This is a genomic window from Shewanella mangrovisoli (assembly GCF_019457635.1).
Classification (GTDB): Bacteria; Pseudomonadota; Gammaproteobacteria; order Enterobacterales; family Shewanellaceae; genus Shewanella; species Shewanella mangrovisoli.
This window is the reverse complement of sequence record NZ_CP080412.1, coordinates 1498496-1556166: the sequence shown is the minus strand read 5'-3', so window position 1 is coordinate 1556166 and position 57671 is coordinate 1498496. Positions and strand designations below refer to the sequence as shown.

General features: G+C 42.9%; 57 protein-coding genes and 1 tRNA gene (2 of these 58 running past the window's edge). 22 read left to right on the top strand and 36 right to left on the bottom strand.

Annotated features, from left to right (window positions below; translation table 11 throughout):
- The 27 genes from fliG to K0H60_RS06815 all read right to left on the bottom strand — a co-directional run.
- Window positions 1-558: the 5' portion of a flagellar motor switch protein FliG gene (gene fliG / locus K0H60_RS06945; protein WP_088211992.1), read on the bottom strand. It extends 489 nt beyond the left edge of the window; only the first 558 of its 1047 coding nucleotides appear in the window; it begins with the start codon at window positions 556-558; the stop codon falls past the left edge of the window.
- Complete coding sequence (fliF, locus tag K0H60_RS06940; protein WP_220057681.1) at window positions 551-2236, bottom strand: flagellar basal-body MS-ring/collar protein FliF; 1686 nt, start codon at window positions 2234-2236, stop codon at window positions 551-553. The genes fliG and fliF overlap by 8 nt, the downstream gene beginning before the upstream one ends.
- A gap of 45 nt (window positions 2237-2281) precedes the next feature.
- On the bottom strand, window positions 2282-2620 hold the full coding sequence (gene fliE, locus K0H60_RS06935) for a flagellar hook-basal body complex protein FliE (RefSeq protein ID WP_011625692.1): 339 nt from the start codon (window positions 2618-2620) through the stop codon (window positions 2282-2284).
- A 177-nt stretch (window positions 2621-2797) separates the two neighbouring features.
- Window positions 2798-4138, bottom strand: coding sequence for a sigma-54-dependent transcriptional regulator (locus tag K0H60_RS06930; RefSeq protein ID WP_220057680.1), 1341 nt, complete (start codon window positions 4136-4138; stop codon window positions 2798-2800).
- Window positions 4131-5213 (bottom strand): sensor histidine kinase, encoded by a 1083-nt coding sequence (locus K0H60_RS06925; RefSeq protein ID WP_220057679.1) that lies wholly within the window; start codon window positions 5211-5213, stop codon window positions 4131-4133. Before K0H60_RS06925 ends, K0H60_RS06930 begins: the two co-directional genes overlap by 8 nt.
- A 108-nt stretch (window positions 5214-5321) precedes the next feature.
- Window positions 5322-6755 carry a sigma-54 dependent transcriptional regulator gene (locus K0H60_RS06920; RefSeq protein WP_220057678.1) on the bottom strand — a complete coding sequence of 478 codons (1434 nt, stop codon included), beginning with the start codon at window positions 6753-6755 and terminating at the stop codon, window positions 5322-5324.
- A 288-nt stretch (window positions 6756-7043) separates the two neighbouring features.
- Window positions 7044-7454, bottom strand: coding sequence for a flagellar export chaperone FliS (gene fliS, locus K0H60_RS06915; RefSeq protein ID WP_220057677.1), 411 nt, complete (start codon window positions 7452-7454; stop codon window positions 7044-7046).
- Between the two features lie 6 nt (window positions 7455-7460).
- The gene (locus K0H60_RS06910; protein WP_188871571.1) at window positions 7461-7781 is read right to left on the bottom strand and encodes a flagella biosynthesis chaperone for FliD, FliT; all 321 of its coding nucleotides are present in this window, start codon (window positions 7779-7781) and stop codon (window positions 7461-7463) included.
- Window positions 7782-7808: 27 nt separating this feature from the next.
- Entirely contained in the window at window positions 7809-9173 is a 1365-nt protein-coding gene (gene fliD / locus K0H60_RS06905) for a flagellar filament capping protein FliD (RefSeq protein ID WP_220057676.1), read from the bottom strand.
- Window positions 9174-9212: 39 nt separating this feature from the next.
- Entirely contained in the window at window positions 9213-9602 is a 390-nt protein-coding gene (locus K0H60_RS06900; RefSeq protein ID WP_220057675.1) for a flagellar protein FlaG, read from the bottom strand.
- 121 nt (window positions 9603-9723) lie between these two features.
- Window positions 9724-10539 carry a flagellin N-terminal helical domain-containing protein gene (locus tag K0H60_RS06895; protein ID WP_220057674.1) on the bottom strand — a complete coding sequence of 272 codons (816 nt, stop codon included), beginning with the start codon at window positions 10537-10539 and terminating at the stop codon, window positions 9724-9726.
- A 202-nt stretch (window positions 10540-10741) separates the two neighbouring features.
- On the bottom strand, window positions 10742-11557 hold the full coding sequence (locus K0H60_RS06890) for a flagellin N-terminal helical domain-containing protein (RefSeq protein ID WP_220057673.1): 816 nt from the start codon (window positions 11555-11557) through the stop codon (window positions 10742-10744).
- A gap of 202 nt (window positions 11558-11759) precedes the next feature.
- Window positions 11760-12575, bottom strand: coding sequence for a flagellin N-terminal helical domain-containing protein (locus K0H60_RS06885; RefSeq protein ID WP_220057673.1), 816 nt, complete (start codon window positions 12573-12575; stop codon window positions 11760-11762).
- A gap of 448 nt (window positions 12576-13023) precedes the next feature.
- The gene (locus K0H60_RS06880) at window positions 13024-13842 is read right to left on the bottom strand and encodes a flagellin N-terminal helical domain-containing protein (RefSeq protein WP_188870094.1); all 819 of its coding nucleotides are present in this window, start codon (window positions 13840-13842) and stop codon (window positions 13024-13026) included.
- A 94-nt stretch (window positions 13843-13936) separates the two neighbouring features.
- Complete coding sequence (gene flgL, locus K0H60_RS06875; RefSeq protein WP_220057672.1) at window positions 13937-15148, bottom strand: flagellar hook-associated protein FlgL; 1212 nt, start codon at window positions 15146-15148, stop codon at window positions 13937-13939.
- An 11-nt stretch (window positions 15149-15159) separates the two neighbouring features.
- Window positions 15160-17085, bottom strand: a complete 1926-nt coding sequence (gene flgK, locus K0H60_RS06870; protein ID WP_220057671.1) for a flagellar hook-associated protein FlgK — start codon at window positions 17083-17085, stop codon at window positions 15160-15162.
- Window positions 17086-17125: 40 nt separating this feature from the next.
- Window positions 17126-18280, bottom strand: a complete 1155-nt coding sequence (gene flgJ, locus K0H60_RS06865) for a flagellar assembly peptidoglycan hydrolase FlgJ (protein WP_220057670.1) — start codon at window positions 18278-18280, stop codon at window positions 17126-17128.
- A gap of 17 nt (window positions 18281-18297) precedes the next feature.
- On the bottom strand, window positions 18298-19389 hold the full coding sequence (locus K0H60_RS06860; RefSeq protein WP_088212006.1) for a flagellar basal body P-ring protein FlgI: 1092 nt from the start codon (window positions 19387-19389) through the stop codon (window positions 18298-18300).
- A gap of 11 nt (window positions 19390-19400) precedes the next feature.
- Entirely contained in the window at window positions 19401-20075 is a 675-nt protein-coding gene (gene flgH / locus K0H60_RS06855; RefSeq protein ID WP_088212007.1) for a flagellar basal body L-ring protein FlgH, read from the bottom strand.
- A 12-nt stretch (window positions 20076-20087) separates the two neighbouring features.
- Window positions 20088-20876, bottom strand: a complete 789-nt coding sequence (gene flgG / locus K0H60_RS06850) for a flagellar basal-body rod protein FlgG (protein WP_011625678.1) — start codon at window positions 20874-20876, stop codon at window positions 20088-20090.
- 10 nt (window positions 20877-20886) lie between these two features.
- The gene (gene flgF, locus K0H60_RS06845) at window positions 20887-21630 is read right to left on the bottom strand and encodes a flagellar basal-body rod protein FlgF (protein ID WP_088212008.1); all 744 of its coding nucleotides are present in this window, start codon (window positions 21628-21630) and stop codon (window positions 20887-20889) included.
- A 172-nt stretch (window positions 21631-21802) separates the two neighbouring features.
- A complete protein-coding gene (gene flgE / locus K0H60_RS06840) occupies window positions 21803-23164 on the bottom strand; it encodes a flagellar hook protein FlgE (protein WP_220057669.1) in 1362 nt (453 codons plus the stop codon).
- Between the two features lie 62 nt (window positions 23165-23226).
- Window positions 23227-24006: a flagellar hook assembly protein FlgD gene (flgD, locus tag K0H60_RS06835; RefSeq protein ID WP_220057668.1), complete on the bottom strand. Its 780-nt coding sequence runs from the start codon at window positions 24004-24006 to the stop codon at window positions 23227-23229.
- Window positions 24007-24030: 24 nt separating this feature from the next.
- Entirely contained in the window at window positions 24031-24447 is a 417-nt protein-coding gene (flgC, locus tag K0H60_RS06830) for a flagellar basal body rod protein FlgC (RefSeq protein ID WP_011622048.1), read from the bottom strand.
- 2 nt (window positions 24448-24449) lie between these two features.
- The gene (gene flgB, locus K0H60_RS06825; RefSeq protein ID WP_088212011.1) at window positions 24450-24854 is read right to left on the bottom strand and encodes a flagellar basal body rod protein FlgB; all 405 of its coding nucleotides are present in this window, start codon (window positions 24852-24854) and stop codon (window positions 24450-24452) included.
- Between the two features lie 144 nt (window positions 24855-24998).
- Window positions 24999-25838 (bottom strand): CheR family methyltransferase, encoded by an 840-nt coding sequence (locus K0H60_RS06820; RefSeq protein ID WP_176399945.1) that lies wholly within the window; start codon window positions 25836-25838, stop codon window positions 24999-25001.
- A 101-nt stretch (window positions 25839-25939) separates the two neighbouring features.
- Complete coding sequence (locus K0H60_RS06815; protein WP_088212012.1) at window positions 25940-26860, bottom strand: chemotaxis protein CheV; 921 nt, start codon at window positions 26858-26860, stop codon at window positions 25940-25942.
- Window positions 26861-27064: 204 nt separating this feature from the next.
- Between K0H60_RS06815 and flgA the strand changes: the two genes are divergently transcribed.
- The 3 genes from flgA to K0H60_RS06800 all read left to right on the top strand — a co-directional run bounded on the left by flgA (window position 27065) and on the right by K0H60_RS06800 (window position 28603).
- Entirely contained in the window at window positions 27065-27772 is a 708-nt protein-coding gene (gene flgA, locus K0H60_RS06810) for a flagellar basal body P-ring formation chaperone FlgA (RefSeq protein WP_220057667.1), read from the top strand.
- A 76-nt stretch (window positions 27773-27848) separates the two neighbouring features.
- The gene (gene flgM / locus K0H60_RS06805) at window positions 27849-28175 is read left to right on the top strand and encodes a flagellar biosynthesis anti-sigma factor FlgM (protein WP_220057666.1); all 327 of its coding nucleotides are present in this window, start codon (window positions 27849-27851) and stop codon (window positions 28173-28175) included.
- 2 nt (window positions 28176-28177) lie between these two features.
- Window positions 28178-28603 (top strand): flagella synthesis protein FlgN, encoded by a 426-nt coding sequence (locus K0H60_RS06800; RefSeq protein ID WP_088212015.1) that lies wholly within the window; start codon window positions 28178-28180, stop codon window positions 28601-28603.
- Window positions 28604-28724: 121 nt separating this feature from the next.
- On the opposite strand, the gene K0H60_RS06795 is transcribed toward K0H60_RS06800, so the two are convergent.
- Both K0H60_RS06795 and K0H60_RS06790 read right to left on the bottom strand, forming a co-directional pair.
- Window positions 28725-29174, bottom strand: a complete 450-nt coding sequence (locus K0H60_RS06795) for an LPP20 family lipoprotein (RefSeq protein WP_220057665.1) — start codon at window positions 29172-29174, stop codon at window positions 28725-28727.
- Complete coding sequence (locus K0H60_RS06790) at window positions 29171-29803, bottom strand: FlgO family outer membrane protein (protein WP_220057664.1); 633 nt, start codon at window positions 29801-29803, stop codon at window positions 29171-29173. The genes K0H60_RS06795 and K0H60_RS06790 overlap by 4 nt, the downstream gene beginning before the upstream one ends.
- A gap of 239 nt (window positions 29804-30042) precedes the next feature.
- Between K0H60_RS06790 and K0H60_RS06785 the strand changes: the two genes are divergently transcribed.
- The 8 genes from K0H60_RS06785 to K0H60_RS06750 all read left to right on the top strand — a co-directional run bounded on the left by K0H60_RS06785 (window position 30043) and on the right by K0H60_RS06750 (window position 38602).
- Window positions 30043-31209: a flagellar assembly protein FlgT gene (locus K0H60_RS06785; RefSeq protein WP_088212017.1), complete on the top strand. Its 1167-nt coding sequence runs from the start codon at window positions 30043-30045 to the stop codon at window positions 31207-31209.
- A gap of 55 nt (window positions 31210-31264) precedes the next feature.
- Window positions 31265-31340: transfer RNA gene (locus K0H60_RS06780), tRNA-Arg, on the top strand.
- 210 nt (window positions 31341-31550) lie between these two features.
- Window positions 31551-32420: a hypothetical protein gene (locus K0H60_RS06775; RefSeq protein WP_220057663.1), complete on the top strand. Its 870-nt coding sequence runs from the start codon at window positions 31551-31553 to the stop codon at window positions 32418-32420.
- A 193-nt stretch (window positions 32421-32613) separates the two neighbouring features.
- Window positions 32614-33735 (top strand): hypothetical protein, encoded by a 1122-nt coding sequence (locus K0H60_RS06770; RefSeq protein WP_220057662.1) that lies wholly within the window; start codon window positions 32614-32616, stop codon window positions 33733-33735.
- 118 nt (window positions 33736-33853) lie between these two features.
- Window positions 33854-34042 carry a helix-turn-helix domain-containing protein gene (locus K0H60_RS06765; RefSeq protein ID WP_220057661.1) on the top strand — a complete coding sequence of 63 codons (189 nt, stop codon included), beginning with the start codon at window positions 33854-33856 and terminating at the stop codon, window positions 34040-34042.
- A 231-nt stretch (window positions 34043-34273) separates the two neighbouring features.
- Entirely contained in the window at window positions 34274-34576 is a 303-nt protein-coding gene (locus K0H60_RS06760; protein ID WP_220057660.1) for a hypothetical protein, read from the top strand.
- The gene (locus K0H60_RS06755; RefSeq protein ID WP_220057659.1) at window positions 34569-36536 is read left to right on the top strand and encodes a replication endonuclease; all 1968 of its coding nucleotides are present in this window, start codon (window positions 34569-34571) and stop codon (window positions 36534-36536) included. The genes K0H60_RS06760 and K0H60_RS06755 overlap by 8 nt, the downstream gene beginning before the upstream one ends.
- A 122-nt stretch (window positions 36537-36658) precedes the next feature.
- Window positions 36659-38602 carry a thymidylate synthase gene (locus K0H60_RS06750; protein WP_220057658.1) on the top strand — a complete coding sequence of 648 codons (1944 nt, stop codon included), beginning with the start codon at window positions 36659-36661 and terminating at the stop codon, window positions 38600-38602.
- Here K0H60_RS06750 and K0H60_RS06745 read toward each other — a convergent pair.
- Both K0H60_RS06745 and K0H60_RS06740 read right to left on the bottom strand, forming a co-directional pair.
- Complete coding sequence (locus tag K0H60_RS06745; RefSeq protein ID WP_208662068.1) at window positions 38599-39681, bottom strand: ImmA/IrrE family metallo-endopeptidase; 1083 nt, start codon at window positions 39679-39681, stop codon at window positions 38599-38601. The genes K0H60_RS06750 and K0H60_RS06745 overlap by 4 nt on opposite strands.
- A 641-nt stretch (window positions 39682-40322) precedes the next feature.
- Entirely contained in the window at window positions 40323-41651 is a 1329-nt protein-coding gene (locus K0H60_RS06740; protein WP_220057657.1) for a tyrosine-type recombinase/integrase, read from the bottom strand.
- Window positions 41652-41883: 232 nt separating this feature from the next.
- On the opposite strand from K0H60_RS06740, the gene K0H60_RS06735 reads away from it, so the two are divergent.
- The 9 genes from K0H60_RS06735 to K0H60_RS06695 are packed head-to-tail and all read left to right on the top strand — an operon-like array spanning window position 41884 to window position 50490.
- Window positions 41884-43191: a motility associated factor glycosyltransferase family protein gene (locus tag K0H60_RS06735; protein WP_220057656.1), complete on the top strand. Its 1308-nt coding sequence runs from the start codon at window positions 41884-41886 to the stop codon at window positions 43189-43191.
- Window positions 43188-43481: a hypothetical protein gene (locus K0H60_RS06730; RefSeq protein ID WP_220057655.1), complete on the top strand. Its 294-nt coding sequence runs from the start codon at window positions 43188-43190 to the stop codon at window positions 43479-43481. The genes K0H60_RS06735 and K0H60_RS06730 overlap by 4 nt, the downstream gene beginning before the upstream one ends.
- 28 nt (window positions 43482-43509) lie before the next feature.
- A complete protein-coding gene (locus tag K0H60_RS06725) occupies window positions 43510-44490 on the top strand; it encodes an NAD-dependent 4,6-dehydratase LegB (RefSeq protein ID WP_220057654.1) in 981 nt (326 codons plus the stop codon).
- A 17-nt stretch (window positions 44491-44507) separates the two neighbouring features.
- Window positions 44508-45185, top strand: coding sequence for a class I SAM-dependent methyltransferase (locus K0H60_RS06720; protein WP_220057653.1), 678 nt, complete (start codon window positions 44508-44510; stop codon window positions 45183-45185).
- Between the two features lie 4 nt (window positions 45186-45189).
- Complete coding sequence (locus K0H60_RS06715) at window positions 45190-46350, top strand: LegC family aminotransferase (protein WP_220058128.1); 1161 nt, start codon at window positions 45190-45192, stop codon at window positions 46348-46350.
- 1 nt (window position 46351) lies between these two features.
- Complete coding sequence (locus K0H60_RS06710; RefSeq protein ID WP_220057652.1) at window positions 46352-47350, top strand: GNAT family N-acetyltransferase; 999 nt, start codon at window positions 46352-46354, stop codon at window positions 47348-47350.
- Window positions 47350-48354, top strand: a complete 1005-nt coding sequence (gene neuB, locus K0H60_RS06705; protein WP_220057651.1) for an N-acetylneuraminate synthase — start codon at window positions 47350-47352, stop codon at window positions 48352-48354. The genes K0H60_RS06710 and neuB overlap by 1 nt, the downstream gene beginning before the upstream one ends.
- Complete coding sequence (gene neuC / locus K0H60_RS06700) at window positions 48351-49520, top strand: UDP-N-acetylglucosamine 2-epimerase (RefSeq protein ID WP_220057650.1); 1170 nt, start codon at window positions 48351-48353, stop codon at window positions 49518-49520. The genes neuB and neuC overlap by 4 nt, the downstream gene beginning before the upstream one ends.
- Window positions 49501-50490 (top strand): hypothetical protein, encoded by a 990-nt coding sequence (locus K0H60_RS06695; protein ID WP_220057649.1) that lies wholly within the window; start codon window positions 49501-49503, stop codon window positions 50488-50490. The genes neuC and K0H60_RS06695 overlap by 20 nt, the downstream gene beginning before the upstream one ends.
- A gap of 24 nt (window positions 50491-50514) precedes the next feature.
- Here K0H60_RS06695 and K0H60_RS06690 read toward each other — a convergent pair whose 3' ends face one another.
- The 3 genes from K0H60_RS06690 to K0H60_RS06680 are packed head-to-tail and all read right to left on the bottom strand — an operon-like array spanning window position 50515 to window position 54766.
- Window positions 50515-52989, bottom strand: coding sequence for a 6-hydroxymethylpterin diphosphokinase MptE-like protein (locus K0H60_RS06690; protein ID WP_258405798.1), 2475 nt, complete (start codon window positions 52987-52989; stop codon window positions 50515-50517).
- A gap of 22 nt (window positions 52990-53011) precedes the next feature.
- Window positions 53012-53707 carry an acylneuraminate cytidylyltransferase family protein gene (locus K0H60_RS06685; RefSeq protein ID WP_258405797.1) on the bottom strand — a complete coding sequence of 232 codons (696 nt, stop codon included), beginning with the start codon at window positions 53705-53707 and terminating at the stop codon, window positions 53012-53014.
- A 6-nt stretch (window positions 53708-53713) separates the two neighbouring features.
- The gene (locus tag K0H60_RS06680) at window positions 53714-54766 is read right to left on the bottom strand and encodes a nucleotidyltransferase family protein (protein ID WP_220057648.1); all 1053 of its coding nucleotides are present in this window, start codon (window positions 54764-54766) and stop codon (window positions 53714-53716) included.
- A 213-nt stretch (window positions 54767-54979) separates the two neighbouring features.
- Here K0H60_RS06680 and K0H60_RS06675 point away from each other — a divergent pair, with 213 nt between their 5' ends.
- Together K0H60_RS06675 and K0H60_RS06670 are read left to right on the top strand one after the other, a co-directional pair.
- The gene (locus K0H60_RS06675) at window positions 54980-55465 is read left to right on the top strand and encodes a DUF2947 domain-containing protein (protein WP_220057647.1); all 486 of its coding nucleotides are present in this window, start codon (window positions 54980-54982) and stop codon (window positions 55463-55465) included.
- 243 nt (window positions 55466-55708) lie between these two features.
- The gene (locus K0H60_RS06670) at window positions 55709-56269 is read left to right on the top strand and encodes a chalcone isomerase family protein (protein ID WP_220058125.1); all 561 of its coding nucleotides are present in this window, start codon (window positions 55709-55711) and stop codon (window positions 56267-56269) included.
- Here K0H60_RS06670 and K0H60_RS06665 read toward each other — a convergent pair whose 3' ends face one another.
- Entirely contained in the window at window positions 56270-57151 is an 882-nt protein-coding gene (locus K0H60_RS06665) for an autotransporter outer membrane beta-barrel domain-containing protein (RefSeq protein ID WP_258405820.1), read from the bottom strand.
- A gap of 178 nt (window positions 57152-57329) precedes the next feature.
- Window positions 57330-57671, bottom strand: the 3' portion of a protein-coding gene (locus K0H60_RS06660; protein WP_220057645.1) for a TetR/AcrR family transcriptional regulator. The gene runs 279 nt beyond the window's last position; 342 of the gene's 621 nt are visible here — the last part of the coding sequence; the start codon falls outside the window, past its right edge — the gene reads right to left on this strand; the stop codon is at window positions 57330-57332.

The following is a 57671-nucleotide window of genomic DNA, read 5'->3' as shown; positions in this document are numbered from 1 at the left end:
TGCCGCAGGTTGCACTTCTTCAAGGTTAGCAATACGCATCATTAAGTCTAAGCGGGTGTTTTCAGGGAACTGGCCGAAAATTTCCGCCGCTTGGTCTGGCTCTAAATACGATAAAACAATGGTTTGGATCTGAGGATGTTCGTTTTGGATGATAGTTGCCACTTGGCGCGCATCCATCCATTTGAGTGAGTCTAAGCCTTTGGCGCCGCTGCCCATGATAATTTGTTCAATCAAATTACCGGCTTTGTCTTCACCTAAGGCCGCAGTTAACGCCTTACGGACGAACTCTTCACTGTTAAAACCAATCGAAGAATACTTTTGAATATCATCGAGAAACAACTTGTGCACCCCGATGACTTTTTCCTGCCCAAAGTCTTCCATGGCCGCCATCGCCATACCCACCTTTTGCACTTGCTTAGGTTCTAAGTGCTTTAAAATGGAGGCGGCATCGGCTTCACTCAAACTTAACAGTAAAATTGCCGTTTTTTCGATACCACTGAGATCCTTTACATTAAAGCCAGAAGTTTCAGCGGCGTCTTTTGATTTATTCTCAGCCATTGTCTTGTAACCAGTTTTTCACGACTTGGGTAGAAAGCTCGGGCTCATTGGCCACAAGCGCACGGATAGCTTTAATCATATCATCATCTTTATGCAGATTAGGGATAAGAATTGAGCCATCGTCGGCATAACTATACTCTGCTTCTTTGGTATTGAGCATCCCTAGGGTATCGGCGGCGTATTGGTCTTCAATCTCGGCCAGCTCATTACCCAGTCTTGAATCTTCTGGCATGTTCACATTGTCAGGATAGATTAAGCGTTTCAACATTGGACGCACTACAGCAAGAATGAGCACTAAGATCACTAAGGCACCAACACCTAACTTGACCGCACGCCAGAACCAAGGTTGTTCCCAAAGCTCAGGCGCAGGAACATCTTCAACCAATTGATCCATAAAGGGAACAGTGACTACCTCTAAAACATCACCACGCTGGGCGCTAAAACCTACCGCGCCTTCCAGTAAACGGCGGATATTTGTCAGCTCTTGCTCGGTACGGGCAACACGCGCCACTTGGCCATTTTCACCGGCGGCGCCCGGTTTAAAGTCCACAGCTACTGATACACTGACACGGCGCACAACGCCAATTTGCTGACGGGTGTGGCTGATAGTGGTATCTAATTCAAAATTACGAGTCGCTTCGCGGTGCGAGTTACCCGCAGTTACGCTTTCAGTCGCCTTAGCCGCTTCCTGTGGAATATTGGATTCCATCGGTGGCTGGTTCGATAACGCGCCAGGAATACCACCAGTCGAACCGCCAGTCGAATTATTCTCAACCGTCATTTCGCTGCGCAGCGACGGTAAATCGGGATTAAAGCGTTTAGCCGTTTGCTCGACCGCGGTGAAATCCATGCTCACATCCACTTGGGAAGTGAAGTTATCGGGACCAAGGATAGGCGTCAGAATGGAGTCAATTTTAGTGCGGTATTCGGCTTCTTTTTGTTGTACGAGTTCAAGTTCGCGACGCGCCCTTGCAGACACGCCATCTTGACTGCCTGAATTGAGTAAACGGCCGTTAGAATCTGTAACTGTGACGCGAGATGGCTCTAAGCCCTGAACCGCAGAAGCAACGATATCCACAATCGCATCGACTTCACCTTGGCCTAAACCGCCACGGCGAGTGTTAATGACAACTGTCGCACTGGGTTGTGAGGTATTGCGGGCAAACACGTTTTCTTTCGGGAGCGCTAAAATCACCTTGGCGCGGCTAACACTTTGTAATTGTTCGATTGCACGGGCGAGATTTTCTTCTTGGCTATGCTTGAGACGAGCCTGCTCCATGCGCTGGCTCACGCCAAAACCACTGTCTTGGGTGAGGAAGTCTTTGCTCGAGGCTGCGGCACTATCGATACCCGCACGGCTCAGCATCATTTTAACTTCTTGATATTTGTCTTCGGGCACCTTAACAACGTCGACATCGATTTGATATTTGATCTTGTTTTTATCGAGTACGTCGAGCACTTGCACCATTTCCTGAGTTTCCATTTTACCCAATGGACGGTACTCAGGTTCCTGGGCCCAGATCATGACGAACACAGCTAACGCCAAACAAATGGCAAGGGCTAAAATCATGGTGATTTGACGCATCATATCGACGCCACCGAGACTCCCCAGCACGCCGGATTTATTTTCCTGTTGGACCCCTTGGTCCACTGTGCCGGCGTTTGATCCGACAATCATTTCTGTGCTCACGATTCGTACCTGCTAATTGCGTTATTCACTGGCCTAAACAGGCATGCTCATTATTTCTTTATAAGCTTCAACGAGCTTATTGCGCACTTGGACTGTGGCTTCAAAGGCAACACTGGCCTTTTCGCGGGCGATAACTGTATCAGAAAGGCTCACAGTGGTGTCACCCATTTCAAGGCGGGTCGCGAGATTCGATGAAGTTGATTGCAAACCACTAACATTACCAATGGCTTGGGAGAGGAGTTGTCCAAAGTCAGCACCGCTGGTGTTATTCACTTGCTGCACAATGTTATTGGGTGAAATCCCAAAAGAAGGTTTGATTTCACCTTGAAGTGACTGCATTTCTTGCAGTAATGAATTCGCGCCAATTTGCATGTCGTGCTCCCCATCGTCGAGTTATTGACGATTAAACTCTCTAGATAAACAGGATATGCAAAAGCACGGCCAAGTTTTCACTTAGCCGTGCTAAAAAGAATTGAGGGAATCGTCAGATATGAAATTGCCACAGGGTAACCCAGTGACAAAGGTGCAAGTTAGGTTGAAAAAACCAACTTAGTTGGGCAATTGAATCCCCATATCTCGCATTCTGGCCATCTTGTATCTTAAGGTACGCGCACTGATCCCGAGTTTCTCGGCAACCAACTTACGGCTACCTTGGCATTGCGCTAGGGTTTCGAGAATGATCACATGCTCCTGCGCCTTCAACTCTTCACCTAAACCTTCAGGCTCATTAGCGAATTCGGCTTCATCGGATAACAGAGGCACATCTTGGGCATCGATAATAATATCGTTGGCGCTAATCACAGCTCCAGCACGTAAAATTAACGCGCGTTGGACAACGTTATCCAACTCGCGCACATTACCTGGCCAGCGATGACTGAGTAAACGACGACAAGCTGCCTCATCAAACTCAGGCAAATCAAGCACATTGAGCGCTTTCGCGTGCTTAGCTAGCAAATGCCGAGCGAGGGGCAAAATATCCGCAGGGCGTTGATTCAAAGCTGGCCAGGTCAGTGGAAACACGTTGATGCGATAATAGAGATCCTCCCGGAATTGCCCCGCGGCAACGACGGCCTTTAAATCCCGATTCGAGGTGGCAAGCACCCGAACATCTAACTTAATGGTTTTGCGACCGCCTAAACGCTCCACTTCACGCTCTTGCAACACACGCAGCAGTTTAGCCTGAAGTCCCAAATCCATCTCTGAAATTTCATCGAGTAATAAGGTGCCGCCCTGCGCCTGCTCAAATTTACCAGGACACGCCTGATAAGCACCGGTAAAGGCGCCCTTTTCATAACCAAATAAGGTCGCCTCGAGCATATTCTCGGGGATAGCCGCACAGTTAATGGCCACAAATGCTTGATCAGCACGGCTGCTATGTTGATGAATATAACGGGCTAACACTTCTTTACCCGAGCCGCTTGGCCCAAGGATCATCACAGAGGCATCGGATGCAGCTACCCGCTGCGCCAGAGACAAGAGCGCGAGACTCTTTTCGTCGGCAACCACTGGCTTATCACTATTTTGTTTGAGCGGTAAATAGCGGGAAACTTGGTTGAGCAACACCTCTGGAGCAAAAGGTTTAGCCAAATAATCGACGGCGCCCAATTTAATTGCACTGACCGCACTGCCAATGGTGGCATACGCCGTCATCAATAACACTGGCAGCTTGGGGTGATGCTGCTGTAAGTAATTTAATAAGCCTAAGCCGCCAATGCCCTGCATCTGCACATCGCTGATCACTAAATCAAACTGATGTTGCTTCAATGCGATAATGGCTTCCTCGCCGGAAGCCACATCGATACAGTCGTATTGCGCCAACATCAAGGTATCGAGCAAAGCCTCACGCAGGGACGCATCGTCTTCGACTAAGAGTAATTTGGCTTCAGACATAGGGTTTCTCCAGCGGCAATACAGTCGCCGATTTCGCCTGTGGGAACGTCAGCGACACAGTACAACCTTTATTGGGCATACAACTCAATTGGATTTGTCCGCCATGATTGCGCACCACCGACTGCACAACGGCTAAGCCTAGGCCCGTTCCTTGCGCTTTGGTGGTAAAGAAAGGCTCCAACACTTTTTGTTGCATCTTGGCATCCAACCCTTTGCCATTGTCGACCACATTGAGGGCTAACTGCTCGCCGATATCATTAGCGACGATTTGGATCTGCGTTGCTCCGGCTTCAAGGCTATTCATCACCAGATTATTCACGGCAGAACTGAGCGCATTCACATTCGCTAGCATTAAACCGTTGGAGTCATTGGTGACGGTCAATGCTGCGCCGCGCTGAGCCACAATCGGCTCACAGTTCGCCATGACAGTATTGATCACTTCATCAATGTTAACTAACTCGCCCAATTCATCCTGCCGCCCTTTGGCCATCAGCAGCATATCGTTAACTTGGCGTTCAAGCTCATTGAGTCTATCGACTAATTTTTGCTGAAATTTTGCCTTAGCAGATTCAGATAATTTGGGACTGGCCAAATTCGCAGCATAAAGCAGTGCAGCCGACAGAGGCGTACGCACCTGATGCGCCAGCGTCGCGACCATTTTGCCGAGGGCTGATAAGCGCTGCAGATGGGAAAGATTCTTTTGCAGTAGCCGGGTTTCGGTCAGATCCGTCAGCACAATTAATTGCCCAGGTTCCGGCGTTAATGGGGTAATAGCTAATTTGACTCGGCGGCCATTACGCAGTGACACTTCATGGCCGTCATCGTCCTGTGGTGCAAACGCCGTATGGATCACATCAATCCAGCGGGCACCGCATAGCGACTGCTCCAGCAATTCCACGGCAACAGGGTTGGCATCGGTGACAATACCGTCACCGTTCAAAATCACCACGCCAGAGGGCATAGCCTGTAAAATATGCTCCATTCGATTGGACATATTGGCGGCCTCACGCAGTTGGTTCCATTGTTTGCTAGTGTGCTTGAATGTTTCAAGTTGCGCTAGTGGATGGGCTGACATAGTCACTCCGTCAAAAAATTGCTTCTGACGGAGTGTTTGCAGATTCTATGCCAAATTAAGAAATGAATTTAGATAGTTAAAACAATAGGATAAACAACTGGAATATGACTATTCTTTCGTCATTCCGTACTTACGCATTTTCTCAACTAAGGTCGTGCGGCGAATACCGAGCATCTCGGCGGCACGTGCAACCACGTTATCCTGTTGCTCTAACGCTTGGCGTATCATGTCGATTTCAAGCTCAGCCAACAGATCCTTAAGGTTAACCCCTTCCGGCGGTAACTCGCTCGGGAAACGGGTTTCAGGGATTTCAACCGGCTCTTCACTGGTGAAAATGGACGCCAGCGCATCACGTTCCTGTTGTTCTTCACTGAGCTCGATACTGTATTCAGGCACATCGATATGACGATACTTGATAGGCAAGTCATTCACATCGACTAACCCGCCCGGATATAAAATCGTTAAGCGCTCGACAAGGTTAGACAGTTCACGCACGTTACCCGACCAAGCGTGTTCTTTTAACGATTCAATCGCACGTTGAGTAAAGCGAACTTTGCCACGGCCTTCGTTATAGACTCGGCTTACCAGCTCTTGCAACAGTAAGGGAACGTCATCTTTACGGTCGCTTAATGCCGGCATTTCGATTGGAAAGACGTTGAGACGATAATACAGATCCTCACGGAACTCATTACCCGTGATCATGCTTTCAAGATCTCTGTGAGTCGCAGCAACTACACGCACATCGGCATTGATAGTCTTAGTGCCGCCGACACGCTCAAAGACACGCTCTTGCAACACGCGCAGTAACTTGACCTGCATCTGCAAAGGCATATCACCGATTTCATCGAGAAACAGTGTGCCACCTTCGGCAAGCTCGAAACGCCCCTTACGCGAGCTAATGGCGCCCGTAAAAGAGCCCTTCTCATGACCGAACAATTCGCTTTCGAGTAGTTCTGGCGGAATCGCACCACAGTTAACCGGAATAAAGGGACCATCACGACGTTCAGACAAGTAATGGATATTACGAGCAACCACTTCCTTACCCGTGCCCGACTGCCCGAGCACTAACACCGTCGCATCAGACGTCGCAACCTGACTGATCAAATGACGAACATTAGCAATGCCTTCACTGCGGCCCACTAAACTCCGGAATAATTTGGTTTGATTTGCACTCGTTGGGACTTGTGGACGTTTAACCTGGCCATACACTTGGCAAAAATGCAGCAGCTCAGTGAGTTGCGGATAGTTTAATGGCTCTTCGATTTGACCTAGGATATTTGCAGCCTGTAACTCGCCCACATTGCCAAAGGACAAGATAGGTTGCCAAGGATACTGATTCGCGATCGACTTTAATTCGTCAACGGACACAGTCTCTGTGCTGATCACCAAAGCGCGATAACGGGTATCTTGGAGGCTAGTGCTTAATTTTCCGATGGCGACAATCTCGATTTGCTCGCCCAAAAATTCAAAAATGCAACACAGGCGATTTAATCGCTCTGATGGGGTTCCGACAAGTAAAATTCGTTGATCTGTTTGCATCATTCAGTAGGCCGTAAAGCGCTAATTAGGTATCAATTCGCATTAATTATTTATGATTAGTTGCTGTAAAAGCTTAACAAATTCAATGTAACAATCTGTGCCACCATCACTACTGTGATGAATATTGTATTATCAGCAGTCGAGAAGCAAGCTTCGAATGCGGATTATGCCAAACTGAATTGATTTTAGTTCATTTATCCCATGATTCTAGTCAATTATGTCAATAAATTGACTAGAGCCAAAAAAAAGACGCACTCGGTGCGTCCTTTTTCCTGTTGTTCTATAACACAATTAACGAGCTTCTGAATGCGAAGACATATTGTGTTTATCGGCAGGAATGGCATCCCAGCCCTCTTTGATAGTGCGTAAAATATCGCACACATCATCAATCGCTTTTACGTCATTATTGAGGTTAGCTTCAGTGATTTTTCGCAGCATGAAATCGTAAAGATCGCTAAGATTCTTAGCAATTTGCCCCCCCGCTTCCATGTTTAGACTGCTATTTAATCCTGTAATAATACCAACAGCCTTGCTGATATAAATACCTTTACTCGCTAAATCATTTTGTTCTATAGCATAACGACTTTGCGCTAGGCGCTGCAGTGCACCTGCAAACATCAATTGAATAATACGATGTGGTGATGCAACTCCAATCTCACTGTCTAATGAAACCTTCCGATATGATTGCAGTGACCCTCTCATAAACACCTACCTGTCTAAATCTATTGCTTTGTATACATTAATTTGACGTTTATTTCGGTTTGCCATTTGCAACAACACTTGACGTTCTGACTGTACAATTTTCGATTTTTCTATCAATTCATTAGTTAAATCAAATTGTTTCTCTAGATAAACTCGACATTCTTCTGTCGGTTCGACTGCGAGTGTATTAAGCAAAACCTGACGTCGCTCAACTTGCTCAAGCAATTTTGATACCAAATCATCCGAGGCCTCATCTTCGGCAGCAATTTTTTCCAGCAGCTGAAGTGTTTCCAATAATTCAGAATTTAGTTCATCTAGCTGTTCCACATCATCCCCTTAACCTCATACGGATAACTATTTAGCAATCACTCCTGGAAGTGAATTTAATCTATCGGCTAAACCAGAGCTCTGCTGATTGAGGCTTCCAACAACTAAATCCATTTTGTTGAACTGTTTTGTTAATCTAGCAGTTAGCTGCTCCATCTTAAGAGAAAACGCTTCCCTTTGTTCATCAAGACGCTTCTGTTGATTAGTATAAGCATTTTGACGACTCGCGATTAAACCATCACTCTTTACATAACTATTCGCTAATTTATCTAACCTATTTGCTAAGCCCGTATCTTTAGTTGCAAACAACGACTCTATACTCGACATATCTTCAGAAATCATTTTATCGAGTTTTGTATCATCAATAGATAACTTACCATATTTATCTGTCTTGATACCGATGTCATATAAAGCAATATCGCCAGTGTCGGTACTCACTCGTTCGCTGATCATATTACGTAATTGCGACTCAATCGACCGGATCATTGAATCGCCCTGTAAAGCTGATGCCGTTTTTTTATCTTTATCGTATGAGGACATTTTATCAATTGCAGTATTTAAACTGTTGAAAGCATCGACGAAGGCTTTGACATTTTCTTTAACAGCATCATTGTCTTGCTCAATTTTCAGTGTTGATGTTTTTGTTACATCAGCATCTGTTAAATTGATCGTAACACCAGTTATAGCCCCTTTTACTTCATTGCTTTGTGAAGTGACTTTCTGATCATCAATATAAACAATTGCATTCTTAGCGGCTTGTAACGTCGATAAATTGCTGGCTCCAAACATATCATTTAAGCCAGTCCCGGAGGTGTCATTTGCGGTAACACTAATTTGATTATCTTCACCAGTCTTATTTGAACTAAACACAAGACGGCTACCCGCATCACTGGTAATGACTGTTGCGGTAACAGCATCATTTCCAGATGCCTCATTCACCTTTTTAGCGATTTCATCGAGAGAGTCTGTTGCAGCTACAGACACTGAGAATGAGCTACCATTGATAGCAAAATCTAATGTCCCTTCACCTACGCCCAGAGTTCGGTCCGCAACGTTTGTTCCAGCAACTTTATGATTAACAGCTAATTGCTCAACTTTAATTCCATAAGAGCCTGGTTTGGCCGTTTTATCAGCTGTCACATTGATAAACTTACTATCACCTGTTGTAACTTTACGCTGGTTTAGTGCATCACCAGATTGGAGTTTCTTAAGCGCATCTTGAAATTTAGATAATTCACTTTTTAGTGTTCCAATAGCAGAAACTTTAGCTTTAATTGTATCTTCAGTTTTGTTAAAGATGGCTTCTTTAGGGGTTTTTTCGGCATTAACTAATACCGTTACGATATTGCTGATATCAAGGCCTGAACCCATGCCTGTAGCCGTTAATGCCATAATAATGTCCTCAACTCAAGTATTTGCTTAAACTCAAAGCTAAGCTTCAGTTTTCATCAATAAACCTGTTACTTCCGATAGTTTCTCTGCAAGCGCCAATGCTTCTTCGCTAGGCATTTGTCTGATCACATCTCCAGTATCTTTGTCTAAAACAGTCACGACTGCTTGACCCGAATTTTCATCAACTTTAAATGAGAGCCCTTTTCGCATCATAGACATCATATCCGACAACTCTGTCGCAACTTGTGTAAGTTTACTCGGATCTTGTTCATTATCAGATGTTTTTTGCTCCGAAACTTGCTCAACAACAGAAGCAATACTCCTATCCTTTACTTCAACCTCACCTACTACAGGCTCCTTCACAGGTGCTTGTGGAGTATCGGTTCTATTGTGAACCATAGTAGGTAAACTTGCTATATTGATGTCCATAGCGATACCTCATCAAATTAGGTGCCCTCTAACAAACACCCTAAACATTCGACCATATTAATGCAGCAAAGGGAGATCCGTCACCGAACCTCCCTTATCAGTTTGCACCGTAAAAACTATATTACAGTAATGACAAGGCAACTTGAGGTAACTGGTTCGCTTGCGCCAGCATTGCTGAACCAGTTTGTTGCAATACTTGGTTCTTCGTCATTTGCGATGTCTCTTTCGCAAAGTCCACATCCACAATACGACTCTTCGCATCGGCTACGTTAGCTTGAGTGTTAGCACTGTTGCTAATGTTATGAGCTAAACGGTTTTGTGTTGCACCTAACTTCGCGCGCTGGGTGTCAATCGCTTTAATTGCATCATCAATCGCACCTGTTGCAGTAGAAGCTAATATGTCAGTTGATAATGCTAAAGCATTAACACCCAAACTTGATGCATCTGTAGCAGAAATCGAGATAGAGATATTCTCGCCTTCTTGGTGGCCTACTTGAAAGTTTTTCGCGTTGAAAGCACTTGTTAGCAACTTAGTATCACCGAATGCAGTGGTGTTAGAAATTGCGGTGATTTCTAATGCTAATTGGTCAATCTCAGCTTGCAATGCATCACGGTCACTAGTGGAGTTTGCACCGTTTACTGCTTGAACCGACAGATCGCGCATACGCTGTAACATGTTGGTCTGCTCTTGCATCGCGCCTTCTGCGATTTGTGCTACTGAAATACCATCGTTCGCATTACGCATACCAACAGATAAACCACGTACTTGACTGTCTAAACGGTTAGAAATCGCCAAGCCTGCAGCGTCGTCTTTCGCGCTATTGATACGCAAACCGCTCGACAAACGCTCCATTGAGGTTGCCAAAGCATTACCCGATGCATTCAAGTTCTTCTGTGCCTTCATTGAAGTCACGTTTGTGTTTACTGTAATTGCCATGATTATACCTCATTAAGCCTGGTTAAGAGCTTGCCTGTTTTCCAGGCTAAGTGAATCTGTTCACTATTTATAACGGCCAGTGGCGGAAAAGCTTTAGGAAAAAAAATGATTTTTCTGAAACAAATTTCTTAACTAATTTCCACATACAAAAATGCCCACGACTGCAACAGTCTGTGGGCATCGAAAGGGCTGCAATATCTGCTTAAAGTAGAGATAACGCCACTTGAGGCAGCTGGTTCGCTTGCGCCAGCATTGCTGAACCTGTTTGTTGCAATACTTGGTTCTTCGTCATTTGCGATGTCTCTTTCGCAAAGTCCACATCCACAATACGACTCTTCGCATCGGCTACGTTAGCTTGAGTGTTAGCACTGTTGCTAATGTTATGGGCTAAACGGTTTTGTGTTGCACCTAACTTCGCGCGCTGGGTGTCGATAGTCTTAATTGCGGCGTCAATTAAACCCGTTGCGGTGGAAGCTACTGCGTCAGAAGAAACAAGTAATGCATCCACGCTTAATGTTGCTGCATCAGTTCCCGAAATCGAGATAGAGATATTCTCGCCTTCTTGGTGGCCAACTTGGAAGCTCTTACCTGTAAAGCCACCGCTCAGTAACTTAGTATCACCGAATGCAGTGGTGTTAGAAATTGCGGTGATTTCTAATGCTAATTGGTCAATCTCAGCCTGAATTGCATCACGGTCACTAGTAGAGTTTGCACCGTTTACCGCTTGAACCGTCAGGTCACGCATACGCTGTAACATGTTGGTCTGCTCTTGCATCGCGCCTTCTGCGATTTGTGCTACTGAAATACCATCGTTCGCATTACGCATACCAACAGATAAACCACGTACTTGACTGTCTAAACGGTTAGAAATCGCCAAGCCTGCAGCGTCGTCTTTCGCGCTATTGATACGCAAACCGCTCGACAAACGCTCCATTGAGGTTGCCAAAGCATTACCCGATGCATTCAAGTTCTTCTGTGCCTTCATTGAAGTCACGTTTGTGTTTACTGTAATTGCCATGATTATACCTCATTAAGCCTGGTTAAGAGCTTGCCTGTTTTCCAGGCTAAGTGAATCTGTTCACTATTTATAACGGCCAGTGGCGGAAAAGCTTTAGGAAAAAAAATGATTTTTCTGAAACAAATTTCTTAACTAATTTCCACATACAAAAATGCCCACGACTGCAACAGTCTGTGGGCATCGAAAGGGCTGCAATATCTGCTTAAAGTAGAGATAACGCCACTTGAGGCAGCTGGTTCGCTTGCGCCAGCATTGCTGAACCTGTTTGTTGCAATACTTGGTTCTTCGTCATTTGCGATGTCTCTTTCGCAAAGTCCACATCCACAATACGACTCTTCGCATCGGCTACGTTAGCTTGAGTGTTAGCACTGTTGCTAATGTTATGGGCTAAACGGTTTTGTGTTGCACCTAACTTCGCGCGCTGGGTGTCGATAGTCTTAATTGCGGCGTCAATTAAACCCGTTGCGGTGGAAGCTACTGCGTCAGAAGAAACAAGTAATGCATCCACGCTTAATGTTGCTGCATCAGTTCCCGAAATCGAGATAGAGATATTCTCGCCTTCTTGGTGGCCAACTTGGAAGCTCTTACCTGTAAAGCCACCGCTCAGTAACTTAGTATCACCGAATGCAGTGGTGTTAGAAATTGCGGTGATTTCTAATGCTAATTGGTCAATCTCAGCCTGAATTGCATCACGGTCACTAGTAGAGTTTGCACCGTTTACCGCTTGAACCGTCAGGTCACGCATACGCTGTAACATGTTGGTCTGCTCTTGCATCGCGCCTTCTGCGATTTGTGCTACTGAAATACCATCGTTCGCATTACGCATACCAACAGATAAACCACGCACTTGACTGTCTAAACGGTTAGAAATCGCCAAGCCTGCAGCGTCGTCTTTCGCGCTATTGATACGCAAACCGCTCGACAAACGCTCCATTGAGGTTGCCAAAGCATTACCCGATGCATTCAAGTTCTTCTGTGCCTTCATTGAAGTCACGTTTGTGTTTACTGTAATTGCCATGATTATACCTCATTAAGCCTAGTTAAGAGCTTGCCCGCATTTTAGGCGAATCAATCTATCTGCCCTAGGTAACGGCACTGGGAATAAAAACTTTAGTCATCTTTTTATTTTTTAGGAGGGAAATTCACCAGTACTATGTATCGTACTGAGAAATAAAGAAATGGCTCTGTGCCAACATGAACCGTACTATGCTAACGAATACATCTTGCGGGAAAATTCTTGGTTATTAGAGCGAGAAAACTAACCCTTTTTATACTAAACAACACAGATGAAAGCGGTTAATTCAAAGCGCTAATTAGGTGAAGTTATCTAAACGGCCATGCTTACAACGTGAGCTTCTCAAGCGCAGGAATTCGAGCTGAGTGGATGCAGAAATATCTACATGAAAAATAGAGATGCCCATCCTACGCATTCGAGGAATGGGCATTTTAGCTCTTCAAGTGAAAAATTAACCCAACAGAGATAATGCAACTTGCGGCAGCTGATTCGCTTGCGCCAACATTGAACTACCAGTTTGCTGTAGCACCTGATTTTTAGTCATTTGGGCTGTTTCTTTCGCAAAATCGACATCCACAATACGGCTCTTCGCATCGGCCACGTTCGCTTGAGTGTTCGCACTGTTGCTGATGTTATGTGCTAGACGGTTTTGAACAGCACCGAGAGTCGCACGTTGTGTATCGATCAGCTTCAATGCCGCATCAATTGCTCCAATCGCAGTTGATGCACCTACATCAGTAGATAATGCAAGGCCACTAATCCCAAGAGTGGTGGCATCTGTTGCAGAAATTGAAATTGAAATATTTTCGCCTTCTTGATGGCCAACTTGGAAGCTCTTAGCTGTAAAACCACCACTGAGCAGTTTAGTATCACCAAATGCCGTTGAAGATGAAATTGCTGTAATTTCAGAGACTAATTGGTCTAATTCCGCCTGTAACGCTTCCCTGTCACTGGTGGAGTTAGCACCGTTAACTGACTGAACAGATAAATCACGCATACGCTGTAACATGTTGGTTTGCTCTTGCATTGCACCTTCTGCAACTTGTGCAACAGAAATACCATCATTTGCATTTCGCATACCGACTTCTAAGCCTCGAACTTGGCTATTTAAGCGGTTAGAAATCGCTAAACCAGCGGCGTCATCTTTAGCACTGTTAATACGCAAGCCACTGGATAATCTTTCCATTGATGTAGCTAACGCATTACCAGAGCTATTTAAATTTTTCTGTGCCTTCATCGAAGTCACGTTAGTATTAACGGTAATAGCCATGTTGAGTTCCTCTTCCTAGTTATACTGCCAAGGCTTGGAGCTTGGCTAAATTTTTAACAATTTATCTTACAGAGGGTTAGGTCTTTGCTTTCTGTTAAATAAAGTCAAACAGGGAAACAGAACCCACCTTACTAAACACGTTAGAGACTGCGTTCAATGCAAGCTGCTGCTTTTCAAATTCCGTAATCGCTGACGCATAATCCAGATCTTCCAGCAGTGAAAGCGCCGAAGTATTCACCACTTTCTCTTCTGTATGAGTATCCTTGTAACGCTCGACGACTTTCAGATTATTCCCCGCCACACTTCTGGCTGAACTGATCTGATTGACGCCACTGTCGATATTATTCAATATCTGTGCCAACTTCGCTTGACCTTGGGGTGTATTTGCAGAATTGGGATCTTCGATCAAAGCGATCGCATTACTGATCGTATCGAAAATACTAACTTCGGCCTGTGGCTCCATGCTGAAACTATCGCCAGCACTGGGTTTACCGTCGATCTTCACTTCAATACCATTGAAACTCACAGGGTTAGTGGCATCGAAGTTAGCTACGTTTGCAACAGGATTGTTCGCAGAATCAAGTACCTGCAGATTGACACCGCCAGCACCATTATCAGAGAAATTAAAGGTATAAGTATCAGCAACATAAGTAGCCTGATCGGCTATTTTGGCCGTATCAACATTAAATCCACCTTGCTGGCTGGCCAAATAATTGACGCTATAATCACCAAGCCCATTAGGCGCTTTCATAAAGGCATGATCACCTGGAACATTGGTGCCAAGGGCCACACCGGACTGAACTAAGCTATCACGCACGCCAGAATCACCGCTGTAAACGATCTTTGGCGGCGTTGAATTATCAAAAGCAAAGGGTTGTTTGTCTGTGCTATATCCTGAAAACAGATAATTACCTGATTCATCCTTGCTATTGGCAATAGAAAGCAACTCTTCGAGGCTATCTTTCATCTCATCGGCAATCATTTGCCGCTCTGAGTCGGATAAGGTGCCGTTCACGGCGCGCATCACTTGTTCACGGATTGATGCCGTTAAATCTTCGGCGCTGCCTAACTTACTCTCAGTGACTGCGAGACGATTATTGGCATAGTCGATATTCTTCATAAATTGATCGACTAAGGCATTGCGTTGATTCAGGTTATCGATACCTAAAGCCGCAACCGGATCATCCCCTGAGGTATTGACCTTTTTACCACTGCTGAGCTGATCCAGAATCTTGCTCGTAGCCGTTTGTTTTTGCAGCACACTACTAATGCTTTGATTAAAGAGCTGCGCACTTGATAGTCTCATCGTCACTTCTCCTAACGCACTGAGGTCAGTAGGGTGTCAAAAATTTGCTGGGCGGTTGACATGATCCGCGCAGACGCTTGGTAGGCCTGTTGGAAACGCATCAGGTTGGCCGCTTCTTCATCTAAGTTCACGCCCGATTCGCTCTCGACTCTTGCATAAGCTTGTTGATAAATGGCCTCTGCGGAATCGACTCGCACGCTTGCCGCCTTGGTTTGACTACCAATATCTTGCTTAGTCTGTTCAAACACATCGGCAAGCGTTGATTTACCGCCATTCATCACTTTGGTTTCGCTAAGTTTGGCCATTGCCAAGGCGTTAGTGTTATCCCCTTCGGCAAAGGATAAATCGAAGGTAAACTTGTCACCCGCGGCCGCCGCACTGCTATCGACTTCAAAGGTAAAGCCAAACGCACTAATGCTCGGTGGTGTGTACGCCGCTGGCGCGCCAAGGGATGTGCCATTGGCATCGAAGGCTTCAAAGGTTGGCGGCACGGCAGTGGTATCTAATTGAATCGTCAGTTCGCTACCTGTTGTCGGGAAGTTTGCCGCATTACGGTTGGTAATTTGCGTTACCTTCACTTGAGTACTGCCTGAGTTTGCCGCATCAGGGGTGATTTTGGGCGCAGCCGCGGCAATGCCTTTCGGATCTGTCATCACTACTTCAATACCATTCGCCGCACCTGCTGTGGGGCGAATAGCAAATCGGTCACCCGAAGCCATGGCTCCGGCTTTGATATCAATCGAGAATCCCGCGCCGCCTTCGAGCTTAGTGCCGTTTAAAGTCAGTGGCGTAATCGCACCAGTTTGTGTATCTCTGAGTTCATAGGTGGCTGGCGCTGTAAAAGACAGCTCGTATGAGCCTCCCGATAAGGCGCTGGTATCGTCAATATTGACACCTAAGGTTGCATTGCCAGTGTTACCTGATAATCCGCCAACACGACCCAGAGACATCAAAGGATCGTTGATATCCTTAAAGATATTGCCGCCCACTTGGCCGTTAAGGTCGAATCCTTGGGCCTGCAACTTGTTAAAGTTATCGGCAACCCCGAGGGCCAGTTGGTCGAGTTCTAAACTCGCAGGCACTAAAGTTTGCTCACGATACTCAAATAGTGCACCGAGCTGGCCACCTAACTTACTCGGATCAGCCTTTACACTCTGCGATCCAATTGTCGACATCAACTGTAATTCGTTGGGGAATGGATCGCCTGTCGCGGTATTCATTGACATAGCGACTTCGCCCGAAACCAACATAATCGAGCCGCCGAGCATAATGCTCTTGGCGCCATTTTCTAAGGGGATCACATTTACCTGCGCGTACTGACTCAGCTCCTGCACCAGCGCATCTTGTTTGTCCAGTAACATGGCGTCTTGGTTGGGTGATTTCATCAACTCGAGGTTAAGATTGGCAAGTTCAGTGCTGATCTCATTGATACGCTTAGTCATGCCAGTGATTTGATCATTGGTTTGACTGAGTTGCCCATTTAGCGTCGACTGCATCTGATTCAAACTGTTTGCCAATTGTTTGGCATCGTTTAGGGTCGAACTGCGAATACCTAAATCAGCAGGTAAGTCCGCTAGACTGTTAAGGCCAGAAAACAGATCGTTCAAACTCTGCGGCACCACTTTGCCGATTTGCGAGAAGACTTGGTCAAGTTCGCTCAACTTGCCATAGCTCGCTTCAGCAGCGCTCAGCGTGGTTTGGCCAATACGTAATTCACGCGCGGCGTAGTCGTTATAAATACGTTTAACGTCAGAAACATAAGTACCTGTGCCATAGAAACTATTGCCAAGACGTTGAGACTCTAAGGTGGTTTGTGTCGCCACTTGTCTGTGATAACCCGCGGTGTTGGCGTTGGCGATGTTATTACTGGTCACCCCCAATTGCGACTGGGAAGCAAGCACGCCGGTACGGGCGATATTTAATAGATCGATAGCCATCAGCCGATACTCCCCAACACTAACATCCTATGAAGAATGGTCATTTGTCTTCTCCTGGCAGTATCGATTTCAGCTCTTCACTGATGGACTGCATGACTTTAATGACTTTTTCAGCATATTTAGGATCGGTGGCATAGCCAGCATCCTGCAATGCGCGAATAAACTGAGTCGGTGACGCCGCCACTTTCTTGGCATCTTGATAACGCTCACCGTCAGCGATAAAGGATACGAAATCGTTAAAACTGTGCTCGAAATCGGCATACACCCTAAAATCGGCTTTTTGTCTAACGGCAATACCCTGCTCAAATTCCAAGGTACTCACGTTAGCTTTATCACCTTGCCAACGACGGTCGGCTTTAATGTTGAATAGGTTATGGCTAGGCGCGCCATTATTGCCGCGGACAATTTTTTGACCCCAGCCCGTCTCAAGGGCCGATTGTGCCAATAACACTTCGGGTTTAGTGCCAAGGGCTTTGGCGGCTTTTTCCGCATGGGGATAGAGTGTTGCCAAAAATTCTTCACGGCTACCAAACTTAAGGGTCTTTTGCGTCTCCCGAAATGCCGCCGTCGGCAAGATTTGGCCGCTGATCACAGGTTCGATTGGTGATAAGGGCTGTTCTGACCAAGTAGGTCTTGGCGTATCTATGGCCAACAAACGCTCGGGTCTATCGATATCTAAGGAAGACGTCACGCCATCGGCGTTATCCATCTCAACACTTGGGCGCGCAATCGAGGCTGGCACGCCTTGGGCTGCAACGACTGGCGTTACGGCGCTTTGGGTTTCTGCAGTTGATGAGCTTTGCGCGGGAATGTTGAACGCTTTGGCATCATGTTGCAGCTTCATGCCGCCGTCATTACGCAACACGGATGCAGGCGTAAACTGGCTCGACTCGGGGGATAATTGCTGCACCATCATGTCTGCAAGACCCAGCACACCTTTATCCGATAAATCGACGGATAACTGCTGATCCCGCATTTGCTCATAAAACTTAGTGTATTGGCTGTTAAGTGGGCTGTCGGATTCAAACACTGCGTTAGCATCACGCATGCTCTTCATCAGCATTTGCACGAACACGCCTTCAAATTGTTGGGCGACTTTTTTCAAGGCGCCCTTCTCATCTTTCTGAGCCTGGGCGCGCAGGGAATCGAGCCCGCCCAGATCAAGAAAATGTGATGAACTTGAAAGCTTTTCCATGATTTTCCCGACAGAAATTAGATGATGATAAGTTCACCATGCAAAGCACCTGCCACTTTTAACGCTTCGAGGATGGCAAGTACATCTGAAGGGGCCGCGCCCACCAAGTTTACGGCTCGCACTAACTCATCTAAGGTCGTGCCAGGATTGAACATAAACATCCGGCGATTGCTTTCGCTCGCATTGATCGTGCTGTTGCTCGTCACCGTTGTTTGACCATTCGCCAAGGCATTAGGTTGAGACACCTGAGTCGCTTCGGCGATAGTCACAGTCAAGCCACCATGCGTTACCGCGGCTGGCAATAACTTGACGTTCTGTCCAACCACAATCGTGCCAGTACGGGAGTTCACAATCACTTTGGCAGACTCTTCAGCAGGCTCCACTTCGATATTCTCGAGCGTGGCTAAAAAAGACACCCGTTGTGACACATCCCTTGGCGCACTGACCTGCACAGAGGTCGCATCCAATGGCCGCGCCATATCGGGGCCAAGCAAGTCATTGATGGCATCGGCCATGCGCTGCGCGGTAGAAAAATCCGAGCGACGTAGGTTGAACGTCAAATAATCGCCAGTTGAAAATGGTGTTGCGACGCTACGTTCAACAATCGCGCCGTTAGGAATACGACCCACGGTTGGCGTATTTTGAATGACTTTAGAGCCATCCAAACCATCGGCGCTAAAGCCGCTGACCACTAAACTGCCTTGGGCAATCGCGTACACATTGCCATCAACCCCTTTGAGGAAGGTTTGCAATAGCGTGCCGCCACGCAGGCTTTTCGCTTCACCTAGGCTAGATACGGTGACATCCAATTCTTGGCCGGGTTTGATAAAGGCTGGCATATCCGCATGCACAGCCACCACAGCTACGTTCTTAATTTTGGGTCTGAAATTATCGGGCAAGTTAATCCCAAAGTTTTTCAGCATGGTCATAAAGGTTTGTTCGGTGTAACGGGTCTTTTCGCCCGTACCGGGTAAACCGACGACCAAGCCGTAGCCAATCAATTGGTTACTACGAACCCCTTGAACATTGGCAATATCTTTAATGCGCTCGGCTTGGCTAGGCAGTGAAAACACCAGCATGGCAACGGCTAAAATCAGTTTCAATTTCATGATACGACTCCTTAGAAGGGCCACCAATCGCTCATAAAGAACTGGCTTAACCAGCCCACTTTTTGTGCTTCGGCGAAGGTACCAGTACCGCTGTATTGAATACGCGCATTGGCCATACGGGTTGAATCGATTGTGTTATCCGGTTTGATATCCTGCGAACGCACAATCCCCGTCACTCGGATAAACTCATCGCCGTTGTTAATAGAGATCCATTTTTCGCCGCGCACCACTAAGTTGCCGTTATTGAGCACTTGCATCACGTTGGCGGAGATACTGCCATCTAAGCTGTTGCTTTGATCGGCATCGGATTCCCGCTTAGTGTTCATGCTGTCTTTATAGCGTAAGTCGAGGGGAACTCCGCCAATCGACACATTGCTGCCACCGGCATAAATGGGGTCGAGCGACATGTCAGAGCCTTTTTTGATCTGATTACCCGCGCTCTTTTTCGCTTGAGTCGCTTCCTTCAACACGATAGTGATGATGTCACCCACTTTATGGGCGCGAATATCCGAATAGAGACTGGCCGCTTGGCTGTCTTGGTAAATTGACCCTGTCGCGGCAATTTTGGTTGGCGGCGCTTCGGGATATACCGGCGCATAGAAGGGATCATCTGCAATCGGCTTCTTGGGGGTAGAGCTACATGCCGTAAGCAAGAGCGCAGCGGCCAATATAAAATATCTAGCCATGATAATGTGCCTCTATAGATTCTGATTCACATAAGCCAGCATCTGATCAACCGCCGAAATCACTTTGGAGTTCATCTCGTAGATCCGCTGACTTTCAATAAGATTCACCAGCTCTTCGGTCACGTTTACGTTAGAGGTTTCTAACGCGCCTTGACGAATCGCCCCCATACCATCGAGTGATGCTGTGCCTTGGATAGGCGTGCCACTGGCACCGGTTTCGGTGTACAGGTTTTGTCCCATAGGATCTAAACCCGATGGGTTAATAAAGTCGGACATGCTGAGCTGCCCCACCACTTGGTTTTCTGCGGCGCCCGGCGTCTTAACAGAAACCTCACCTTCAGCAGATACCGTAATACTGGTCGCATCTTCAGGAATCGTGATCGCAGGTTGCAGTACATAACCCGAACCTGGCGTGACAATTTGGCCTGTATCATCTAAGGTAAATTGACCGTTACGGGTATAAGCTGTGGTGCCGTCGGGTAACTGCACTTCAAAAAAGCCAGGGCCTTCAATCATCAGATCGAGTGAGTTATCCGTGGTCAACATATTGCCTTGGGTAAACATCTTTTGGGTGGCCACCACTTTGGTACCCGCACCGATATTTAAACCGTTTGGCAACTTAGTGTTCGAGGCGCTAATGCCCCCCGCTTGGTTAACGGTTTGATAGAGTAAGTCTTCAAAGACGGCGCGGCTCTTTTTGTAGCCGACGGTGCTGGCGTTCGCGACGTTGTTTGAAATCACCGCAATATCGGTTTGCTGTGCGTCTAAGCCAGTTTTACTAATCCATAAGGCTGGATGCATAATTTATCTCCTAACTAATCCGCATTAATGAAGAAGCCGCGCGGTCGTTTTCTTCCGCGGTTTTCATCATCTTCACTTGCAATTCAAATTGTCGCTGTAGGTCGATTAAGGACACCATCTCATCCACTGGATTGACGTTACTGCCCTCTACAGCACCACTCTCAACAAACACGTTTGGGTCGGTTGGTGCCGGATTGCCCGATACCAAACGGAACAACCCATCCTCACCGCGCATCATTTGCGCATTACCGGGATTGACCAGCTTTAATCGCCCCACCTCTTCGATCACTTCCGTTGTCGCGCCCTGAGGACGTACCGAGATAATGCCATCCTGTGAAATGGTGACTTTTTCAATCGGCAGCGGTAACACAATCGGCCCCGCATCGCCCATCACAGGATTACCGCGGTCGTTATGCAATAACCCTGTTGAGTCGAAACTTAAGCTTCCTGAACGGGTATAGGCCTCACTACCATCCTTTGCCTGCACTGCGAACCAACCATCACCTTTAATGGCAACGTCAAGATCTCGCCCTGTGGTTTTGATGGGGCCTGCTCGAAAATTGGCGGAGGGGGTTTCGACCATGGCAAAAACCCTCGATGGCAATCCTTCACCAAAGGCTTGCATCGATCTGGCTTGCGCCATGTCCGACTTAAATCCATCGGTATTGGCGTTAGCTAAGTTGTTGGCACGCAATGCCAACTCATTCATGTTTTGCTTAGCTCCGCTCATGGATATGTAGAGGAATTTGTCCACAGACTGCTCCGTCAAATTTTCAACCTGCCAATAGCAAAGCAAGCATCATGCCAATAAAATTAATGGCTAATTTACTGATAAATTGGGAGAAGATTATGAGGGAATGGCTACAAGGCCAAAAGAGGCTAAGTGTTGCCGCCAGCGGCAACACTTAGAAAAGGGAGAAATCAGCTTAACGAATTTGCAGTACAGTTTGTTGCAGGGTGTTGTTCACTTCGAGGGTACGAGAGTTGGCCTGGAAGTTACGTTGCGCCGAAATCAAATCCACCAGCTCAGTCGTTAAGTCGATGTTAGATTGCTCTAACGCCGAAGAACTGATGCTACCGAATGTACCACTGTTTGGTTCACCCGCAAGCGCTGGACCCGACTCAAGGCTGGCCTTCCATGAAGTGTTACCTACTTGGGTCAAACCTTGCTCGTTGGCAAAGCGAACTAAGGCAACGCGGGATAATGGCACGGTTGAACCGTTAGAGTAACTGGCGGTGATCAAACCATCTTCACCGATTTCAACGTTTGTTAAACGGCCTACTGTCGTACCGTCCTGCGTTAATTCTGTTGCCGCAAACGGCGCCGAATACTGAGTCGGTGCATTAAACTTAATAGTCACATCTTGAGTGCCATCGGCACCTGGGCCTAACACGCCTGCACCACCCACGCCTAATGCTTCAGTTGTCACGACCGCTGGATCACTGCCGGTATACACGCCGACAGAGTTAAACTTCAACACTGAACCTTTCCAACCACCAGCAGTTTGGGCTGTACCAGTCGCATCAGGTGTACCATCACCGTTGGTATCAGTCTGATAAGTCCCCGCTGGGCCAGACACATCCACTTGCTTACCATCAATCGCGTAGTAGGCAACCCAGTTGTTTTCACCGTTATAGGAGCCGTTATTTGGCTTCACAAAATAGGTGGTCATGATATGTGGCTCACCGAGTGAGTCGTAAATCGTCATCGAGGTCACGCTGTTATAGGTTTTGGAGTCCAATGGATCAAAGGCAGCAGGATCGAGTGAACCTTCTTTCGCGTTCAAGTTCATCTGCAGGGTGACGTTTTCGGTTTGAACAGGGCTACCCGCAGTATCAGGAATTTGTACTGGCTTAGCGGTGGTTAAACTGACTGATGTCGAGTTACCGTCTTTATCTACAGGGAAGGTTTGTAAATAATTACCTGCTGAATCAACCATATAATTATTTTTGTCGACTTTAAATGCACCAGCACGGGTAAACTGATGATCTAAAGTACCAATCTCAGATGCGGTCACAAAAAAACCGCCCCCTTTGATCGCTAAATCTAAAGAGTTATTGGTCAGCTGCAAACTACCTTGGTGGAATTGCTGCGCCACTTGGCTCGTTGCCACACCACCACCGACGGCGGTTTTAGAGTTAGAGAAAATTGAATTAGCGTAAACATCCGCAAATTCAGCACGCGATTCTTTAAAGCCAATGGTATTAGCATTCGCGATGTTGTTCGCTGTAGTGTTTAAGTCTTTCTGTGCAGCAGAAATGCCACTCAATGCAATGTTAAACGACATAATTCACCTCTACATTTCACTCAATTCAATTAAGGACTCAGGTCCAACTTAATACTGACAAATTAGGTTTCTGATACCGCAAGCACATCAGAGAGCTTAATACCTGCACCACCGCGAAGATTCAAAATCGCCCCAGTGCTTGCAGTACCTAACGAAACACTGGTCACATGGGCATAGGTCGAGACGGCAAGCTCTTGAGATTTACCATCGACAAGTCCACTGGCTTTAATGGTGTAATTACCGGCACTGACAGGCTCGCCATTCTTATTCAGGCCATCCCATGTCACAGGGATGTTGCCGCCCTCACTGCCATCGATGTTAAAGGTACTGACCACTTGACCTTTATCATCCAGTACACGCACGTTAATCACAGGAATTTTATCTGGCGTACTCACCACACCACTCAAGGTGGGGCTTTCGGTCGACACATTGCCGGTATCGGTTGGGATCAATACCTTACGTCCAACTAACCCCGATGCTTGCAGCGCCTGACTCGAGGTCATCACACTGTTTAAATTGACGATTTCATCGTTAAGCTTTGAAATACCATCCACGGTCGAAAAGGATGCCATTTGCGCAATCATCTGATCGTTGTCGACGGGCTTAAATGGATCCTGCATCGACAACTGCTGACTGAGTAACGAGAAAAAATCTTCCTGTGTCAGCTGCTGACTTTTAGCTTCAGGGACAATGGATTCGCTAGGCAAACGGATGCCATCTAAAAAAGGATTACCCGTTGATGTACTCGTTGTGCTCGTAGTATTAGTCGCCACCGTATTCGATTGACTCTTAGTTTGAGTCGTCTGAGCCGAGGTCTGGCTAAGTTGGTTAATGAGGCTCACAGCTTACCTCCTAAATAGCGCATATTATTTACCCATCCCAAGTGTTTGTTGCAGCATAGATTTTGCGGCTTCAGCGACTTGAACATTCATCTGATATGAGCGAGAGGCAGAAATCATATCCGCCATTTCTTCCATGACATTCACATTCGGCTTGTAGATAAAGCCATCCGCATCCGCCATTGGGTGATCCGGCGAATACTCTTTTAATAGGGGTTTATCACTCTCAACTATGCCTTTTACCGCCACACCTTGAGAGGCTTGTTGCTGACTTTGCGCTTTGGCCATTTCAGCTTCAAAAATCGGATGACGAGAGCGGTAAGTTTTATCTATGCTGCTAGAAACGGAGTCGGCGTTGGCAATGTTACTCGCGGTGGTGTTGAGGCGGACAGACTGAGCTGACATGCCAGAACCCGCCACATCAAAAATACTAAATAAACTCATGATCAATCCCCTCTCAACGCTTTCTTCATGCCACTAAACTTACTGTCCAAAAATCCTAGAGACATTTGATATTCAAGCGCATTTTGCATAAATGCCGACTGTTCCTGTTGAATATCAACAGTATTGCCATCTCCAGTATCTGGCTGATTTGGCACACGGAACTTCACGTATTGTCCCGTTAATTGTGCAAGGCCAAAATGCTGCTCATCGCCAGTCATCTCAAGGCTATTGCGCTGCTGTTGCTGGGTTTTAGCAACATTTAAGGCCGCAGAAAAATCGACGTCACGGGCTTTATAATGTGGCGTATCAGCGTTTGCGATATTGCTAGAAATCACTTCGGCACGCTCGGCACGGATCCCCAACGTAAATTGGTGTACCCCTAATGCCTTATCAAAACTAATCGCCATAAAATTGCCTCCATCGTGACTCTCACGGGAACAAAGCAATTCATGTGCCAAAAAGTAGTAATTAATCGAAATGTGTAGATATGAGGTTTTGCGAGGTAAAAAATTACCGACTAATGTCGGTAATTTTTATTTAATATCATTTAATTAGGTTTTCTTCTGGTAATAAATACCAGGGTTGCAACGCACCATGTCAAACTCATCGGTCAGGCCTGCAATGGATTCTGACGCGCCGAGAAAAAGTATGCCCTTCGGATTTAATGCGGCAGCAAATTGCCGCAAAATTTTTGCTTTTGCCTCAGGGGCAAAATAGATCAGCACATTTCGACAGAAAATAATGTCGAACTTGCCCAGCAAAGTGTAACTCTCAAGCAGGTTATGGGCGCGGAAATTGACTAAACGCTTAACGTTGTCTTTTACCCGCATGTTGCCAGAGGGCAAAGCATCAAAAAACTGGCGCTTACGTTCCTCCGATAGGCCACGCGCTAGCGCCAAGCTATCGTATTCAGCATTCTTACAGCGTTCCAACATAGAAGGCGAAAGATCGGTCGCTTGAATTGAAGCGCCTCCCGGCAAAGCTCCCGGCTTCTTCTGTTGATATTCTAAAATCGTCATTGCCAACGAGTAAGGCTCTTGACCAGACGAACAGGCAGCCGACCATATCTTTAATGGACGGCCCAACTTACTGTATTCAGGTAGCAATACATTGCCTAGTAACTCAAACGGATAGCGGTCACGGAACCAAAGCGTTTCATTGGTCGTCATAGCATCAATGACTTCCGCCCGCAACGCGCGCTCCGTTGGCTTCATCGAATGTTTCACCACATCGGATAACGAAGGCAGATTATATTTGCCCATCAAAGGCGCGAGACGGCTACGCACTAGGTACTGTTTATTTTCCCCCAGTACGATGCCGCTGTGTTGTTCTAAGAACAACCTAAATTGATTATATTCGGCTTCAGCGAGTGATTTGTCAGGCACATTCACGTCCTAGATCCTATAGCAAGCACCCAAATAAGTGCCAACAATCATGTAATAAGGGCTAGATTATAGCGTAAAGCACCACTAGGCACTAACCCACACTTTCACTACAAACTTAAATGCTTGTTCACTGCCGCAGCTAATTCGTCTGGGTTAAATTTGGCGATAAAATCATTAGCGCCCACTTTTTGTACCATAGCCTGATTAAACACGCCGCTTAACGAGGTATGTAGTACCACCTTGATATGCTTAAGCTTTGGATCGTCGCGGATCTCTGCCGTTAAGGTATAACCATCCATTTCTGGCATTTCAATATCCGAGATAATCAGCGGGATTTCCTCGGCAACATTATTCATTTCACCCGCAATAGCTTTTAACTTATCGAGCGCTTCACGGCCATCTTTTGCCGTATCAATCTGTAAGTTTAACGACTCGAGCGCGCGAATAATTTGTTTACGAGCCACCGCCGAATCATCAATCACCATAATATGGTAATGCTGACTTCTATCGATTGTCAGTTGCTCATTCACTTCTTCACTGATTGCAGTTTTAACTGGTGAAATTTCATCTAGGATTTTTTCAACATCAAGAATTTCAACCAGTTCACCTTCGATTTCAGTGACTGCAGTTAAGTAGGAATAGCGACCAGCCCCTTGTGGTGGCGGCATAATGGCTTCCCAATTCATGTTGATGATACGTTCAACTGAACTGACTAAGAAACCTTGTACGCTGCGGTTATATTCTGAAATGATGATAAAGCAATTTTCAGTGCTGGCTAACGGACGCCCGCCGGTTGCAGCACTCAGATCGATTACCGAAATAGTCGTGCCGCGAATATGGGCGACACCTTTGACGTAAGGATTAAGTTTAGGCAAAGTCGTTAACGGTGGACATTGCAAAACTTCTTTTACTTTGAATACGTTAATCCCAAAACGTTGACGACCATTCAACTTAAATAGCAATAGTTCTAGTCGGTTTTGACCTACGAGTTGGGTTCGTTTGTTGACTGAATCAAGAATACTCGACATAACTCTGCCTTGTTGTTCTGTTTATGTACGGCCCTAAACTCGTTTGAGTATAGGCATATTAATTGCTTACGTCTTGTTATCGATAACCATAGTTGAAACTGAGTCAAACTTCTGACACGAAATCTTGGCCGTTATGGCATGGAACAGTTTCAAACTTGATAAAAGTATAGGTGCATTCTGGCGTTACAAGCTAGTCTCTTCATTATGAAAGTAAATTTAGTCTATTTTTTGAGTATCATCGCCCTTTCCTTCGCCACTAAGGCCAATGCCGAGCCCGTGGTACCTAGCATATCGGCGATATCCGAATTAGCTAAAGCTCTTATTAATGAAAAGATTTCAGAGCCATCTAACGCTAAAGTTGAAATCCTTCCGCAAACGATAGACAGTCGTTTGCTCCCTTCTCAATGTGCCTCCCCCATTCGAGTCGAGCTCGCCTCCGACCGAGAGATCAGCCGCAATAACACGGTAAAAGTCAGCTGTGATACACCCGATTTAGCCTACCCTTGGCAGATTTTTATGTCGGTGCGGGTCGATATTCTTTTCCCGGTTGTGGTCGCCAGCGAAACACTGGCACCTGGCGAACTGATCAGCCCAACACAGGTTGAAATCCGTTACGTCGACCAAAATAGTTTACGCGGTATGCAATTTAGCGATACCAGCCAACTTTCAGGAGTACGGGTAAAACGGCGTGTCGCCAAAAACTTCCCTATTTTTGCCAATAACCTTTGTTTTGTTTGTAAGAATGATTCAGTATCAATTTATGTGCGTTCCAGCAATTTTGTGCTAAAAACCGTAGGCGAAGCGCTACAGGATGGTAATATTGGTGACCAAATTAGGGTCAAAAATAGCAGTTCAAACAAAGTACTAGATGCCATAGTCACGGCCATTGGCGAAGTCGAAGTTAGAATGTAAAATAAACTAAAGCTTTTCGATGAGCTGCCGATACCCCAGTTAAGAAATCCCCGTATACACGACGCTGGAGCCTAAAATGGCAATTGATATTAGCAAATTTAACGCCGGAGCGGCCGCGCAAGTCCGTTCAAACACAACAAAGAAAAGCAACGAAAGTGAGCAATCGACTCAGGTTGCAGCTAAATCGACTCAACAGAAAGGTGACTCAGTTGTCATTACGGCTCAAGCTCAACAGCTACAAGGAGCTCAAACCAAAATGGCCAGCCTACCTGAAGTAGACCAAAAGAAAGTCGCTGAGATTAAACAAGCGATTGCCGAAGGTCGCTATAAAATTGACCCCGAAAAGTTGGCGGCCAACATTGCCAGCTTCGAAGCTGAATTGAATGACCTCAATAAAGAGTAACTATGACAGAAATAGCTAAACTGGTAGATCAACAACACGCCCATTTGGCTGTTCTTAAACAGATTATTCTTAAGGAAAAAGGCGCTTTGGTTGACCAAAACGCCGATTTGCTTTTATCGCTTGCGGAGCAAAAATCATCATGCCTGCAAGAACTTAAGGCCAATGATGACTTACTGGCCAATCACAGCGATAAATCCTTACTCACCTCGCAAGTAGAACTATCCCATAAAATGGCCGCCGTAAAAGAGGCCCTTGCCGAATGTAAGGATCTAAACGCTCAAAATGCCAGTCTGATCGAGATGAATCTAGCGAGTCTAAACCGTTTTGCCCAAGCCTTACAGGCGAGCCGAAACGCAACTACTCTGACTTATAACGATAAAGGCAGAACCTCGACCCTTTCTAGCTTAGGCAATGATTTAAAAGCGTAAATCATGCATCATAAGTAAACGGGATATAAACAAAAGCCGCGCTCAACTGAGCACGGCTTTTGTTTATCGGTACAGCACGACGAGCAGTCATCCTGACCTAGCGCTAAAACCTACCCTAGCGCTAAAAATAGGTAACCTCTTTAATTCTTTGTGGACGACTCTGCTGTTGGTAAATCTGCCATACCTTGGCAAAATCAAGTTCTAACTCAGTGACATAGTGGTCCCCTGCCGGATAGCTTTTTACCACTCTCGCGCCGCGGATCACCCCAGTCACAGACGCTTTAACATTATCATCTGTCAGCATCCAATCACTCACGCTACTATTGGCGGTGATCTTCTGTCCATACACTTGTTCAGCCAGTTCACGATAAGCCACGATTTTTGACGCCTGCATCGCCATCAAAACTCGTTGGGACTGCTCTTTGGCCGGTTGAGTCGCTAGCGGGGCGTAACCTATTGCCGTCAGTTTAGGAAAACTACTCGGGGGCACATCTTCCCACTGAACATATCTATCTTTAGTTGCACACCCAGTAAGAAGGAGCGCCGCAACAATTAATAAGTAGCGTTTCATTTTCCATCTCCTAACACTCGAACCTCATTCATACCTGGGGTCGACTGGCGATATAAAATCCCATCCTGAGAAATAACTTGCTCAGAGGGCTGCATGTAATTGCTTAATTCTTTTTGGGTAACAAAGGTTTGAGAGGCTGATACCACACGATTGTTACTTAGGGTGACAATCCGAGTATTGATTGCCATGCCATTGGTTGTCGGGCTCATGGTCGACACCACGATATGATCAACGGGTAAATTGGTCGAAAGCTTTTGCCAATCGCGCGTCAAAATAAAATCGCCATTCGCAGTGACACTCAGGCCATCACCTAAATTCAAGTCCACCACATTAAACATAAAGCTATGCAAAGATGTCATCAGCCCTTGCTGCAGCTGCTGCGCCAGCGCATTGGTGCTACTCAAATCCCCAACTAACACAGGCGTGGCAACAACGATAGGTTGGTCGGGACGTAGTGCATCATTCTGTTTGACTAACTCAGTCACAATTCGCTGCGCGAGATGATTAATCGTCGCCGTAGGCGGCAAACCATTGCCGTCTGCTAAGCTAGGTTTGGGCGGTGCCACGGGTTTAGTCGCACACCCAACCAGCACTAACAGTGCCAGAGGAATGAATGCACGCTTCAGCATAGGAGTAACCTCATCATCAATATCAATGTGGCTCGGTGGGAGCCGCAATCTTTGCCATAAAGCAAGCAAGTATTAGACCAAGTCAAAATAATGCGCTTAATGAACTCTCCAGATTATCGACAAATCTATTGATAACTTTATCCCTATACCACGATAAATCAGGCATACAATTTGCTTAGAGTCATAAAGCACTGCCAGTAAACTGACTCATACCAGCAAATTTAGTTAAGGGCTTATTGATGAACATACTAAGAAAGAACTTGCTCATAATCAGCAGCCTACTGCTATTTGCTGCACAGGCAAACGCCGAATGGGTCGAGGCCAGTGGCGAAGCGGTGATCACCAATGGCAATATCGCCCAAGCGCGTGAAGAAGCCATCAATCAGGCTGTGAGTTATGCCACACTCAGTACGGGTATCCAAATCAGCAGTGAGCAGCAAACGACTAACGGCAATCTGACGCAAAACAGCTTTGCGATTAATCGTTATGCTCAGGCGATTAGCATCCAATTGGTGAGCGAGCGCATTGAAGGCAGCAAAATTTATGTTTCCCTCAGGCTCGATCTTAATGATGACCCCACCCAGCAATGCCCTGCTGGGCAGTTAAAAGCCGCCATCTTAATCCCCCAAGCGCAAATAAAAGACCGTGCACAGTTACGCTACGGACAACTCTCTGGATTTGAAGAAGTCATCTCCGAGAAACTGGGTAATAGCATTGATGGCTACTCATCCACTGGTTTTAGCCATATCCATGCCAAAGAACGGCTTGATATCGCACAGGAACTTGTCGATATCCGCGGCTATCGACTCCCCAGTTGGTTAAGTGAAATCACCGATAGCCAATATATTTTATTGCCACAAATCATCGACATATCAACTGAGCCTGTGCAATCTACCTTTATGGGATGGTGGGACGAAGCGCCACTCAGACAATTCCAATTTAAGCTCAGTCTCTATCACGGCATTAGCGGCGAGGAAGTGTGGAGCAAAACCTACAGTACCTCTGCCCCCTGGGAGTTTGAAGAACAAGCCATTATTGCCCCTAATAGTGACCGATTTTGGCGTTCATCCTATGGTAGAAATATTAGCCAAATCATGCAAGAAGCAACTCGAGATATAGACAACACGCTCAATTGTAGGCCACTGTTGGGGCAAGTCGTCAGCCGTCAAGGCGACAGGATTATCCTCAACTTAGGTCGCAAACACGGCATTCGAGTTGGTGATAAATTCCAGGTCGTGTTACAACAAAACTTGCCCGATAGGCTCAACGAAATGCGTGCCGTCGCCACCAAGAGCCGGGCAACGGTAAAAATCGAACAAGTCAGCGAAGAAAGTGCAACGGCAGTCCTCGTTGACCAAAATGCGGCTTACAATGTACAGATAAACGACATCGCGCTTAAGATTTAAGCAACTAAATCATAAGCCTTTTAATCAAAGATAAAACCAGTATAATCACAGGCGTCTCTTCATAGCTCAACAGGATAGAGCAGCCGCCTCCTAAGCGGCCGATCGGGGTTCGAGTCCCTGTGGAGAGACCATAAAACTATTTTTATCTATAAAATTCAACAATTTACGAAAAACCAAAAATCCTGTGCCGCCTATGTGCCGCCATAGGTATGACGTTTTTTAGAATTTTTTTCGTAACATTTTCAAAAATCCTCGTTTTGCCCTGTTCATCTCAGTTATAGACAATTAACCCTATTTTTAATACTTTTCCCTATGAGTTAACGAACAGGGAAAATAGCTTTATGACGGAAACTTCATCGCAAGAAAAGTTCACTAAAACGCTTGAAGGGATCATCGAGCAAAACGCCATTCCTGAAAAACCTGACTTCTTAAAAGTTCTTTACTCTCTTCCAGATTCTCCCGAAAAAGACCAAATGTTCGAAGACATGGAAATGATGTTTAGCGCCATGACTAAGCCTTCTTCTGTCTCCGATAAAATCCCCCGAGGAACTTCAGAAGATACAGCAGCAAAAGAATTAGCAAAATGTCCCGACAGCCAGAACATCCTTGCTGAAGAACAGCAGACCATAGTTCAGCTTTTTAGTGAGATGCTGTCACTCCCTCCAAGCGATGAACCACTCCCCGAAATGGACACTGTTCGAAAGTTTGCCAATGCCGATTTTCCAATTCAGGCAGATGCCAGTGATGAGGATGAGGCAGCATTGCTTACCTTAATCAATAGCCAACCAGAAGCAATTGCCGAATTTTTGCAGGCGATGATGGCTTGTCATATGGCAGGGCTGAATAAAGCAGCCAACCTACTAAATCGCCTTTTCGCAAAACAGGTATTGATCATTGAAAATGAAAGTTACCAATCACTTCAAGAAGAGGTAACCAAACATAGAGGGGTAATTGAAACGTCAGGTAGCCATTCGTCAAAAGGACAAGATAAACGTCACTCAAAGAATCGGTTGCGAAAAGATTTTGCTCTTAAACTTTATTCTGAAAAGCCATCCAAAAATCCCAAGCAAGCCTCACAAAGATTTTTTAAAGATATTAACCAGTATGCTAATAGTATTGGTCATCCATTCACCAGCGAGTACCAAGGGATAGAGACTGTATATCGTTGGTTTTTAAAAGCCAAAAATAACCAAACAAGCAGCGATACTTGAATCTATGTGATAGATCAGATAGATTCATTTTAGGCGCCCGCCCCACTTACATGCGAGTGAAAACAGGCTATAAGAGAAAAATCTCTGCTCAAAATAAAGCCCAATTTACATAAATGACTAGGTTGAGAAGCCTCGCCGTAATCGCATGTGGTTATGCTTAAATGCAATTCGCACTCAGCCGCGGAGTCTATTTATGTGTTCACTATCTAACCACGCACACAACATTCACAACAAAGCTAAAAATTTAGCTAAATGCAAAATCAGCCGAGCGCAAATATTTGAGTTGATTGCAGCCTATTACGGGCAAAAGAGTTTTGCAGCGCTCAAAAATTCTGATGTAAGTACAAAGCTTGAAAAGCCTAATTCTGATGAAGCAAATGTTCGCTGCATTCAGAGAGCTATTTCTATGGGAGTAAATCATGAGACCAGCAAGGAATTATCTCTGATAGTGACTTGTGAATTGGATTCAGTAAACTCAGTCAATCCCGCACTGATCAATCGCCAAGTTCTTAGCTACCTAGAAAGTAACATTGAGCTTAATGAGCAGTATTTTTATTTTGAAGGATTAAAAATCTATATCCCTTCAATGTTTGTAGCTCTAAAAAATGCTTCAAATAATGGGGTTAAAGATTCTCAGCTTTTAGAGTTGTTACTATTAGTTGAACACTACGCAAGTGTCACGCAGGGGGAATACAGCGAACACTGGTATCAACGTCAACTCGCAGGTGAAGAGTTAGGGGAAGCTCAAAAGAAATGGGCTGACAATTACGCTGAGTTGTTACCAGCAAAACAGGCTTTAGACACCTTTGTAAAAATCCATTCAATCAGTGATCTCCCAACGCCAAATATCGAAGAACTCATATCATCCAAAATATTTACAAGCATTAAACAATCGATCTGCTACCAAGTTAATGCTGAGTTTGTAGTAAATGTAGCTATTGAACTGTGGGGACTAGATGAGTACGCATTATCTGAACAACAATCAGAATTTATTTCTCAGTGGAAAACCTTAGCGACCTTTCAAGAACCTTATAGAGAACAGTTAGCAGAGTTAGTTGAGTCCGAAACAGATCTTATAAAACAGCATTCATGGTTAGAGTTTGCTAAAGCAAATCATATTGATCTAGAAAGGGATGATATGTACCTAGTTAACTCATATACAGGCGAGATTTGGGAACATGATTTCGATGGCCCTGTATTTGCTGATGGTTATAGCGGGCTCACTCTCCCACAACTACCTTCTGAGCATGAGCCACTGGTAGCCAAACGAGTTGAAGCCATGCTCAATATTCAGAAACAACTCTCAAGGCTGTAATCTGTTGAAAGGTGTTTCTCACCCTGAGAAACACCTTTTTGAGCCTGACAAACGCATACACCCTAACCCCTCACGATTATCTTAACTCCTGACAAATCCACATTAATCAGGAGTTACCATGAACGATCTATTACTCAGCCCGACCGAGGTCGCCGAATTTCTCGGAGTCACCATCGGCACCTTATCCGTTTGGCGCTGTACTGGCCGATACCCATTGCGCTTTGTTAAAGTTGGCCGCAGCGTTAAGTACCGCCAAAGCGATGTTGAATCCTTCGTTAACGGGAGGGTTTATGATCACACTCTTTAAATTCGGTTTCCTGTTTTGCGTCATCATTCAATTAGCGATGATCGACCACACACTTCAACAATCCCTAGAGACCATTAGGTTATATAACGAGTCCAAGTACCCGTTAACGGGTACAGAGACCGAAATCGAAAAGGTGTACCCGTTAACAAGCTCTGACTCTGTTAACGGGTACACCTTAAAAGCCACTGACCAAAAGCAAACTGTTCCATTACATAACGGGGAGGTTAAAAAATGATGGCCTCCTCTTCTATCCCCATGCCCAAGCTCACCGAAGAACAATTGGAATTTGCCCTTTGGCTTTCAAAGGGCAATAGCCTTTGCCTGTGCTCAGAAATTTGCAGCGACTTTGGCAAAGTTGACGGTATTGAAACCTTTAACGGCCACTTTCAAAAACGCACGCTATTTAGATTAAAGCGTGAAGGGCTACTAACCGAATCCACCGTTTTTGAAATGGGCATTCGCTGGCAAAAGCTATCGCTTAACGAGCGAGGTAAGCAATTACTGACTAACAGCGAGGTAAAAGCACATGCTTAATGTTCATGAACACGATAAGCAATGGCTTGAGAATAAACTCTATGGCCTACCCTCACCTCATCGTATAGCGATTATGCGGAAATATCGTAGCAAGCCAAACCGCCGCGAGGCCAATTTGAGCGTGCTGCACCTGACTAAACGCATTGCCGCCGTTATGGGTAAAGACAAACATTTCTACCATGTGAATATTGAGCAGCAAGATATAAGCGCAAAGGCAAAGCAACACGCCCGCCGCTGTATACAGATCACAGCGCAAGCAGAAGGTAAGGGATTACTCACTATCTACAACACGCTATTACATTACATGGCGTGCTATAGCATTAAGCCGCCAAAACTGAGCGAGACAATTATCAACCATCTTAAGTTGGACACACTTGATGACGTTGAGCTTGCCCAAGTCTATGGCGTACTCGCCCGCGCTGGCGATGAAATTTGGTGGAAACGGAAATTAAGAAAACAGCGCAATCTGCAAATTGAAACCATTTCACGGGAACTCAATTTGGTCTGTAAACAAAAAGGTATTTATGCCAGTAACATTACCGTCAGCAATTTTCAAACCCAATGGCAGAGCAATCAACAGCTATTAGAAAACACCATAGCCACCAACGAACACGGCTATAGTGCAAATCTTGCCGAATTATCCAAACTCAATGTCTCTAATCCCGCCATTCGTAAGGCCGAGTTGATGGTTCGCATCCGTGGCTTTGAAGATTACGCCAAAGAAATGGGCTATAGCGCCCTATTCTTAACCATGACAACACCGTCTAAATACCATCGCTGTTTTGCCAGAACGGGCGATGAAAATCCCAATTGGAGCGGCGCAACTCCGCTAGTTGCCCAAGAATACTTAAATCGCACCTTTGCCCGCATTCGTGCCACCCTTGCCCGTGAACAAGTCACCCCTTTCGGCTTTCGGGTAGCAGAGCCGCACCACGATGGCACCCCGCACTGGCATTTGTTGTTATTCATCCCAACCGAGCAACAGCAAACCTTAGTCGATACCTTCACTCACTATTGCTTAGAAGAAGATGGTGACGAGCAAGGCGCAAAAGAGCGTCGCTTTAAGGTGGAATATATTGACCCAGCCAAAGGTTCTGCCACTGGCTACATAATGAAATACATCTACAAGAATATTGATGGAGAAGGCATCGAATACGACAGCTACGGCAAAGATGCCTCAAGCTCAGCAATCAGAATCAAAGTTTGGGCATCCTGTTGGGGCATTCGCCAGTTTCAACAAATTGGTGGCGTTGGCGTTACTCCTTGGCGCGAGTTAAGACGACTTGACGCAATTAAAGATCCGTCACTTGATTGGATAGAGGTCATTCGTCAAGCAGCCGACAGCAGCAATTGGACTTTATACACTCAGCTTATGGGTGGCGTGTTTTGTAAACGTGTCGAGCAAACCATTCGTCCGCTATACAAAACCCAAACCAATGCACTCCAAGCTAGAGCTACCAGCAATAGAGCTACTAACACACAAAGCAAGCCAATTGCCGCATTAATCCAACAACAATCCCGAAACGCATTGCAGGAATGCGGGAATAGCCAGAAAAAATGCAGAAATCATCCCGAAAATTCCGAGATTCAATTGCTGGACGCTTTCAGGAACATACAAGAACCATCTCGGGAATTTCAGGGCTACGATTCAGGAATGCAGGAGATTATTTCAGGAACTGTTGCAGTGGCTCCAGAATTAGCTTCGGGGTTAGATGCGGAGTTGACTTCGGAATTAGCTTCAGGATTAGATGCAAGAATTGCAGAATCCAATCCTGAATTTGTCAATGAAAACGACCAGCAACTAAAAACCAAACGCTATGGCGATGCTGCACTAACCCATCTAAAGGGGATTGTCTCTTTCGGCGTAGAGATCATCACCCGCGTCCACACATGGACGCTGGCAACTAAGTCTCAGGTTCAGAAAAACGCTTTTTGCTCTCACTTGGAGTTCTGTCAATAAGTGTACGGAAAACGAATAGAGTCGATGACAAATTTAGTAATATAGGAGATGATATGAGTAACGTGTACAAAAAACACTCAGCGCATAATAAAAAATCATATTAGATTAATGCAGAGGGAATTGTGAATTTTGAAGCAGCTACATTAGATGATCTAATGCACGACGTTTTTGAGCATATTCTAAATCATGGTCATAATAACAACGCAAGCAAAGGACCAAACATCGAAGTGCTCGGATGCGAACTAAGGTTAACTAACCCTATTGCAAGGGTGAGCAGGACTGAATCTCGAGGTTTAATATTTAGCTGCTTAGGAGAATTATTTTGGTATCTTTCAGGTAGTAATGATGGCTGTCACATAGCAAAATATATACCTAAGTATGGTACCTTTGTAGAAGATGATGGTTCAATTCATGGTGGTTATGGAAAGAGACTTTTCAACATGCATGAAAAGTATGATCAAATAAAACGAGTGATAGAACAATTAAAAATTGGAACTGGAACAAGAAAAGCTGTAATACAACTGTTCGACTCATCTGATTTAGCCGAGGATTATAAAGATATCCCGTGCACTCTTAACTTGCAGTTTGTAGTTAGAAATAAAAAACTTCATATGTTTACAATGATGCGTTCAAATGATGCATATATTGGTTTACCTCACGACATATTCGTATTCACAATGTTGCAAGAAATGCTCGCAAAAGAGCTTGAATGCGGATTAGGTATCTACCACCACTATGTTGCGAGTCTACATATCTATAATAAAAACATTAACTCCGCAAAGCGTTTTATTAATGAAGGATTTCAAGCAACTGATAGCATTATGGATGAAATGCCTTGCATTGGATTCTTTAGCATTAGAAATGAACTATTAAAATTCGAAAGTGAAATTAGGCATGGTATTGACTTAAATATTAATGAACTGGACCTTTGCGATTACTGGAAAGATATTTTAAGACTTTTGCAGTTTTATAACAAGAAAGAATCAGGTAACTTTCAAGATTTAAGGTATGCCAGTGAAGTTAGAAAAAAAATAACTAACAAAAAATACCAAGGCTTAATAAATAACAGAGAAAGAATCAAGAAATCAAAAGCCATAAAGAAAATAGAAGGGAATAACATGCAAAAAAGGTTTGACAACATTAGTGATATCATTAGCGGTATTGAAGCATTCGAACACGAACAATTTAAGCTAGCAGGCTTACAAAGAGTGGAAAACTATATTTCTTTATCAATGCAAATTACTGATAGCATTAGAAGAATAAGATTTATAGAAGAAATAAACAAAAAACATATTTCTGAACATCGAAAAAACCCTCACTCTGATATATTTGACCCATTACGAGCCGCATGGTTACATATAAGGGAAAACAATAAAAATGAGGCATATTGGTTGATTTTTCTAGCTACACACTTTGGAAAGCATAAGAAAGAAGGTTGGAAACTATGTGCTGATATTTATGGCGGTTTGGGCGAGGAATTATGGACTTGGAATAGAGTATCTCATAATCCAAATGATTTTTCTTTATGGTTCAGAAAAGCTAGCATAGAAATTAAAAAGAATAAGCCACAAAGAAAATTTGGAAATCACAGAAAATATGAGTCATTGAATTATAATTCGAGTAGACCACTTCAAACTGTTGTACAGACATATGTGGATTGGGTTGGTGTAAGTAAAGATCATGAAACGAGGTTTTTAGATCTATCAAACTCAAACAATGTTAATAATAAATATGAATTATTTGATGTCGCATATAAATCCATGAAAGGCATATTATCATTTGGTAGAACAGCCAAATTTGACTATTTGACAATGCTCAGAAAGTTTTCACTGCAAAATATAGAACCGCAAAACCTATATCTCTCTGGTGCAACAGGCCCCAAAAGAGGAACAAGTTTTTTGTTTTTTGGAAACAAAGATTCTAACTATAGTGTTGAAGAATTAAATCAAAATTTGAATTTATTAGCAGAGTATTTACCAATAGATATTCTATCCTCCCAAGTATTAGAGGATGCTTTATGCAATTGGCAAAAATCACCATCTGCTTATCGGTATTTTGGCGGCTAATCATCAGACCATGTATATCTTACTTTCAATCGATTGAGATAAGCATGGTCTATATTACCGACATGTTGTAACTGTCCCAAAACAATTCCTTTGGAAACACCTATTTTCTTTGCAAAACGAACTATTTTTTTCCAATCATTTTTCTTTAACTTTAACAATTCACTTCGATACTCTTTTGGAATCAGAATATTAGATGAAAATTCATTAGCTTCTATTTCAAAGCTGTCACACTCTGTTACACCAGTTCCCTCTAAGAAAACCTCTTGATTAGTACCATGTAATACAAGGTGTGCTATTTCATGAAATAATGTAAACCAAAAATGATCGTCAGTCCTATAACGGAAACTCATTACTATCGTCGGCTTTTCTTTTTCAAAAAAACAAGTTGCTCCACTTGCTCGGCATCCAGATGGAGTACTCACAACAACAAATGCTACACCAGAATCTGCAAAAATTTTTCTTAACTTAGGAAGAAAAACTGACGGCTCGGGCTCTGTTGTCAACGATCTAATCAAAGGTATCGACTCTAATAACATACCTCTATCCCAAGGATAGCACCTTACATTTGAGGAAAGGTTTTTAGCTTGATTGAGCCAAGTATAAACAGAAACAGGATCGGTCTTGAAAGTTAAAGATTTTCTGAATGCGACAGGTAAAGATTGTCTGAAGTTAGCTTCCCATTCATTGATAGAGGATGCATTAAAAAATTTAAGACAATCAACAAAACGATTGGTACTTTGATTTGATCTAGGTATCCACCCAAATTTGACCATGTCAGAGATAGGAAGACTATCAAGCCATCCTTTTTGTTTCTCCAAAGTCTTCTTTTTAAAATTCTGATAGACCTCATCCCTCGACAACCAGAACTGAGATGAAACATTAAAGGTTGACTCTAATCTGTAAGCGATAGAATCCTCTATAGATACATCACCACTAAGTAACTTATCAGTTTTGCTGCGTGGTAAACCGATTCTTCGTCCAAATTCTTCAACAGAAAAACCAAACTCGTCAAGCAAGCCTATTATTGTATCGCCAGGAGGTGATACCCAATCAGGGTTGAAGTCATCCATGCGAATCATAAGTTTGTACCTATATATACTAATTTTAACCTACTTACCTTGGCCCAATCTATCGTTTTAGCAAGTGTTCTAGGTGTATTCATGTGTCCAGAAATCAAACACATTACCACTCCGTCCTTGATGTCAATTGTAATGCATTCTTCCGAATCAATGAACGCAATCCGTACATTTCCTAGAGGCATGTCATCATATCGTTCTACAGCAAATAAGTCCGTTAACCTAGCCCTTAATACTCGAGCGACAGATTCACCCAGCTGCCTATCAGCTTCGCACTGCTGCTCGCAAATAACCCTAAGCTCTTTTGATGAAAACGAAATTTCCAATATTCAATGCCAAGTAAGTTGTCCTTTTCAGAGCTACTTTATACGATGATTTATCTGAATGTACAGATTCGTTATTCATCGTTTTCAGTTTCTTACTACTTTTACCTCATAGTTATTAACATCCAATACCAACTTACTTCTTGCAAGTGTTCCCAGTTTATACCTTACCGACTCAACACCTTTTGGCTCATCCTCCTGAACCGTAATAAAGTGAATAAGACAAGCTTCTTAGCACTCCATCCTTCGATGCAGGTTTCTAATGGTTTTACACTAGAAAAGTTCTGAGAGTATAAACGCCAAGGGTTTGACCGTAGCTGGCTAAATAATCGAAAGCCTCTCAAACAGCTCTCTTCTCTCCTCTTCTGAGAGCTGTTCAATTTCCCTCACCAACTTATCCACCCTCGACTCCTGAACATAAGTCCCTAATAGCTGCGCCGTGGTGATACCTAACTCAGCCCTGACATTCTCGACATCCAGATGAGCATAGGTGCTTGCTGTGATACTGATATCACTATGGCCGAGTAGCTTACTGGTGGTCTGAATATTGCCGCCACGCATCACACTCCAACTGGCGATGGTACGCCTTAAGTCATGGATAGTGACATTAACCTCTTTCGCTGTTGCTGACTTCTCAGGACTTCGCAGCCCTGCCCGCTCGGTGATGCGATACCAGAAACTCCCCTTACCCGCGTTTTCAGTGATATGGCCTGAATGACTACGCTCGGCAGGAAACACGTATTTATCCCCCTGCACCGCCTCATTGCTTCGGCGCTCAAGAATTGCCATGACCTCTTTAGTAAGTGGCACGGCATGGGGCTTTTTCGATTTAATCTTGCTGGTCGGGATAATCCACACCCCGCGCTGATGCTCTATCTCGCGCCACTCCATACTGAACACGCAGCTTTTACGCTGACCCGTTAGCAGCAACAGCATGACCACATCACGGTAAAGTGGTGGCTCAAATTCTAACGACTCAAGCAATGCCCTTACCTCATGCTGATTCAAAATCCGCTCACGCTTCACGGCCGCCAATTTTTTGATACGGCCAAAGGGATTGATTTGTTGTTCATTGAACATCGACTTGAGCAAGGTCAGGCATTTGTTACGAACAGCAGCAGAGTTTTTGGTGATGATGAGCTTAAGCAGATTTTCAGCTTCAACTTGAGTGATGCTATCAATCGGTAAATGGGCAATGCGCGGCTGGATATGATTCTTCCAAATCGAGTGAATATCCTTAAGGGAATTGAGTCGCCGTTCACCCGTTTTAATTTTGACCATAAACTCGGCTTCGAAGGATTCAAACAGCTGTTGAACCGTCATTGACAGGGCTTCTTTGCGCTCAGCTTCTTGTTTTGCAAGGCGCTTTGCTTCATTAGGATTGATACCTTCGGCCAAGTCTACGGCAATATACTTAGCCTGCTTACGGGCATTCTCTATGGTTAAATGCGGGAACTCCCCGATCGTCACTGTGACGTCTTTACCTAAATGCTTGCGGCGAAAGCGAAAAACCTTTTTTCCCGATGGGAAAACATCTAAGATTAATCCATTAATTGAGTCTCGATGGCCGAAATCGGCGATTCTGAAGCGTTTTTGACCGATTTCGAGCTGTTCGAAAGCACGTTTTGTGAAGCTTGTTTCAATGCTCATAATGACTTAGCCTTAAATCCTGTGCCGCCTATGTGCCACCATAGGGATTAATTTAGACTAAAATACAGTAATTTTGGTTAATGTCAAAATCGCACAAAACACACTTAACAACATGTTTTATAATGATTTATTAATTTCAAATAATTTCCGTTAATGTCGCGAACTGTCTCCTGTGGAGAGACCAGATAGTGACGGAGCTGGTGCTCGAATAAGCAATCCCCGAGGATGCGGAATGACCAACCTGTTCACATCAAATATTGCTATTATTGAGGTTCGATGGCCTAAAGTCGCTTCTGCGATAAAAAACCAATCTATAGATCATCTTGATGCTCACCTTGTCCAAGGTAAGAACCAAACTATAAGTGTAGATGGTATCCAATTGAGTAGCCGCCATGACCGTATGGCAGAAGTGCAGCTCAATATCAGCCAACTGCCCCTGCAAAGTCACTCAATATATTTATATGGTTTAGGGCTAGGCGATTTGCCTCGTGAGTTATTACTTCATTATCCGTTAGAAAAACTAACAGTGACTTTGCTTAACTTAGCGGTCACACGACTAGTGCTAAGCTATACAGATCAAACAGACTGGCTATCGAGTCCTAAATGTGAATTAGAGTTAGCTAAGTTAAAGACCTCATTTTCGACTCCTTTTATCACATCTTCCGCTGAGCTTGTATTAGCCGATGACGATGCCGCATCGCTCAGAAATAAAATATTAATCCATTACCAAACTCGTTTTGCGGCAAGAGCACATCAAGCTGAAGACCCTCAAATATTGGAGCGTTTCAAGCAAAATGAACAATTAATTCAAGAAGATTCCGATATATCAGAACTTTATTCTAATCCATGCGAACATATAATTATTGTTGGTACAGGCCCATCTTTAGAAGCTTCAATGCCGCAACTAAAGCGTATTACTGAAAGTAACAAACGACCACTCATTATTGCGGTAGATACAGCACTAAAACCAATATTAAAAGAAGGGATTAAACCTGATATCGTGGTAAGTATTGATGCTGACATCGATGCGGTACATTTGCTGCCAGAAGCATCTAAAGGAATCAAACTAGTTTATTTCCCCAGACTGGCAAAAGAAACTCTTATGTCTTGGCAGGGAAAGCGATTTGCGGCCTACGGGAAACAAAGATTGTACGACAGCCTCAGAAAAGTCAAACACCATGATACTCTCTATACAGGTGGTAGTGTACTCCATACTTCGGTTGACCTTGCCGTTAAAATGCTGGCAAAACATGTGTATTTGGTCGGTTGCGATTTAAGTTTCCCAAATAATAAGACTCATACTGGTTGGGCTGATGGTGAACTGAACATGCATATATCGGCACAAGCATCACATCAATGGGTTCTCAATAATCGAGAACAGAAGGTAACAACTAGCCTCAGTTTCATTAGTTACATCGATGCTTTAGAAAGTTATATCAAAATCCATCCTGAAACTCATTTTTACACCACAAGTGAACTAGGAGCTAAAATAGAGGGATGCGCGTATCTAGCTTTGGATGAATTAGGATCAAAGTTATGACTATATGTGTTGACTATATACTCAATGATTTGCGTGCTGCCGCTCGTCATTTTCTACTCGCAGAGGAATCCTTTGGAGCCGAAGCAATGGTAAAGGTAATCGATGGACTCATAGGCTTATCAAGTCAATTAGAGTCACAATCACAAGAGTCGCTAAATCAAATTATTAGTCAAGTTTATGCTGCACAGCAAAGGCATGACTTAATTGGCTTGGCAGATTATCTAAATGTTGAATTATATGAATTTGTTCAACAGTTCGACACTTGCGAAAAAAGCAACGCTAGTATTTGATGTCTCTTTTAAAGCGTATGGACATATTATGAAAAAAGTATTAGTTACAGGTGCAGACGGATTTATAGGCTCTCACCTTGTGGAAATGTTAGTAGCCCAAGGTTATCAAGTTAAAGCTCTTAGCCAATACAACTCTTTCAATTATTGGGGATGGTTGGAAAATCTTGCTTGCCTCAATGAAGTTGAAGTTGTTTGTGGCGACATCCGTGATCCACATTTTTGCAAACACTTGTGTAAAGATGTTGATGTGATTTTCCATCTTGCAGCACTAATTGCGATTCCTTATTCGTACGTAGCCCCTGATAGCTATCTTGATACCAACGCCAAGGGCACTCTCAACATCTGCCAAGCAGCCCTTGAAAACAATGTATCAAGAGTCATTCACACTTCTACAAGTGAGGTCTATGGTACCGCCAAATACGTCCCGATTGATGAACAGCATCCGTTACAGCCTCAATCACCATATAGTGCCTCAAAAATAGCTGCGGATTCTATGGCTATGAGTTTTTACTATAGTTTTGAACTCCCCTTAACTATTGCTCGTCCTTTTAATACATACGGTCCAAGACAATCTGCAAGAGCAGTTATTCCAACAATAATCAGTCAGATTGCAGAGGGCGCGACTCAGATCAAATTAGGAGATCTATCTCCTACACGTGATTTCAATTATGTACTGGACACATGCCGAGGATTTATTGCATTAGCAACACATGATGCTTGTATAGGTGAAACTATCAATATCTCTTCAAATTATGAAATTTCAATTGAAAATACTCTAAAAATCATTAAGCAACAGATGCATAGTAATGTTGAATTCATTACTGACAATGAACGCATAAGACCTCAGCAATCTGAAGTGTTTAGATTATGGGGGGATAACAGCAAAATCAGAATGTTAACTGGATATCAGCCTCAATTCGATATAGAAATGGGACTAAAGGAAACAATCGCTTGGTTCACTGAACCTGCTAATTTGAGCAAATATAAATCTACAATTTACAATCGATAATTAGGAATAAAGTCATTATGGCAGCATCATGGGATCCTATCTGGGAAACAGTATTTACCACCCAAGCTTGGGGAAAATATCCTGGCGAAGACTTAATTCGTTTTGTTGCAAGAAACTTTTACAAAGTACCAAACAGGTCAGAAATTGAGCTGCTTGAGATAGGTTTCGGTACTGGAGCCAATTTATGGTTTATGGCCAGAGAAGGTTTTACTGTACATGGTGTGGAAGGCTCCCCTTCAGCACTTAAAATGGCCTTGGATCGTCTCAATGTAGAAGTGCCTGACTGGCGAGGTGAGTTACGACAAGGTGATATGCTTAGTCTTGATTATCCAAATAATCGCTTTGATGCCGTCATCGATAATGAAGCTATTTATGCAAATAGTTTTGAACATTCGCAAGCAATGTATAAAGAAGCACATAGAGTATTAAAACCTGGTGGGCTAATGTTTAGCCGAATGTTCACAGATAAAACTACGGGTTATGCAACAGGTCAGCAAGTCGGTCCTCATGCATTTATGGTCGATACTGGCCCTATGGCAGGTAAAGGATACACACGATTTACTACCAGAAAATGCTTAACGACGTTGTTTTCGCCATTCAACTTATTAGAATTACAATTGATCAGTCGAGAAAACAGGCTTGGTGAAAAAGTAAGTGAATGGATTGCAATTGGTCAAAAAGCAACGGCTGAATAAAAATATGACATGCTCAATTGAACAGACTATCCAATTCATTCGTGCACTATACGGTGATCCTGAACATTTACCGCTACATGCACCTCAATTCGACAGCGATGAAATCGACTTAGTAACAGAAACAATACAGAGTACATTCGTATCTAGTGTAGGAAAATACGTCGATCAGTTTGAGATGCTTATTAAGGAATACACTCAAGCCAATGCTGCTGTTGCAACCGTTAATGGTACGGCGGCGCTGCACACTGCGTTATTTTTAGCCGGTGTCAAACATGGGGACTTAGTAGTCAGCCAATCTCTTACATTTATAGCAACTTGTAATGCCATTCACTATTTAGGAGCGCAACCGCTATTTATAGACGTATCCCTTACACATTTAAGCCTTTGTCCTATTTCGCTCGATAACTATCTAACCGAACATGCTGAAATCACAGATCAAAACGAATGTCGCCATAAGCTAACTGGAAAAATAATCAGAGCCATGGTGCCCATGCATACATTTGGACATCCTGCAGATCTAGATGCATTAGTTTCAATAAGCAACAAGTGGCATATAACATTAGTAGAAGATGCAGCTGAAAGCCTAGGTTCTTTTTACAAAGGGCAACATACTGGTACATTCGGTCAATATGGTTGCATCAGTTTTAACGGTAATAAAATAATTACTACCGGTGGCGGTGGTATGATTTTGTGTAAAACTTCTCATGAAGGTACACGAGCAAAACATATTACAACAACAGCTAAGCAACCCCACGCTTTTGAGTTTTACCATGATGAAGCAGCATTTAACTATCGAATGCCTAATTTAAATGCTGCACTAGGATGTGCACAAATGAAAAAGCTCAATCAGTTCCTTACACAAAAAAGAGAGATTGCCAGTCAATATAAAATGTTTTTCGAAAAAACTGACTATCAATTTGTTCAGGAACCATCAGGTTGTCATTCTAATTATTGGCTTAACGCAATTGTGCTACCAGATCCCGCACATAAAAGCACTTTCCTAGAAAAAACAAATCAAGCAGGCGTTATGACTAGACCAGTTTGGCAACTAATTCATACCCTGCCAATGTACTCCAATGCGCTAAAAGGACCGCAAAATAATGCCGAATGGTTATCACAGCGTCTGATAAATTTACCTAGCAGCCCTAGAAATATAGCACAATAATATGGATGCAAATACATTAACAAATGATATCTACTTCCAAGATGAATATGCAAAACTTTATCTAAATGAAGATGACCGTATTTATCGATTTGAATATACCAAAGGGGAACAATGGTTCCGAAGCTTAAGCATTATGCGCCCTATTCCGAATTATTTATATCCTGATTATAGTGAAGCACTATTTGATCTCGAAACTCCTTATGGTTATGGCGGGCCAATAACTAACAGCCAGGATATAGATTTTATTAATGAAGCAATGCAGCTGTATCGAGCAGATTGTATAGCAAAAAATATTGTTTGTGAGTTCATACGTTTTCATCCACATAACCAACTAGCAGCTCATACTAATCTTTTTGATTTTCATCTACAAGAACGAAGAGTTATTAGCGTAAATCTGCGAACTGAGCAACATGAACGCTGGCAAGGCTACTCAAAAACAACCCGGAATATTATTAGAAAATGCGAAAAAAAATTAACATTAGATCAGAATATTCATCTTGATGAATTTATTAATATTTATCGGAAAACAATGGATAAAAATAATGCTGATCGTTTCTTCTATTTCCCCAAAAAATATTTTGAAAAACTACATACACATAAAAACTGCCAATTACTAGGTATTCGTGCATTTGATGGAGAACTATTATCTGCAGGTTTTTTTTTCCTGTCAGGCCCTCTTGCACACTATCACCTATCAGCTAACAACTTAGAACGACAACATGAAAATGGCAATTACTATTTACTTGAACAAGCCTTTGTTCTAGCAAAAGCTGCAGGATGCAAAAGTATGTTACTCGGTGGTGGGCGAACATCATCGGAAAATGATAGCTTATTTCAATTTAAGGCTAAGTTTTCTAAAGATATTTTACCTTTTTATATCGCTGGGTTAGACTTTAATTCTGTACAACGAAAACAGCTCAATGACTCATGGCAGGCAAATCATTCTGATACAAAAATTCAACGATTTCAGAAGTATCGGATGTCACCTAAGGATATTTAATGGCACAAAAAACCTTCATTATTGCAGAGGCAGGCGTTAATCATAATGGTGATATAAAGCTCGCTAAAGCGCTAATTGACGCTGCCGCTGAAGCAGGAGCTGATTGTGTTAAATTTCAAACTTGGAAAACAGAGCTGCTCGTTACGCCGACAGCAAAAATGGCTCAGTATCAAATTGAGAATACAAGTAACACGACAACACAATTTGAAATGTTAAAATCGCTTGAACTCAGCTACACTGACTTTGTAGAGTTAAAAGACTATTGTGATAATAAAAATATCATCTTCATGTCAACACCAGATGAAACACAAAGTGCAACATTCCTAAATAATCTGCAAAATCAATTTAAAATAGGATCAGGGGAATTAACGAACCTTCCTTTTCTAAGTCATATAGCTAGCTTTCGAAAACCCATTATATTATCAACGGGAATGAGTAATCTTACAGAAATTGAGTTAGCACTAAATACACTTAAAACGTCAGGTATTACCATTGACATGGTGACGATACTACATGCAACTACACAGTATCCAACACCAATGCAAGAAGTTAACTTATTAGCAATGAATACAATAAAAAATGCATTTCCTGGTGTAAAAGTTGGTTATTCAGATCACACTTTGGGTATAGAAATTCCTATTGCAGCTGTCGCGATGGGGGCAACTATTATTGAAAAACATTTTACGCTAGACAAGAAAATGAGCGGCCCCGATCATAAGGCAAGCCTAAATCCTGTCGAACTATGTGAAATGGTGTCAGCAATACGTAACTTAGAAGTTGCGCTGGGAACAGGTATAAAAGAACCGAGCATAAGTGAATTACAAAATATACCTATCGTCAGAAAAAGTATTGTTGCATCAAAACCCATATCAAAAGGTCAAAAATTAACAGAAGATAATCTTACGGTTATGCGTCCAGGCACAGGCATACCACCTAGCCGTTGGAGTGAAATATTAGGAACAACTGCCAATATGGATTATCAACCTGGTGAACTTATAAAATGACGAGAAAAATCTGTGTAGTTACTGCAACTAGAGCTGAGTATGGCCTATTAAAGCCATTATTACATGAAATCGAAAAGGACCAAGACTTAACATTACAATTGGTTGCTACAGGTACACATTTATCACCAGAATTTGGTTACACTCTAAAAGAAATTGAAACAGACAAATATCCCATAGCCAAAAAGGTGGAAATCCTACTTTCATCAGATTCCTCCATCGGCGTAAGTAAAAGTATGGGATTAGCTCAAATTTCATTTTCAGAGGTATATGATGATCTACAGCCAGATATTGTTGTTGTACTAGGGGATAGATATGAACTACTTCCTATTGTCTTAGCCGCAAATGTTGCAAATATTCCAGTTGCACATATTAGTGGAGGAGAGTTAACCGAAGGAGTGCTTGATGAGATGTTCCGTCATGCAATAACTAAGTTATCACACTTGCATTTTACAGCTATTGAACCCTATAGGAATAGAGTTATTCAAATGGGGGAGAGTCCAGAACGGGTATTTACTGTTGGAGAAATAGGATTAGATAATCTTAGAACAATGCAGTTCATGTCAAAAGAAGAATTAGAAATGAACTTGGGGCGAAAACTATTTTCAAAAAATTTGTTAGTTACATATCATCCAGACACTACTGATAACTTAGATTCCATTGTGGCTTCATTTAAGACTATTCTTGAAGCACTAGATGAACTCAAAGACACTCTACTAATATTTACTAAGGCAAATAGTGACCGAGGTGGACGAAAAATAAATGATATGATAGATAAATATGTATCGATAAATAAAGATAAATCAATTTCATTTACCTCGCTAGGTCAGAAACGTTATTTATCGCTACTTAACTATATTGATGCCATAATTGGAAACTCGTCAAGTGGTATTGTAGAAACACCATCGTTTAAATTGCCAAGTATTAATATAGGTTCTAGACAACAAGGGAGAATTAGAGCCCAAAGTACTATTGATGTAGATTACGAACTCGATTCAATACGCCAATCAATAAAAAAAATATACAGTAGTGAATTTATAGATGAGATTAAAGGTGTAATCAATCCATATGATAAAGGGGGTAGTGGTAAAAAAGTAAAAGATATTCTAAAGGAATATGATTTAAACACTTTGAAGGTTAAAAAATTTTATGACATTCCAAAGAATTAAACCCATCGGAGGGGAAGCTGAGTTTCATGAAAACACTCAAAAAGCCCTAACTCAAAGTGGAAGATTTTCCTTAAAACTCATTTTAGAGAATGAGGAGTTACGAAAGCATCACTTTTTTATACCGGACTATATTTGCTCAACAATTATCTTAATGCTAGAAATGTACAATATTAGATATAGTTTTTATAAAATAAAAGCTGATCTTAAACCTGACTGGACCTCAATAAATCAGGAAATCGATGTACTTTACGTTATAAATTACTTTGGACAATTAACACAACTTCCAAAGAGCATTAATGCTAAAACTATACTTATCATTGATGACGTATTCTTCCCTTATCCTAGAATACCAACAGTCCCAAACCCCTACTTTAGTTTTAATAGTCTGAGAAAAATTACATCTGTCGCTGATGGTAGTATATTATTGAGTAATAAAAAATTACCACACAAATTAGTAAGGCCAGTGGCAGAAACTAATTTTACAAGATTAAAATATCAAGCCAAGAGCAAAAAGTACGAATATATTAACCATAACAATGATTTTAACATACAACTTGAGAAGGACTATTTAGCTGATTTCGAAAGAGCTGAACTCATTTTAGACAATCAAGAAGATATAACCAGCATATCATTAAATAGTCAGATTGGTTTATTTGAGTTTTATATTAAGATTGATGATGAAAGAAAAAGAAGAAATGAAAATTATTTTATTTTAAAAAACTCCTTATCCGATCATATCGTTAATATCGAATCAGACTTTTATTCCTTTGCCATATTAAAATTACCTAACGCTGAAAAATTAAAATTAAAATTAATGGAATATAAAATCTACCTCCCTAACCACTGGCCAAAAATGAATTTAATAAATAACATTAGTACTCAGTGGCTATCAGTACCTGTTGACTCTCGTTATAACAATGAAGACATGCAGAGAATAGTAAATACCATCAAAATTCTTACCAATGAATAAGTTATAATTATTTACTTTATCGTGCTATTCCAAAGTGGCAATATTTTTTAACATACCATATGCTATCTTATTAGCTGGCTCAACACTAATAATATACTCACAAGCCACTTTCGCAGAGTCATAAGCTTGGATCTCAAAGAACAATTTAGCTAATGATAGCCAAACTTGAATATCTTCTCCAAAAAGGGTTAAATATTTATTATAGCTTTCAATTGCACCTATAACATCCGAAGTCAAGTATTGCAGACGTGCCAACTTTGGTAAAAAACTAGGAGAAAAATCGCTTAATTCTTTCAATCCATCTACGGCTCGATGATAATTTTGGTTTCCGATTGAGATCCCGACAATTTGATTAAGAGCATATATACGATGATTTTCAACAGTTGTATTTTCAAAAAAACTCAATGCTAAATCTAGCTCTTTACGTAATACATTGATATAGCCATTTATCAAAGACTGTAAAGATAGTTTCGAACTATCATCTCCAGGTTGCATCGATAATGATGCGTTTAGCTTTAACAATCCCCCCATATCCCTTTTTGCAAATAATTGAACAACCTTATGTTCTAAGTTATCAATACTCACCTGTTTCTTTATTGTATTGAAGTGCGTAGTGTCATCAGATTTTAACAACTCAGTAAACTTATCCGCCATAATCTTAAACGAATTTAAAATTCCTTCAGACAATGCACTTGAATTATTATTTAAATAAAAAGCAGCTCTACCATACTGTCTATCGTTCTCCCATTGTGCTAAGAGATTTTCAAAGTTTGGATTAACATTCAACTCATCAATTCTAGATTCAGTTCTTTTAATTGCATTATTAATGAGTTTTAAAAGGCCGAGTGCACTATTTATATATGCTTGATAATATAACCTACCATTTTCTTCAAGCTTTTTATTATCCCAATCCTCTACATTATCAGGAGCCATAAACTCAACAAAATAACTTAATCCATAAGCTTTAAGTAACTTTCCTAAATAGCTATACTTCTTATCTAAAATTTGTTGTTTTTTTTGCAGCTTATCTGCTAGATTAATAGTTCCCTTCATATAGAATTTTGCATTAACTTCAATACACTCATTTGCGAGTGACACAATTGTCGATAAATCTCGCTTTACCTTAATGAGTTCATGAAAAGCTTCCTTATATGCATCATTTTTTTTAGAAGATGTCAAAGTTCTACAATATTGGGATAGTATATTTCTGGCACTGTCAGATACTCCATTCAATTCAATATCAATAATATCTTGATAAATTGTACCCTTTATCTTTGCACCATTACGAGCCAAATTGATAACTGAAACAGGTTTATCCATTTCTTCTAAAGCCTGTTCAATTTTTTCCTTTGCTGTTACTAGTGGAAAAGATGTTTCAGCTTTTTGTCCATTGTTTGTTTCAACCCATAAACCATCTGCAGTTAAGCTAGGCCCAAAGGATGCTTCTATACTACCTTTTGCATGTGTATAACCATCCGATGAGAAGCATAAATCAACGCCTGCAAAAAGAATTTGTGAAAAACCTACACCTAAGGCAAACGATAGAGCAGAATTTGTGACTGTCGGTCCAGCTGATAATATATTCTCAAGGTTACACTTACTCCCCCATGGAAATCTTGACCCAAGATAAATGTTAGGTCCATTCCATTGAGAGACTAATGAAGAAACAACGTGATAAGAGTTAACTAAAATTACATGAGATGGGAAAAATAGAGCTTCTTTACTGACATCAAAACTGTCATCAAAAGGATCAACAGACACAACTATATCAGGTATTAACCCTACATCTTGAAGTCGTTTAGCTATTCTTGAAACAGCTATAATTACCATTGATTCTTTATTATGAATAACCCATGGTATAACATCATCTAATGAAGGCCCACCCCCTAAAATTATGCATGATGCCCCATCAAAACACCCTTTTAAAGGCATAGCAGGAAGAATGTTTTCGCATACATTTTGTAATTGCCTTATTATAAAATTCTCACTACCTAATGTAACGCGATTCAAAAATGATAACCGTTCTAAAAATGCATGCGCCTTAAATTTAATACCGTGGTAGATATCAAGATAGTCATAACATGCACCTAGCGACTCAAAAAATCTTAACTTATTTTTGTATATATACTGAGCTATGTTACTGTTATTAATTATGTCTTCCCAATCTTCATAATTTAGTAGAAAAACATTTTCTCTCTCAATACTATTAACATCTTTATTCAAAAACCCTATTACATCTTGATGTTCAACGAAATAATATACGGAGTTATCATCATTCCTAGAGTTAACAATGTAGTCAATCAATAAACCTGAATCTGTACCGATGACAACATTAAAAGTATCTTTTTCGAATATTTCATCTTTGAAATGAGATTTGAAAACCGTTTTTGACTCGAAGCGATCAAATGTGATTTGATTTATTGCATGAATAACTTTCTCACCAAACCTATTGGATGAAAAACACAATCCACTGCTTTCATTTTTTTCTTTATTAATCACATCCAATCCTTCAAATTATTAATCAAACATTTTTAGAAGCAATAAACTCTGCAAAATCAAAATCTAACTTATTATCAATATCAATTGAGCGTTCGTTTGGCATAACATAAGCATAAACATTTGGAGAGTAAAAAAATGACTCTCTCCTCTTCAACTCCTCAACCGAATACAAATAAATTGCACCATTTAATCTATAATAGATAGGTAAATCTTGACTTCTTCTATTTATAACTTCATCAGATATAAAGTTATCTAACTGCATATTTTCAGGTAAAACATTTGACCATAACGGGCTGTGTTCACATTCGGTAACAGAAATAACACCATCAGCATTTTTATTTTTATATTGTTTTATAGCCAGAGCAATATCTTCGACCGTTCTTAACGGCGATGTTGGCTGAAGCAACAATAAGAGATCATAGTTTTCGCCTTGTTTTTCTAAAAAGTTAATAGCATGAAGAACAACATCTAATGACGATGCTTTATCCGTAGAGAGCTCCGACGGACGAAGAAAAGGGACTGATGCACCATATTCCCTTGCAACTTCAGCAATATCTTCTGTATCAGTACTAACAACAACAGATGTGACCAAAGGGCATGCTTTAGCCACTTCAACACTTTGTGCTATCAAAGGCTTCCCCAAAAAGGGTAAAGTATTTTTCCCTTTTAATCTTTTGCTACCACCTCTGGCAGGAATCAAGGCAAGTATTTTACTCATAATTCACTATATTCCTAACCTTACGATATCTGCTTGGGCCCTGTCAAAATCATCTAATCTACCGATATCTAACCAATATTCATGAATTGGAAACATTAAAACTTCTTTATTCTCTTCAATAACGATTTGTAATAATGTTGGCATATCTATTCTAGTGTTAGCTTCAACTTTTCTGACTAATTCAGGAGTTAATACATAAATTCCAGCATTAACAAAAAAACGTTGAACAGGTTTTTCTTCCATAGACAAAATATGATGCCCATCACCAGTAATGACACCATAAGGGACCTGATACTCATAATCTCTAACACACATGGTCGCCATTGCACTATTATCATTATGAAATTCTAATAATCGTTCAAAATCTACATTTGTCAGAATATCACCATTCATCATGATCAATGGTAATTCAGGTAAATCTTTCGGCAATAAGCTTAAGGCACCACCAGTCCCCAATGGTTGGTTTTCTTCTATGTATTGTATATTTACTCCCCATTTGGAGCCATCACCAAAATGCGCTCGAATCAGTTCAGGCTTATAAAATACAGAGATATAGAAATTGACAAATCCAGCTCTAATGAAACTGAGTAAAATTGTTTCCAGTATCGGACGACCACCCACATTGAGTAATGGCTTGGGGTAGTTATCTGTCAATGGTCTAAGTCGTGTACCAAATCCACCTGCCATCAGAAAAACAGGATTTAGATGCTCGAACTTTTTAGAAACAGAACTTAATGTCTGTAAATCTACAACTTTTCCATTTTCGATTAGTGGAATTGAAGTGATTGCCTTGTCATGCATCATTTTGGCAAGTATTTTTTTACTCGTACCAAGTGGCGCTGCAACAGGAGTAGTGAACATGATCTCTGACACACTTGAGGCTAGACTTACACCTCTTAAAATACCGCGCCTGATATCTCCATCCGTGATAGTGCCAAGTAATCTACTTTCATCATCAACAACTAAGACTACTTTAATTATCTCATTGTTTAATACTTCGATAGCCTTAAGAATGGAATCGTTTGCGGTGAGAAGAGACCTTAACCAACTGTTATTCATATTGAACCACCCATGCTCATAAAAAGTACAAGCTTCGATATCACTGATAATTGACGAATCTACCACTAGCTTACACACAAGCAAAATATAAGCCAAAACAACAAGTCATGCCATATCTCTGTCTCAAGGGATAATTATCGACTCTCTTACTGTGTGCTAGGGCTGAAAATGGTATATTACATGTCAGTTTTTAACTTGTAGAAGATCGGTCTCTTGAATAGTAAATTTTCCTATATCCCCTTGAATGATTATCGCCGTAAGTGGATTTTTAACCACAAAGACTTGCCTGTGAGCGATGAAGACAAGACTGGCATTCTGCCGCTGACGGATAAAAGCGCCATGTTGGTTTGGAATCAGTGGATTAGCAATAAAAGTAGCCGCGCTGAGCAGTTTACTAAAGGGGATTGGGCCGCTAAAGCCAACGCATGGGTCAAAACGGATCATTGGCAGAGTGCGTGGGACAGTGAGGATAACAGTCTACCCGAGATGTTGGCCGAGTTTATCCAGTGGCCAGATGATACACAGGTCTATTTTTGCTACGAAAAATATCAAGTGATTGAGACCCGTTGGGATGTCTTTGTTCGCAATTGGAAGTGCTTTCTGTTTTTCGATGATGGCCCAATCCTGATCTCCCCTAAGCAGAAACAAGCGGTGATGTTTGAGCAAAACGGCCAATATAAATTAGGCGTTCGTGGCTAATCCCGCCTGCCAATAAGTCGAATGGCTCAAACCAATCATTCCGACTTTTGCCTTCTTAGGGTGTCCATCAAAAGCAAGCAGTCCAACTTGATTTACCTCTTGGCGATAGCTTGGCACAGATCAGGCTATCGCTCCTCTTTGGTTTCGATTAGTATCGCTTGGCAATCGACAGATTAATCTTCGTTTGAGCCGTCAATCCTAGGATACGCTCAACGACCATAACTAAAAAATATGAGGTGTATGATGAAGTTACTCTCAACCCTGACACTATCTACCGCTTTGCTTTTTCCACTATTCACCCAAGCAAAAGAAGTCTCTGGTGTCCAAGTCGCCGACAGCATCACGCTCGACGCTCAGTCGCTGCAATTGAATGGCGTTGGTGTTCGCAGCAAATTCTTTATGGATTTGTATGTGGGTAGCCTGTATGTCCCCACCCCGAGCAAAACCATGACCGAGGTGATCAATGCCTCGGTTGCGGCGATTCGCCTGAATATTACATCGGGGATGATTACGTCTGAGAAAATGCGTGATGCGATAACCGAAGGTTTTGAGCACGCAACCGCCGATAATACGACGGATATTCAGCCACAAATTGATGCTTTTATGGCGCTATTTAAGGATGAAATCAAAGAAGGCGACCAATTTACCTTGGTCGCTGACAAAAGCCGTGGCGTTACCGCCTATAAAAATGGCCAAGAACAAGCCACGATTGAAGGGGAAATGTTCCGCCAGGCCTTACTCAAAATCTGGCTAGGGGAAAAACCTGCCCAGAAGAGCCTCAAAGAGGCCATGCTGGGCCAGTAATTAAAATCGAAACTCGAGATCCAAGGCGGCAGCGCCTTGGTTATCGATGTCGAGCGCCGCTTGATGGGTGACTTCCAATTCACCATTAAAGTAGTAACCCGCGTAAAGATTCAGCGCTATGGCTGGTGTAGCTTGCCAACCAGCACGCAGATAACTCACCCACTCGTTTGTCTCTACCACGGTATCCTTATCGGCGACTAAAAATCTCTCGGTGCGACGTGAATTACCAAAGCCGACATTCCATGCAGGGCTCACTTGATAACTCAGCTCCAAACCCGCAGGGCCACTAAATCCCGCTTGGAACGGGTTAGCTAACCGCCAACGATCATTAATCTGCCAACTCACCGCCAGGTAAGGCATAGTGCGTACTTCATCGATATCGTTTAAATACGCAACGCCAAAACCGAGCATATTGCCCGACTCAAAAGCATACATGGCCGAAGCCACCACACCATAACTCTGCGCATGGCTCGCCGATGCGGTATCAGCATAGGCATATTGAAGTTGTGGCGACAGCATGAAGGACCAATGCTTATCCATTCGATAACTAAGGGATACACCCGCACGGTAACGGTCAATATTTTCCCAGGTTTCACCCGCATCACTAAACAGGCCTCCGGCGTTATTCGCCCCCGTTAAACGGATATTGCGCCAATCGTAGTCGAGCCTGTCGTAACCGACGCGCATGCCAATAGACCACTGTTTATCCAAGGGAATATTAACGCTGGCGTTGAGTAATAAGCTGTCCCGCTGCAACTCTGTATCGCCATTGGCAACCGATGCACTCTGGGTACTAATCTGCGATATGCTCAGCTTGAACGGTTTATATTGCGCTTGTTGGCGCGCCTCAGCCGCGAATACGGAATTGCTTAAAAAAGCCATCAGCCCCAATCCCATGCAAACAAGACCGGGTTTTATGCTGACTCGAGAATCAAGTGATGTAGTCACGCCTGCTCCTTGCGTTACTGTGAGTAATTTGTCGCGAATAATACGCTCGATTTAAAACAAAAGTTCACTCTTTTCGAAGAAGATACAAACTGATACTAACTGCTTAACGCCGTTACACTCGGTAGGCTTTCAAAAACATCTCGGCACAACCCCGAATATACTGCTCACGTTCTCCCAATAAACTCTCGGTTTCTAGCCCCAACTCTAACCTGAGTTTCAATTCACCAAACAGCATTAAACATAAACGAACCGCACAATGATGCGGCTGCGGAAAGCGATACACGCCAAGCGCTTCAACCGCCGCTAAATACTTTGTCAACATGGCGAGCATATGCTGTGGCCCCGCCTCAAAAAACAATCGCGACACTTCTGGGTGGCTCTCCGATTGCGCCACACAGGCTTTAAATACGGTAATAGCCTCAGGGCTAACAATCATCTCACCAAATTGCAGCGC

Excerpts from the sequence above, each read along its gene's own strand:
- flgL (WP_220057672.1), bottom strand. The coding sequence starts at position 15,148 with ATGAGACTATCAAGTGCGCAGCTCTTTAATCAAAGCATTAGTAGTGTG.
- K0H60_RS06735 (WP_220057656.1), top strand. The coding sequence starts at position 41,884 with ATGACCAACCTGTTCACATCAAATATTGCTATTATTGAGGTTCGATGG.
- K0H60_RS06730 (WP_220057655.1), top strand. The coding sequence starts at position 43,188 with ATGACTATATGTGTTGACTATATACTCAATGATTTGCGTGCTGCCGCT.
- K0H60_RS06815 (WP_088212012.1), bottom strand. The coding sequence starts at position 26,860 with ATGTCGAGTATTCTTGATTCAGTCAACAAACGAACCCAACTCGTAGGT.
- flgM (WP_220057666.1), top strand. The coding sequence starts at position 27,849 with ATGGCAATTGATATTAGCAAATTTAACGCCGGAGCGGCCGCGCAAGTC.
- K0H60_RS06665 (WP_258405820.1), bottom strand. The coding sequence starts at position 57,151 with ATGGCTTTTTTAAGCAATTCCGTATTCGCGGCTGAGGCGCGCCAACAA.
- fliS (WP_220057677.1), bottom strand. The coding sequence starts at position 7,454 with ATGAGAGGGTCACTGCAATCATATCGGAAGGTTTCATTAGACAGTGAG.
- neuB (WP_220057651.1), top strand. The coding sequence starts at position 47,350 with ATGGCACAAAAAACCTTCATTATTGCAGAGGCAGGCGTTAATCATAAT.
- K0H60_RS06790 (WP_220057664.1), bottom strand. The coding sequence starts at position 29,803 with ATGCTGAAGCGTGCATTCATTCCTCTGGCACTGTTAGTGCTGGTTGGG.
- K0H60_RS06860 (WP_088212006.1), bottom strand. The coding sequence starts at position 19,389 with ATGAAATTGAAACTGATTTTAGCCGTTGCCATGCTGGTGTTTTCACTG.
- flgC (WP_011622048.1), bottom strand. The coding sequence starts at position 24,447 with ATGAGTTTATTTAGTATTTTTGATGTGGCGGGTTCTGGCATGTCAGCT.
- K0H60_RS06785 (WP_088212017.1), top strand. The coding sequence starts at position 30,043 with ATGAACATACTAAGAAAGAACTTGCTCATAATCAGCAGCCTACTGCTA.
- K0H60_RS06925 (WP_220057679.1), bottom strand. The coding sequence starts at position 5,213 with ATGTCAGCCCATCCACTAGCGCAACTTGAAACATTCAAGCACACTAGC.
- K0H60_RS06755 (WP_220057659.1), top strand. The coding sequence starts at position 34,569 with ATGCTTAATGTTCATGAACACGATAAGCAATGGCTTGAGAATAAACTC.
- fliF (WP_220057681.1), bottom strand. The coding sequence starts at position 2,236 with ATGATTGTCGGATCAAACGCCGGCACAGTGGACCAAGGGGTCCAACAG.
- K0H60_RS06880 (WP_188870094.1), bottom strand. The coding sequence starts at position 13,842 with ATGGCTATTACCGTTAATACTAACGTGACTTCGATGAAGGCACAGAAA.
- K0H60_RS06685 (WP_258405797.1), bottom strand. The coding sequence starts at position 53,707 with ATGAGTAAAATACTTGCCTTGATTCCTGCCAGAGGTGGTAGCAAAAGA.
- K0H60_RS06745 (WP_208662068.1), bottom strand. The coding sequence starts at position 39,681 with ATGATTCGCATGGATGACTTCAACCCTGATTGGGTATCACCTCCTGGC.
- flgE (WP_220057669.1), bottom strand. The coding sequence starts at position 23,164 with ATGTCGTTTAACATTGCATTGAGTGGCATTTCTGCTGCACAGAAAGAC.
- K0H60_RS06885 (WP_220057673.1), bottom strand. The coding sequence starts at position 12,575 with ATGGCAATTACAGTAAACACAAACGTGACTTCAATGAAGGCACAGAAG.
- neuC (WP_220057650.1), top strand. The coding sequence starts at position 48,351 with ATGACGAGAAAAATCTGTGTAGTTACTGCAACTAGAGCTGAGTATGGC.
- K0H60_RS06890 (WP_220057673.1), bottom strand. The coding sequence starts at position 11,557 with ATGGCAATTACAGTAAACACAAACGTGACTTCAATGAAGGCACAGAAG.
- K0H60_RS06895 (WP_220057674.1), bottom strand. The coding sequence starts at position 10,539 with ATGGCAATTACAGTAAACACAAACGTGACTTCAATGAAGGCACAGAAG.
- flgB (WP_088212011.1), bottom strand. The coding sequence starts at position 24,854 with ATGGCGATTAGTTTTGATAAGGCATTAGGGGTACACCAATTTACGTTG.
- flgK (WP_220057671.1), bottom strand. The coding sequence starts at position 17,085 with ATGGCTATCGATCTATTAAATATCGCCCGTACCGGCGTGCTTGCTTCC.
- K0H60_RS06795 (WP_220057665.1), bottom strand. The coding sequence starts at position 29,174 with ATGAAACGCTACTTATTAATTGTTGCGGCGCTCCTTCTTACTGGGTGT.
- K0H60_RS06760 (WP_220057660.1), top strand. The coding sequence starts at position 34,274 with ATGATGGCCTCCTCTTCTATCCCCATGCCCAAGCTCACCGAAGAACAA.
- K0H60_RS06670 (WP_220058125.1), top strand. The coding sequence starts at position 55,709 with ATGAAGTTACTCTCAACCCTGACACTATCTACCGCTTTGCTTTTTCCA.
- K0H60_RS06920 (WP_220057678.1), bottom strand. The coding sequence starts at position 6,755 with ATGATGCAAACAGATCAACGAATTTTACTTGTCGGAACCCCATCAGAG.
- K0H60_RS06725 (WP_220057654.1), top strand. The coding sequence starts at position 43,510 with ATGAAAAAAGTATTAGTTACAGGTGCAGACGGATTTATAGGCTCTCAC.
- K0H60_RS06800 (WP_088212015.1), top strand. The coding sequence starts at position 28,178 with ATGACAGAAATAGCTAAACTGGTAGATCAACAACACGCCCATTTGGCT.
- flgJ (WP_220057670.1), bottom strand. The coding sequence starts at position 18,280 with ATGGAAAAGCTTTCAAGTTCATCACATTTTCTTGATCTGGGCGGGCTC.
- K0H60_RS06720 (WP_220057653.1), top strand. The coding sequence starts at position 44,508 with ATGGCAGCATCATGGGATCCTATCTGGGAAACAGTATTTACCACCCAA.
- K0H60_RS06710 (WP_220057652.1), top strand. The coding sequence starts at position 46,352 with ATGGATGCAAATACATTAACAAATGATATCTACTTCCAAGATGAATAT.
- flgH (WP_088212007.1), bottom strand. The coding sequence starts at position 20,075 with ATGGCTAGATATTTTATATTGGCCGCTGCGCTCTTGCTTACGGCATGT.
- fliD (WP_220057676.1), bottom strand. The coding sequence starts at position 9,173 with ATGGCATTAACGGCTACAGGCATGGGTTCAGGCCTTGATATCAGCAAT.
- K0H60_RS06765 (WP_220057661.1), top strand. The coding sequence starts at position 33,854 with ATGAACGATCTATTACTCAGCCCGACCGAGGTCGCCGAATTTCTCGGA.
- K0H60_RS06770 (WP_220057662.1), top strand. The coding sequence starts at position 32,614 with ATGTGTTCACTATCTAACCACGCACACAACATTCACAACAAAGCTAAA.
- K0H60_RS06715 (WP_220058128.1), top strand. The coding sequence starts at position 45,190 with ATGACATGCTCAATTGAACAGACTATCCAATTCATTCGTGCACTATAC.
- K0H60_RS06900 (WP_220057675.1), bottom strand. The coding sequence starts at position 9,602 with ATGGACATCAATATAGCAAGTTTACCTACTATGGTTCACAATAGAACC.
- K0H60_RS06775 (WP_220057663.1), top strand. The coding sequence starts at position 31,551 with ATGACGGAAACTTCATCGCAAGAAAAGTTCACTAAAACGCTTGAAGGG.
- fliE (WP_011625692.1), bottom strand. The coding sequence starts at position 2,620 with ATGCAAATTGGCGCGAATTCATTACTGCAAGAAATGCAGTCACTTCAA.
- flgA (WP_220057667.1), top strand. The coding sequence starts at position 27,065 with ATGAAAGTAAATTTAGTCTATTTTTTGAGTATCATCGCCCTTTCCTTC.
- K0H60_RS06740 (WP_220057657.1), bottom strand. The coding sequence starts at position 41,651 with ATGAGCATTGAAACAAGCTTCACAAAACGTGCTTTCGAACAGCTCGAA.
- K0H60_RS06695 (WP_220057649.1), top strand. The coding sequence starts at position 49,501 with ATGACATTCCAAAGAATTAAACCCATCGGAGGGGAAGCTGAGTTTCAT.
- K0H60_RS06930 (WP_220057680.1), bottom strand. The coding sequence starts at position 4,138 with ATGTCTGAAGCCAAATTACTCTTAGTCGAAGACGATGCGTCCCTGCGT.
- K0H60_RS06680 (WP_220057648.1), bottom strand. The coding sequence starts at position 54,766 with ATGAATAACAGTTGGTTAAGGTCTCTTCTCACCGCAAACGATTCCATT.
- flgG (WP_011625678.1), bottom strand. The coding sequence starts at position 20,876 with ATGCATCCAGCCTTATGGATTAGTAAAACTGGCTTAGACGCACAGCAA.